At 72.5% G+C, this 57,671-nt stretch carries 47 protein-coding genes and 2 tRNA genes (1 of these 49 running past the window's edge); 23 read left to right on the top strand and 26 right to left on the bottom strand.

What is annotated here, in order from left to right; translation table 11 throughout:
* Positions 1-21: 21 nt before the first annotated feature.
* The 7 genes from AC1DXT_RS17915 to AC1DXT_RS17945 all read right to left on the bottom strand — a co-directional run bounded on the left by AC1DXT_RS17915 (position 22) and on the right by AC1DXT_RS17945 (position 7,041).
* Positions 22-1,182, bottom strand: coding sequence for an ABC transporter substrate-binding protein (locus AC1DXT_RS17915; RefSeq protein WP_477062656.1), 1,161 nt, complete (start codon positions 1,180-1,182; stop codon positions 22-24).
* A gap of 67 nt (positions 1,183-1,249) precedes the next feature.
* Entirely contained in the window at positions 1,250-2,011 is a 762-nt protein-coding gene (locus tag AC1DXT_RS17920) for an ABC transporter permease (RefSeq protein WP_477062657.1), read from the bottom strand.
* Complete coding sequence (locus AC1DXT_RS17925) at positions 2,008-2,799, bottom strand: ABC transporter ATP-binding protein (RefSeq protein WP_477062658.1); 792 nt, start codon at positions 2,797-2,799, stop codon at positions 2,008-2,010. Before AC1DXT_RS17925 ends, AC1DXT_RS17920 begins: the two co-directional genes overlap by 4 nt.
* Positions 2,796-3,731, bottom strand: a complete 936-nt coding sequence (locus AC1DXT_RS17930; protein WP_477062659.1) for an ABC transporter permease — start codon at positions 3,729-3,731, stop codon at positions 2,796-2,798. Before AC1DXT_RS17930 ends, AC1DXT_RS17925 begins: the two co-directional genes overlap by 4 nt.
* Positions 3,728-4,744, bottom strand: coding sequence for a TIGR03842 family LLM class F420-dependent oxidoreductase (locus AC1DXT_RS17935; RefSeq protein ID WP_477062660.1), 1,017 nt, complete (start codon positions 4,742-4,744; stop codon positions 3,728-3,730). Before AC1DXT_RS17935 ends, AC1DXT_RS17930 begins: the two co-directional genes overlap by 4 nt.
* Positions 4,745-4,757: 13 nt before the next feature.
* Complete coding sequence (gene hydA, locus AC1DXT_RS17940; RefSeq protein ID WP_477062661.1) at positions 4,758-6,176, bottom strand: dihydropyrimidinase; 1,419 nt, start codon at positions 6,174-6,176, stop codon at positions 4,758-4,760.
* A gap of 16 nt (positions 6,177-6,192) precedes the next feature.
* On the bottom strand, positions 6,193-7,041 hold the full coding sequence (locus AC1DXT_RS17945; RefSeq protein WP_056092976.1) for a nitrilase-related carbon-nitrogen hydrolase: 849 nt from the start codon (positions 7,039-7,041) through the stop codon (positions 6,193-6,195).
* Positions 7,042-7,263: 222 nt separating this feature from the next.
* Here AC1DXT_RS17945 and AC1DXT_RS17950 point away from each other — a divergent pair, with 222 nt between their 5' ends.
* The 5 genes from AC1DXT_RS17950 to cofD all read left to right on the top strand — a co-directional run bounded on the left by AC1DXT_RS17950 (position 7,264) and on the right by cofD (position 12,475).
* The gene (locus AC1DXT_RS17950) at positions 7,264-8,583 is read left to right on the top strand and encodes an aminotransferase-like domain-containing protein (RefSeq protein WP_477062662.1); all 1,320 of its coding nucleotides are present in this window, start codon (positions 7,264-7,266) and stop codon (positions 8,581-8,583) included.
* A gap of 181 nt (positions 8,584-8,764) precedes the next feature.
* A complete protein-coding gene (locus tag AC1DXT_RS17955) occupies positions 8,765-9,748 on the top strand; it encodes a putative F420-0 ABC transporter substrate-binding protein (protein ID WP_477062663.1) in 984 nt (327 codons plus the stop codon).
* On the top strand, positions 9,745-10,764 hold the full coding sequence (locus tag AC1DXT_RS17960) for a putative F420-0 ABC transporter permease subunit (protein WP_477062664.1): 1,020 nt from the start codon (positions 9,745-9,747) through the stop codon (positions 10,762-10,764). Before AC1DXT_RS17955 ends, AC1DXT_RS17960 begins: the two co-directional genes overlap by 4 nt.
* Positions 10,755-11,525 (top strand): putative F420-0 ABC transporter ATP-binding protein, encoded by a 771-nt coding sequence (locus AC1DXT_RS17965; RefSeq protein WP_477062665.1) that lies wholly within the window; start codon positions 10,755-10,757, stop codon positions 11,523-11,525. The genes AC1DXT_RS17960 and AC1DXT_RS17965 overlap by 10 nt, the downstream gene beginning before the upstream one ends.
* On the top strand, positions 11,522-12,475 hold the full coding sequence (gene cofD / locus AC1DXT_RS17970; protein WP_477062666.1) for a 2-phospho-L-lactate transferase: 954 nt from the start codon (positions 11,522-11,524) through the stop codon (positions 12,473-12,475). Before AC1DXT_RS17965 ends, cofD begins: the two co-directional genes overlap by 4 nt.
* A gap of 7 nt (positions 12,476-12,482) precedes the next feature.
* Here the strand turns inward: cofD and cofC are convergent, their stop codons facing one another.
* The 6 genes from cofC to AC1DXT_RS18000 all read right to left on the bottom strand — a co-directional run bounded on the left by cofC (position 12,483) and on the right by AC1DXT_RS18000 (position 21,084).
* On the bottom strand, positions 12,483-13,100 hold the full coding sequence (gene cofC, locus AC1DXT_RS17975; protein ID WP_477062667.1) for a 2-phospho-L-lactate guanylyltransferase: 618 nt from the start codon (positions 13,098-13,100) through the stop codon (positions 12,483-12,485).
* Between the two features lie 33 nt (positions 13,101-13,133).
* Positions 13,134-15,869, bottom strand: a complete 2,736-nt coding sequence (locus tag AC1DXT_RS17980; protein WP_477062668.1) for an FtsX-like permease family protein — start codon at positions 15,867-15,869, stop codon at positions 13,134-13,136.
* Positions 15,866-19,069, bottom strand: a complete 3,204-nt coding sequence (locus AC1DXT_RS17985; protein ID WP_477062669.1) for an FtsX-like permease family protein — start codon at positions 19,067-19,069, stop codon at positions 15,866-15,868. Before AC1DXT_RS17985 ends, AC1DXT_RS17980 begins: the two co-directional genes overlap by 4 nt.
* Positions 19,062-19,724 carry an ABC transporter ATP-binding protein gene (locus AC1DXT_RS17990; protein ID WP_477062774.1) on the bottom strand — a complete coding sequence of 221 codons (663 nt, stop codon included), beginning with the start codon at positions 19,722-19,724 and terminating at the stop codon, positions 19,062-19,064. Before AC1DXT_RS17990 ends, AC1DXT_RS17985 begins: the two co-directional genes overlap by 8 nt.
* A 17-nt stretch (positions 19,725-19,741) precedes the next feature.
* On the bottom strand, positions 19,742-20,626 hold the full coding sequence (locus AC1DXT_RS17995) for an ABC transporter ATP-binding protein (RefSeq protein ID WP_477062670.1): 885 nt from the start codon (positions 20,624-20,626) through the stop codon (positions 19,742-19,744).
* A 119-nt stretch (positions 20,627-20,745) separates the two neighbouring features.
* The gene (locus AC1DXT_RS18000; protein ID WP_477062671.1) at positions 20,746-21,084 is read right to left on the bottom strand and encodes a TM2 domain-containing protein; all 339 of its coding nucleotides are present in this window, start codon (positions 21,082-21,084) and stop codon (positions 20,746-20,748) included.
* 66 nt (positions 21,085-21,150) lie between these two features.
* Between AC1DXT_RS18000 and AC1DXT_RS18005 the strand changes: the two genes are divergently transcribed.
* Positions 21,151-21,729 (top strand): HhH-GPD-type base excision DNA repair protein, encoded by a 579-nt coding sequence (locus AC1DXT_RS18005; RefSeq protein ID WP_056092961.1) that lies wholly within the window; start codon positions 21,151-21,153, stop codon positions 21,727-21,729.
* Here the strand turns inward: AC1DXT_RS18005 and AC1DXT_RS18010 are convergent.
* Both AC1DXT_RS18010 and AC1DXT_RS18015 read right to left on the bottom strand, forming a co-directional pair.
* Positions 21,713-22,480, bottom strand: coding sequence for a coenzyme F420-0:L-glutamate ligase (locus AC1DXT_RS18010; RefSeq protein WP_477062672.1), 768 nt, complete (start codon positions 22,478-22,480; stop codon positions 21,713-21,715). The genes AC1DXT_RS18005 and AC1DXT_RS18010 overlap by 17 nt on opposite strands.
* On the bottom strand, positions 22,477-23,493 hold the full coding sequence (locus tag AC1DXT_RS18015; RefSeq protein ID WP_477062673.1) for a TIGR03557 family F420-dependent LLM class oxidoreductase: 1,017 nt from the start codon (positions 23,491-23,493) through the stop codon (positions 22,477-22,479). The genes AC1DXT_RS18010 and AC1DXT_RS18015 overlap by 4 nt, the downstream gene beginning before the upstream one ends.
* Positions 23,494-23,559: 66 nt before the next feature.
* Between AC1DXT_RS18015 and AC1DXT_RS18020 the strand changes: the two genes are divergently transcribed.
* Positions 23,560-24,267: a 4'-phosphopantetheinyl transferase family protein gene (locus AC1DXT_RS18020; protein ID WP_477062674.1), complete on the top strand. Its 708-nt coding sequence runs from the start codon at positions 23,560-23,562 to the stop codon at positions 24,265-24,267.
* Here AC1DXT_RS18020 and AC1DXT_RS18025 read toward each other — a convergent pair.
* Together AC1DXT_RS18025 and AC1DXT_RS18030 are read right to left on the bottom strand one after the other, a co-directional pair.
* Positions 24,224-25,552 carry a M1 family metallopeptidase gene (locus AC1DXT_RS18025; protein ID WP_477062675.1) on the bottom strand — a complete coding sequence of 443 codons (1,329 nt, stop codon included), beginning with the start codon at positions 25,550-25,552 and terminating at the stop codon, positions 24,224-24,226. The genes AC1DXT_RS18020 and AC1DXT_RS18025 overlap by 44 nt on opposite strands.
* A complete protein-coding gene (locus AC1DXT_RS18030; RefSeq protein WP_477062676.1) occupies positions 25,549-29,397 on the bottom strand; it encodes a Pls/PosA family non-ribosomal peptide synthetase in 3,849 nt (1,282 codons plus the stop codon). The genes AC1DXT_RS18025 and AC1DXT_RS18030 overlap by 4 nt, the downstream gene beginning before the upstream one ends.
* A gap of 174 nt (positions 29,398-29,571) precedes the next feature.
* On the opposite strand from AC1DXT_RS18030, the gene valS reads away from it, so the two are divergent.
* On the top strand, positions 29,572-32,208 hold the full coding sequence (gene valS, locus AC1DXT_RS18035; protein ID WP_477062677.1) for a valine--tRNA ligase: 2,637 nt from the start codon (positions 29,572-29,574) through the stop codon (positions 32,206-32,208).
* A gap of 61 nt (positions 32,209-32,269) precedes the next feature.
* The gene (locus tag AC1DXT_RS18040) at positions 32,270-34,015 is read left to right on the top strand and encodes an AMP-dependent synthetase/ligase (protein WP_477062775.1); all 1,746 of its coding nucleotides are present in this window, start codon (positions 32,270-32,272) and stop codon (positions 34,013-34,015) included.
* Positions 34,016-34,075: 60 nt separating this feature from the next.
* Here AC1DXT_RS18040 and AC1DXT_RS18045 read toward each other — a convergent pair whose 3' ends face one another.
* The 9 genes from AC1DXT_RS18045 to AC1DXT_RS18085 all read right to left on the bottom strand — a co-directional run bounded on the left by AC1DXT_RS18045 (position 34,076) and on the right by AC1DXT_RS18085 (position 42,881).
* The gene (locus AC1DXT_RS18045) at positions 34,076-35,272 is read right to left on the bottom strand and encodes a baeRF2 domain-containing protein (protein WP_477062678.1); all 1,197 of its coding nucleotides are present in this window, start codon (positions 35,270-35,272) and stop codon (positions 34,076-34,078) included.
* 125 nt (positions 35,273-35,397) lie between these two features.
* The gene (locus AC1DXT_RS18050) at positions 35,398-35,712 is read right to left on the bottom strand and encodes a chorismate mutase (protein WP_477062679.1); all 315 of its coding nucleotides are present in this window, start codon (positions 35,710-35,712) and stop codon (positions 35,398-35,400) included.
* A gap of 31 nt (positions 35,713-35,743) precedes the next feature.
* Positions 35,744-37,024 carry an ATP-dependent Clp protease ATP-binding subunit ClpX gene (gene clpX / locus AC1DXT_RS18055; RefSeq protein ID WP_477062680.1) on the bottom strand — a complete coding sequence of 427 codons (1,281 nt, stop codon included), beginning with the start codon at positions 37,022-37,024 and terminating at the stop codon, positions 35,744-35,746.
* Between the two features lie 213 nt (positions 37,025-37,237).
* Entirely contained in the window at positions 37,238-37,939 is a 702-nt protein-coding gene (locus tag AC1DXT_RS18060) for an ATP-dependent Clp protease proteolytic subunit (protein ID WP_477062681.1), read from the bottom strand.
* Positions 37,940-37,981: 42 nt separating this feature from the next.
* Complete coding sequence (locus AC1DXT_RS18065; RefSeq protein WP_477062682.1) at positions 37,982-38,599, bottom strand: ATP-dependent Clp protease proteolytic subunit; 618 nt, start codon at positions 38,597-38,599, stop codon at positions 37,982-37,984.
* 215 nt (positions 38,600-38,814) lie between these two features.
* Positions 38,815-40,218, bottom strand: a complete 1,404-nt coding sequence (gene tig, locus AC1DXT_RS18070; protein ID WP_477062683.1) for a trigger factor — start codon at positions 40,216-40,218, stop codon at positions 38,815-38,817.
* A 187-nt stretch (positions 40,219-40,405) separates the two neighbouring features.
* Positions 40,406-41,695, bottom strand: a complete 1,290-nt coding sequence (locus AC1DXT_RS18075; RefSeq protein WP_477062684.1) for a nucleotide disphospho-sugar-binding domain-containing protein — start codon at positions 41,693-41,695, stop codon at positions 40,406-40,408.
* A gap of 77 nt (positions 41,696-41,772) precedes the next feature.
* Positions 41,773-42,735: a DUF389 domain-containing protein gene (locus tag AC1DXT_RS18080; RefSeq protein WP_477062685.1), complete on the bottom strand. Its 963-nt coding sequence runs from the start codon at positions 42,733-42,735 to the stop codon at positions 41,773-41,775.
* A gap of 72 nt (positions 42,736-42,807) precedes the next feature.
* Positions 42,808-42,881 (bottom strand) — tRNA-Pro (locus AC1DXT_RS18085).
* Positions 42,882-42,986: 105 nt separating this feature from the next.
* Here AC1DXT_RS18085 and AC1DXT_RS18090 point away from each other — a divergent pair.
* The 14 genes from AC1DXT_RS18090 to AC1DXT_RS18155 all read left to right on the top strand — a co-directional run.
* Positions 42,987-43,057, top strand: a tRNA-Gly gene (locus AC1DXT_RS18090).
* A 568-nt stretch (positions 43,058-43,625) separates the two neighbouring features.
* Positions 43,626-44,615 carry a LacI family DNA-binding transcriptional regulator gene (locus tag AC1DXT_RS18095; RefSeq protein WP_477062686.1) on the top strand — a complete coding sequence of 330 codons (990 nt, stop codon included), beginning with the start codon at positions 43,626-43,628 and terminating at the stop codon, positions 44,613-44,615.
* Between the two features lie 90 nt (positions 44,616-44,705).
* Positions 44,706-46,373: an ABC transporter substrate-binding protein gene (locus AC1DXT_RS18100; RefSeq protein ID WP_477062687.1), complete on the top strand. Its 1,668-nt coding sequence runs from the start codon at positions 44,706-44,708 to the stop codon at positions 46,371-46,373.
* 100 nt (positions 46,374-46,473) lie between these two features.
* The gene (locus tag AC1DXT_RS18105; protein WP_477062688.1) at positions 46,474-47,451 is read left to right on the top strand and encodes an ABC transporter permease; all 978 of its coding nucleotides are present in this window, start codon (positions 46,474-46,476) and stop codon (positions 47,449-47,451) included.
* A 19-nt stretch (positions 47,452-47,470) separates the two neighbouring features.
* The gene (locus AC1DXT_RS18110) at positions 47,471-48,484 is read left to right on the top strand and encodes an ABC transporter permease (RefSeq protein ID WP_477062689.1); all 1,014 of its coding nucleotides are present in this window, start codon (positions 47,471-47,473) and stop codon (positions 48,482-48,484) included.
* Positions 48,481-49,422, top strand: a complete 942-nt coding sequence (locus AC1DXT_RS18115) for an ABC transporter ATP-binding protein (protein ID WP_477062690.1) — start codon at positions 48,481-48,483, stop codon at positions 49,420-49,422. The genes AC1DXT_RS18110 and AC1DXT_RS18115 overlap by 4 nt, the downstream gene beginning before the upstream one ends.
* Positions 49,419-50,480, top strand: coding sequence for an ATP-binding cassette domain-containing protein (locus AC1DXT_RS18120; RefSeq protein WP_477062691.1), 1,062 nt, complete (start codon positions 49,419-49,421; stop codon positions 50,478-50,480). The genes AC1DXT_RS18115 and AC1DXT_RS18120 overlap by 4 nt, the downstream gene beginning before the upstream one ends.
* Positions 50,481-50,534: 54 nt before the next feature.
* A complete protein-coding gene (locus tag AC1DXT_RS18125) occupies positions 50,535-51,950 on the top strand; it encodes a glycoside hydrolase family 32 protein (protein WP_477062692.1) in 1,416 nt (471 codons plus the stop codon).
* A gap of 134 nt (positions 51,951-52,084) precedes the next feature.
* Positions 52,085-53,041: a carbohydrate kinase family protein gene (locus AC1DXT_RS18130; protein WP_477062693.1), complete on the top strand. Its 957-nt coding sequence runs from the start codon at positions 52,085-52,087 to the stop codon at positions 53,039-53,041.
* Between the two features lie 464 nt (positions 53,042-53,505).
* Positions 53,506-54,297, top strand: coding sequence for an alpha/beta fold hydrolase (locus AC1DXT_RS18135; RefSeq protein WP_477062694.1), 792 nt, complete (start codon positions 53,506-53,508; stop codon positions 54,295-54,297).
* A gap of 15 nt (positions 54,298-54,312) precedes the next feature.
* The gene (locus AC1DXT_RS18140) at positions 54,313-55,104 is read left to right on the top strand and encodes a MerR family transcriptional regulator (protein ID WP_477062695.1); all 792 of its coding nucleotides are present in this window, start codon (positions 54,313-54,315) and stop codon (positions 55,102-55,104) included.
* A gap of 167 nt (positions 55,105-55,271) precedes the next feature.
* Entirely contained in the window at positions 55,272-56,282 is a 1,011-nt protein-coding gene (locus AC1DXT_RS18145) for a tetratricopeptide repeat protein (protein WP_477062696.1), read from the top strand.
* A 21-nt stretch (positions 56,283-56,303) separates the two neighbouring features.
* Positions 56,304-57,086 carry an SDR family NAD(P)-dependent oxidoreductase gene (locus AC1DXT_RS18150; RefSeq protein WP_477062697.1) on the top strand — a complete coding sequence of 261 codons (783 nt, stop codon included), beginning with the start codon at positions 56,304-56,306 and terminating at the stop codon, positions 57,084-57,086.
* 164 nt (positions 57,087-57,250) lie between these two features.
* Positions 57,251-57,671: the 5' end (the start) of a winged helix-turn-helix domain-containing protein gene (locus tag AC1DXT_RS18155; protein ID WP_477062698.1), read on the top strand. The gene runs 2,168 nt beyond the window's last position; 421 of the gene's 2,589 nt are visible here — the first part of the coding sequence; its start codon is at positions 57,251-57,253; its stop codon lies beyond the right edge, outside the window.

The raw sequence follows: 57,671 nt of genomic DNA on the forward strand, positions 1-57,671 counted from the left end.
CCCCCCCCCCCCCGCGACGGGTCAGTTGCCGCCGGCCTCGAGTGTGACGTCGATGGGCTCGAAGCCCTCGCCGGACACGTCGACGCCCTCGTCTTCCAGCTCGGCCAAGGCCTTCTCGACGTACTCGTTGGTGTACGCCTCGGCATCCGGCTCGGTCGTGATGACCGTGGCCCCCTGGTCGTTCTTGGTGGTGAGGGCCACGTCGACGGTCTGCGTCCACGCGTCCTCGTCGATCATGCCGATGCCGTCCGGGGACGGCCAGATCAGCTTGTTGATCTCGTTGGTCTGCCACAGCTGGTGGCTGTTGCCCAGCTGCGAGCCCTGGGCCACGACGATGTCCCGGGCCTCCTCCGGGTTGTCGCGCGCGTAGATCCAGCCCTTGATGCTCGCCTTGATGAACTTGACGGTCGTGTCCTGGTACTCCTCGTCGGACGCGAGCTTCTCCGAGTTCGCCCAGATGGCGTCCTGGAGCATGGCGGTGCCCTCGTCGTTCCAGTTGATCGCCGTGAAGTCGTCGGCCGTGTACAGCTCGCCCGTGTCGGGGTTCTCGGCCTCGAGCAGCTGCGCGTACTCGTTGTACGTCATGGCCTGCGCCGCGTCGATGTCGCCGGCCAGGAACGCGTTCATGTCGAACTGCTGCTGGACCAGCGTGACGTCGGTGGCCGGGTCGAGGCCCGCCTTGGTCATGCCGGCGAACAGCTCGAACTCGTTGCCGTACCCCCAGTTGCCCACCGTCTTGCCCTCGAGGTCGGCCGCGGTGGAGATGCCCTTGTCCGCGAACGAGACCTGCAGGGTGCCGGACTTCTGGAAGATCTGGGCGACGTCGGTGATGCCGGCGCCCTGCTCACGGGATGCCAACGCCTTGGGCACCCACGCGATCGCGTAGTCGACCGAGCCGTCGGCCAGCACCGACTGCGGCACGATGTCGGTGCCGCCCTCGATGATCTGGACGTCGAGGCCCTCGTCCACGTAGTACCCCTGGTCGACCGCCGCGTAGTAGCCGGCGAACTGGGCCTGGGTGAACCACTGGAGCTGGAGCTTGACCGGGATGAGCACCTCGGAGCTCATCGACGGCTCCTCCTCGGGCTCGTCGCCGCTGTCGGAGCTGCATCCGGACAGGGCGAGCGCGGCGGTGACGCCGACCGCGGCCGCGCCCCACGCAGTACGCCTGGTGAGTCTCATCGTCATCCCTCTCGTTGGCTGTGCTGTGCGGATATCGGCCGACTGGCTGCGGTGGCAGGCGGACGTTCTAGCCCCCTTGACGCCTCGCGACGGCGCGCTCGAGCGCGAGGGTCGCGACGTAGAACACGAGTCCGAGCAGGATGGCGCCGAGCACGAACGCCCACGCCCGCGCGTAGGCGCTGTTGGACGCGGCCGAGGTGATCCGGGAGCCGAGGCCGTTCTGCAGACCGCCGAAGTACTCCGCGACGATCGCCGCGATGACGGCCGTCGACGACGCGATGCGCAGGCCCGTGAACAGGTAGGGCAGCGCCCCGGGGATGGTCACCGTGCGGGTGATCTGGCGCGGGGTCGCCGCGTACGCCTTGAGCAGGTCGCGGTGCACGGGCTGGACCTGGCGCAGGCCGCGCAGCGTGTTGACGAACACGGGCGCGAACACCACGACCGACACGACGACCCGGCGCGGCGTGGTCGACGTGGTCCCGAACATGGTGTTCAGCGCAGGGGCAAGCGCGACGATCGGCATGACCGACAGGGCCGCGGCGGTCGGCGACAGCAGCGTGTCCGCCATCCGGCTGCGCGCGGCCACGATCGCGGCAAGGATGGCCGCCACCGCACCGACCAAGAGCCCGACCAGCACGTTCATGCCCGTGGCCAGCGCCGCGGACCACACCAGCGGGACCACCAGCACCAGCTGCTCGACGATCGCCGTCGGGCTCGGCAGCAGGTACGGCTTGATGCCGGCGCCGACGACGAACGCCTGCCAGATCGCCAGCGCGACCACGCCGAGCACGATCGGCGCGGCCCAGCGGCGGACGGTGGCGGCGGTCATCGCAGGTCCACCCCTCGCGCGGTGACCGGGGTGCCGTGCAGCGCCTCGCGCACCGCGGTGACGGCCGCGAAGAACGAGGCGTCCTCCCGCAGGTCCTCCCCGCGCTGGTCCCCGAGGTTCACCGGCACGACCGCGCTGATCCGGCCCGGCCGCGGTGACATGACGACCACCCGCTGCGACAGGAACACGGCCTCGGGGATCGAGTGCGTGACGAACACGACGGCCGCTCCGCTCTCCGCGCAGATCCGCACGAGCTCGGTCTGCATGCGCTCGCGCGTCATCTCGTCGAGCGCGCCGAACGGCTCGTCCATGAGCAGCAGGCTCGGGCGCTCCGCGAGCGACCGGGCGATGGCCACCCGCTGCTGCATCCCGCCGGACAGCTGGTGCGGGAAGTGGCCGGCGAACTCGTCGAGCCCCACGAGCGAGAGGAGCTCGGCGGCGCGCTTCCCGCGCTCGGCCTTGCCCACGCCGTGCAGCTCCAGCGGCAGCTCCACGTTGCCCGTGACCGTGCGCCACGGCAGCAGGCCGGCCTGCTGGAACGCGATGCCGTAGTCCTGGGCCTCGCGGGCCTGCTGCGCGGTCTTGCCGAACACCGTGAGCTCGCCGGTCGTGGGGGTGTCGAGGTCCGCGATCAGGCGCAGGAGGGTCGACTTGCCGCAGCCGGAGGGGCCGATGAGCGAGACGAACTCGCCGGCCGCGACGGTGAGGTCGATGCCCTCCAGGGCGTGCACGTCTCCTGACCGGGACGCGAAGACCTTCCCGACGCTGCGGGCCTCGACGGCGTTCACTTGACCTCCGCATAGCGGTAGCGACCCAGGCCGAGCCCGAGCAGGGACACGAGCAGGGCGGCGACCAGCCCGAGCAGCGCGGCCGCGATGATCGCCGCCCACGGCTTGGCGGGGTCGCCGCTGGCGGACTGGGCGTAGCCGATGATCAGCCGCCCGATGCCGCCCTTGGTGCCCGTGGACACCTCGGCGACGATCGCGCCGACCACCGCGGTCGCCGCGCCGAGCCGCAGTGCCGGCAGGAGGTACGGGACGCTGGCGGGCAGGCGCAGCGAGCGCATGGTGCGGGTCCAGCTGGCCGCCTGCGCCCGGAACAGCTCGACCTGGGCGGCCGGGGGCGACTGGAACCCGCGCAGCGCGCCGATCGTGACCGGGAAGAACGCCAGGTAGCTCGCGATGAGCGCCACCGACATCCACCGCTGCCACTCGAGCTCGCCGAGGTGGATGCGACCGCCCCAGCCGACGACCAGCGGGGCCAGCGCGATGAGCGGGACGGTCTGGCTGAGCACCACCCAGGGCACCAGGGCCGACTCCGCCAGCTGCCACCGCTGCATGAGCGCCGCGAGCACCAGCCCGCCGACCGACCCCACGAGCCAGCCCGCGAGCGCGACCCGGAGGGTGAACCAGCAGGCCGAGAGCATCGCGCTCAGCACGGTGGGCGAGCCGGTCGCGGACGTCTCGGGCTCGAGCACCCGCTCGACGATCGTCCACACGTGCGGCATGGCCAGGTCGTCGGTGCGCGGCAGCACGCTCGCCTCGCCGAGGTGGCCCCCCGCGTCCGGGACCACGACCTTGACCAGCTCCCAGAGCGCGGCGAGCAGGAGGACCGCGAGGACGCCGACGAGGACCCGGCGTCCGACGGCGGACCGCTCGCGCGGACGCACGGGCACCGGCGCGGTGCGCTCCGGAGCGAGCGTCGTCGCGAGATCGGTCATGCGGTCGCCACGACCGGCGTCGCGAGCGCGGGGATGACGTGCTCGCCGTAGACGCGCATCGTCTCCTCCTTGTTGTCGTGCTGGAGGTAGCCGGCGAACTGCGTCACACCGAGCGCGCGCAGGGCCTCGAGCTTCTCGACGTGCTCCTGCGCGCTGCCCAGCAGGCAGAACCGCTCGACGATCTCGTCCGGGACGAACGCGGCGTGGGTGTTCCCTGCGCGACCGTGCTGGTTGTAGTCGTAACCCTGCCGGCCAGCGATGTAGTCGGTCAGGGCCTTCGGCACCGACGAGTCGGCGCCGTACCGGGACACGATGTCCGCCACGTGGTTGCCGACCATGCCGCCGAACCACCGGCACTGCTCGCGCATGTGCGTCCGGTCGTCACCGATGTACATCGGGGCCGCGATGCAGAACTGGATCGCGTCGGGGTCCCGGCCCGCCTGCTCGGCGGCGTCGCGGACGACCTTGATGGTCCACGCCGCGATGTCGGGGTCCGCGAGCTGCAGGATGAACCCGTCGCCCACCTCCCCCGTGAGCTTCAGCGCCAGCGGCCCGTACGCGGCCACCCAGATGTCGAGCGCCGACCCCTTCGACCACGGGAACCGCACCTCGGCCCCGTGCAGGTACGCGGGCCGGTCGTTGGCCAGCTCGCGGATCACCTCGATCGACTGCCGCAGGGTCGCCAGGTTGGACGGCTTACCGTGCAGCGTCCGCACCGCGGAGTCGCCGCGGCCGATCCCGCAGATGGTCCGGTTGCCGTACATCTCGTTGAGCGTGGCGAACAGCGAGGCGATCACCGACCAGTCGCGCGTGGCCGGGTTGGTCACCATGGGCCCGACCATGACCTTGCGGGTGGCCGCGAGGATCGCCGAGTAGATGACGAACGGCTCCTGCCAGAGCAGGTGCGAGTCGAAGGTCCAGACGTGGCTGAACCCGTGGGTCTCCGCCAGCCGGGCCAGCTCGACGGTGCGCGAGGCGGGCGGGTTCGTCTGCAGCACGACGCCGAAGTCCATGTGGTGAGCCCTTCTACAGGAGGTACTGGGACAGGCCGCGCGGCACGTACTTCCCGTGCCCGGCGCGCCCGTGGTAGCCGGTCTCGTCCACGACGACGGATCCCCGCGAGAGGACGACGTCGACGTGCCCGTCGATCTCGTAGCCCTCCCACGCGGAGTGGTCCATGTTCATGTGGTGCGTCTTGCCCACCCCGATCGACGTGTGCCCGGCGGGGTCGTAGACCACCACGTCGGCGTCGGCGCCGGGGGCGATCACGCCCTTCTTCCCGTACAGCCCGAACATCCGCGCGGGGGTGGTCGAGGTGAGCTCGACCCACCGCTCGAGGGTGATCTGACCCGTGACGACCCCCTGGTACATGAGGTCCATCCGGTGCTCGATCGAGCCGATCCCGTTGGGGATCGCCCGGAAGTCACCGACCCCCAGGTCCTTCTGGCCCTTCATGCAGAAGGGGCAGTGGTCGGTGGAGACCATCTGCAGGTCGTTGGTGCGCAGCGCCTGCCACATGTGCTCCTGGTGCCCCTCGGCCCGCGAGCGCAACGGCGTGGAGCACACCCACTTGGCGCCCTCGAAGCCGGGCGCTCCCAGCTGCTCCTCGAGGCTGAGGTACAGGTACTGCGGACACGTCTCGCCGAACACGTTCTTGCCGTTGTCCCGCGCCCACGCCAGCTGCGCCACGGCCTGCTTGGCGCTCACGTGCACGACGTAGAGCGGGGCGTTCGTGACGTCGGCCAGCATGATCGCCCGGTGCGTGGCCTCCTCCTCCAGCTGCCACGCGCGTGCGATGCCGTGGTAGTACGGGTCGGTCTTGCCCTGCGCGACCAGCTGGGCGGCGAGCACGTCGATGGCCGGCCCGTTCTCCGCGTGCATCATGGTGAGCAGCCCCAGGTCGGCGGCCTTCTGCATCGCCTTGAGGATCTGCGCGTCGTCGGAGTAGAAGACCCCCGGGTACGCCATGAACAGCTTGTAGCTGGAGACCCCCTCGGCGACCAGGCCCTCCATTGCCTTGAGCGAGTCCTCGTCGACACCGCCCACGATCTGGTGGAACCCGTAGTCGATCGCGCAGTTCCCCGCGGCCTTGTCGTGCCAGGCGCCGAGCCCGTCCATGACCCGCTCCCCCGTGCGCTGCACGGCGAAGTCGATGATCGTGGTCGTCCCTCCCCAGGCGGCGGCCCGGGTACCGGTCTCGAACGTGTCCGAGGCGTTCGTGCCGCCGAACGGCAGCTCCATGTGGGTGTGCGCGTCGATGCCGCCCGGGATCACGTACTTGCCGGTGGCGTCGATCACCTGGTCGACGTTCGAGGCCAGGTCGAAGCCGAGCAGGGTCGAGCCCGGCGTGAGCACCGCGGCGACGGTCTCGCCGTCGACGAGCACGTCCGCGGCCGTCCGACCCGTCGCGCTGACCAGGGTGCCGCCCGTGATGAGCGTCTTCATGACTGTCCCTCCTCGCTCAGGGCGCCACGATCGGGCCGTACGCGTCCGGCCGGCGGTCGCGGAAGAACTGCCACCGCTCGCGCACGATCCGGATCTGGTCGAGGTCGAGGTCCCGGATGATCAGCTGGTTCTCGCTGGACGAGCCCACCTCGCCGACGTAGTTGCCGTCGGGGCCGACCGCGTACGACGAGCCGTAGAAGTTGACCGCCTCGTCGCCGTACTCGTTGTCCTCGAGGCCCACGCGGTTGTTGGCGACGACGAAGTAGCCATTGGCCACCGCCGCGGCCGGCTGCTCGATCTCCCAGAGCTTGTTGGAGATGCCCGGTGCGGTGGCGTTGGGGTTGAACACGATCTCGGCGCCGTTCAGCGCGAGCACGCGCCAGCCCTCCGGGAAGTGCCGGTCGTAGCAGATGTTCACGCCGATCTTGCCGACCGCGGTCTCGAACACCGGGTACCCGAGGTTGCCGGGGCGGAAGTAGAACTTTTCCCAGAACTTGGGCAGGTTCGGGATGTGGTGCTTGCGGTACTTGCCGAGGTAGCTGCCGTCGGCGTCGATCACCGCTGCGGTGTTGTAGAGAACGCCGGGCTGCTCCTCCTCGTACACCGGGAGCACGATGACGATGCCCAGCTCCTTGGCCAGCGCCGCGAACCGCTCGGTCGTCGGGCCCGGCACGGACTCGGCGTAGTCGTAGTACGCGGTGTCCTGCGTGATCCCGAAGTACGGGCCGTAGAACAGCTCCTGGAACGCGATGATCTGCGCCCCCTGGGAGGCGGCCTCCCGGGTCCACGCCTCGTGCAGCGCGGTCATCGACTCCTTGTCGCCCGTCCAGGTGGCCTGGGTGAACGCGACGCGTACGACCGTCATAGGGGCTCCTCCGCTTCGTATCAGAACGGCCTCGGAGCCTTCACCGGCGCCGGAGTGCCCGTTCTTGGCACCGTAGCCTGGAATGTGACTGTCCGGGTTGAACATTTCTGCGGTGTTACTCCGCGTTACCGGGGCGCGAAGATCGATGACGCGCACGTAAACATCTGGACCGATGTCCGGGGACGCCTGGCTGGGGACCAGCGTGCGGGCATCCTGGCGCGCATGGACCTGGCCGCCCACGTCGACGACCGCAGCCCCCGTGGCATCGCCGCCACCGTGGCGCGCCTGGTCCGCGGCGGTGACCTGCGGCCCGGCGACCGCCTGCCGACCGTGCGAGGCCTCGCGGCCGAGCTCGGTGTCAGCCCCGCGACGGTGAGCGGGGCGTGGCAGGCGCTGTCGGCGGTCGGCATCGTGACGTCGCGGGGACGGGCGGGGACCGTCGTCCTCCCGCCACCGGCCAGCTGGCTGCCGCCGCGGTACCGCGACCTCGCCGGCGGCGCACCGGCCCGCCTCGACCTCTCGACCGGGACCCCGGACCCGGAGCTGCTCCCGCAGATCGGGCCGGCCCTCTCCCGGGTCGCCCTCCAACGACCCGCCGCGGACACCGGGGCCTACGTGGCGTCGCCGGTGGTCCCCTCCCTCGAGATCCTGCTCCGGGACTCCTGGCCGTTCGCCCCCCAGCGCGTGACCGTCGTCGACGGCGCCCTCGACGCCATCAGCCGCACGCTCGAGCAGGTAGCGGGCTACGGGTCCCGGGTGGCCGTGGAGGACCCCGGGTTCCCCCCGCTGTTCGATCTGCTCGACCAGCTCGGTCTGGAACGCGTCCCGGTGACGCTCGACCGGCAGGGCATGCGCCCCGACGAGCTCGGCCGTGCGCTGGAGGGCGGTGCGCGCGTCGTCGTCCTGCAGCCCCGCGCGCACAACCCGACCGGCGTGAGCATGACGTCGACGCGCGCCCGCGAGCTGGCCGCGGTGCTGCGGCGGCACGACGCGCTCGTCGTCGAGGACGACCACTCCGGGGAGATCGCGTCGGCCCGCGACGTCAGCCTGGGCGCGCTCCTGCCCGATCGCGTGGTGCACGTGCGCTCCTACTCCAAGTCGCACGGTCCCGACCTGCGGATCGCCGCCGTCGGAGGTCCGGCCGCCGTGCTCGACGGGCTGGTCGCCCGCCGCATGCTCGGGCCCGGCTGGACCAGCCGGCTGCTGCAGCACGTCCTGGTCGACCTGCTCACCGACAGCGCCGCCATCGAGGCCGTCGCCCACGCCCGCCGCGTCTACTTCGCGCGCCGCCGCGCCCTGCGCGAGGTGCTGGCCACGCACGGGATCGCGCTCGACCCCGGCGACGGGATCAACCTCTGGCTCCCGGTGCACGACGAGCGCACCGCGCTGGTCCGCCTCGAGGCCGCGGGCATCCGCGTCGCACCCGGCACCCCGTTCTCCGCCGACGGCCCGGCCGGCGACCACGTCCGCGTCACGGTCGGCCTGCTCGGCTCCGAGGTCGACGACGTCGGCCGGGCGCTCGCGCTCGCCGCGGCGCCGTGATCGACGACACTTGCCCAGACGCCACCCGGCAGGCCTACTCTGTGCGCGGAACCCGACCGGTTGTGGTCGGGTCGCGCCGCCCGGCTGTGGGCGGCCCTCCGGAGGTGCGACGTGCACCCCACCCCCGCTCGCGAGCAACCCGCTGCCGCGCGCCCGTCGCAGACCCCCCGGAGCCTTCTCGATGCGCAGCATCCGTCCCGTCCTCGCACTCGCCGCCGTCGCCCTGACGATCTCCGCGTGCTCGACCCAGAGCACGCCGCAGGCGGCGCCGACCGAGACCTCGAGCGCCACGTTCGCGCCGGTCACGCTCGACAACTGCGGCACCGAGGTCACGGTCGACACCCCGCCGACGAAGGTCGTGACCATCAAGTCGACCGCCACCGAGATGCTCCTGGCCCTGGGCCTGCAGGACGTGATGATCGGGACCGCGTTCGCGGACGGCCCGGTGCCGGCGGACTACGCGGCCGCGTACGACGCGATCCCGGTGGTCTCGGACAAGGTGCCCGGTCAGGAGGCGCTGCTCGGGCTCGAGCCCGACTTCGTCTACGCCGGCTGGGAGTCCAACTTCTCGGCCGACGGCGCCGGCGACCGCACCGCCCTGCACGACCTCGGCATCGGCACCTACGTGTCCCCGGCGGCGTGCAAGGAGGAGGGCTACATGCCTGACCCCCTCACGTTCGACGAGGTCGCCGACGAGATCCGCGAGGTCGCGGCGGTCTTCGGGGTGCCGGAGCGCGCGGAGGCGCTGATCGCCGAGCAGGAGGCCACGCTCGACGGGGCGCAGAAGCCCGCCGAGGAGACGACCGCCCTCTGGTACAGCTCCGGGTCGGACACCCCGTACGTCGGCGCCGGCATCGGTGCACCGCAGATGATCATGGACGCCGCGGGCCTGACCAACATCTTCGCGGACGTGCACGACACGTGGACCTCGGCCGGCTGGGAGCAGGTCGTCGCCGCGGACCCCGACGTGATCGTGCTCGTCGACGCCGCCTGGAACACCGCCGAGAAGAAGATCGGGATGCTGGAGGCCAACCCCGCCACGAGCCAGCTCACCGCAGTCCGCGAGAAGCGGTACCTCACTGTCCCGTTCGCGGCGGGCGAGGCCGGTGTGCGCAACGCGGAGGCCGTGGCGTCGCTCGACGACCAGCTCGCCGAGCTGGGGTGAAGGCCCGGACGCCCCTGGCCCTGCTCGTCCTGGCGGGGCTGGCCGCCCTCGTCGTCACCGTGCTGGTCGCCGTCACGATCGGGCCCGCCGACCTGGGGGTCGCAGAGGTCGCCCGCAGCATCGGAGGTCACCTGGGCCTGCCGGTCGACGCCGTGCCCCGCCTGCACGACGCGATCGTCTGGGACCTGCGCCTCCCCCGGGTGCTCACCGCGGCGGCCGTGGGTGCCGGGCTGGCGCTCGCCGGTGCGGTGATGCAGAGCCTGACGCGCAACCCTCTGGCGGATCCCTACCTGCTCGGCCTGTCCTCGGGCGCGTCGCTGGGCGCGGTCGCCGTGCTCGTCGTCGGTGTGGGCCTCCTGCTGCCGGTCGCGGCGTTCGCGGGTGCCCTGCTGGCCCTCGTCGCGACCCTGGCGCTCGCCCGCTCCGGGAGCACCCTGTCCCCGGGCCGGACGGTCCTGGCCGGGCTGGCGGTGTCGCAGATGGCCGCCGCGGGCACCAGCTTCGTCATCTTCTGGACCGCCACCGGTGACTCCTACCGGGAGATCCTCAACTGGCTGCTCGGCTCGCTGGCCGGCGCCACCTGGACCTCCGTGGCCATCGCGGGCATCGCGGTGCTGGCCGTGGGCAGCGTGCTGGTGGTCAGTGCCACACGGCTCGACGCGTTCGCCTTCGGGGACACCTCCGCGGCGGCCCTCGGCATCGACGTCGACCGCACGCGCTGGACGCTCATGACCGTCGTCGCCCTGCTCACCGGGGCGATGGTCGCGGTCAGCGGGGCGATCGGCTTCGTCGGGCTGATCCTCCCGCACGCGGTGTCGTCGCTGACGGGGCCGGCCCACCGCCGGCTGCTCCCGGTCGCGGCGCTGAGCGGCGCGGTGTTCCTGATCTGGGCGGACACCCTCGCGCGCACGGTGTTCGACCCGCGCGAGCTGCCCGTCGGCATCGTCACAGCCCTGATCGGCGTCCCGGTCTTCGCCTACCTGCTGCGGCGCGGGAAGGGGTCGGCGTGGACCTGACCCTCGACGGCGTCGGCACCCGGCTCGGCGGCCGCTGGGTGGTGGACGGCATCGACGCCACCCCGCCCGCCGGGCACCTGACCGGCCTGCTCGGCCCGAACGGCGCCGGCAAGACCACCCTGCTGCGCCTCATCGCGGGACTGCTACCGCCGGAGAAGGGCGCGGTGCTCGTGGAGGCGGCCCCGGTGCACGAGCTGGGCAGGAAGGCTCGCGCGCAGCGGATCGCGCTGCTCGAGCAAGAGTCCACGAGCACGGTCCCGCTGACCGTCCGCGAGGTCGTGTCCCTGGGCCGGATCCCCTACCGGAGCCTGTGGGGCACGGACCCGGACGACGCCGCGGTCGACCGCGCCCTGGTCAGCGCGCAGGCGGACCATCTCGCCGACCGCCCCTGGTCCTCGCTGTCCGGCGGCGAGCGCCAGCGCGTGCAGATCGCGCGCGCCCTGGCGCAGGAGCCGGAGCTCCTGCTGCTCGACGAGCCCACCAACCACCTCGACGTGAGCGCCCAGCTGAGCCTGCTGGCGTTCGTGCGGGACCTGGGCACGACGACGGTCGCGGCCCTGCACGACCTCAACCTCGCCGCGGCGTTCTGCGAGCACGTGCTGGTGCTGGCCGACGGCCACCTCGCCGCGGCCGGGCACCCGCGTGACGTGCTGCGCCCCGACCTGCTGCGGGAGGTCTACGGCGTGGAGGCCGACATCCTGGAGCACCCGCGCACGGGCCGCCCGGTCATCGCGTTCCACGAGCCACGGAGGCCGCAGTGAGGATCACCGTCCTGTCCGGCGGCGTGGGTGGCGCGCGGTTCACCCGCGGTCTGCGGGCACTCCTGCCCGACTCCGACCTCACCGTAATCGCCAACACCGGCGACGACATGTGGCTGCACGGCGTCCGCGTCTGCCCGGACCTCGACACCCTGATGTATACGCTCGGCGGCGCGGTGCACGAGGACCAGGGCTGGGGCCGCCGCGACGAGTCCCGCCGCGTGAGCGACGACCTCCAGGCCTACGGCCTCGGCTGGGACTGGTTCACGCTCGGCGACCTGGATCTCGCCACCCACCTGGCCCGGACCGAGCTGCTCCGCAGTGGATTGCCGTTGTCGCAGGTCACCGCGCGGCTCGCGGAACGGTGGCAGCCGGGCGCGACGCTCCTGCCGATGACCGACGACGAGGTGGAGACGCACGTCGTGGTGGAGGACGGCCGCACCATGCACTTCGAGGAGTGGTGGGTGCGGTACCGCGCCGCACTGCCCGCTCGCCGCTTCGTCCAGACCAACCTCGATACGGCGACACCGGCACCCGGGGTCCTCGACGCGATCGCCGACGCCGACGTCGTGGTGGTCCCCCCGTCCAACCCGGTGGTCTCCGTGGGCACCATCCTCGCGATCCCCGGCATCCGCGACGCCCTGCGCACCACCTCTGCCCCGGTCGTCGGCGTGAGCCCGATCGTCGGCGGGGCGCCGGTGCGCGGGATGGCCGACGCGTGCCTGACCGCGATCGGCGTCGAGACCAGCGCGGTCGCGGTCGCGCGGCACTACGGGCTGCGCCCGGACGGTGTTCTCGACGCCTGGCTCGTCGACGAGCGCGACGCCGACGCCGTGGCGCTCCTCGACGCCGACGGCTGGACGGTGGCCTCCGCTCCCACCCTGATGACGGACGTCTCCACGACGGCCGCCATCGCCGCCGCGGCACTCGCCCTGGTCGACCGCGTGCCCTGACCGCCAGTCAGCCGAGGCCCAGCACCTCGTGCGTGGCGGGGCCGACGCCGAGCCGCTCGACCGCCGCGAGATCCGCCGGGACGTCGACGTCCTGGTGCACCGTCGAGGTGGCCACCACGTCCAGGCGCACGTGCCCCGCGCGCTCGTGGGCGGCGCTCGACCCGGCGCCGAACCGCGGTTCCAGCGCGACGCCCGGCAGCGCCGCCAGGAGCGTCGTGCCCGTGCCCTCGGCGTCGGCGACCACCGCCCGGTCGTGCGCCGCGGCCATGTCCAGGGCGTCGGCCAGGTCGTCGGGCCGCAGCGCGGGCAGGTCCCCGAGCAGGATCGCGGTGCCTGCGTCGGGGGCGAGCACCCGGGCGCGCTCGACACCCGCCCGCAGGGCGGAGTTCAACCCGCCGCCGGGGTCGTCGACGAGGTCGGTCGAGGTCGCGAGCAGGGACCGCAGCACCACGTCTCCGGTGACGACGACCACGCGGTCGACCGACGACGCAGCACCGGCGGCGGCCACGGTGTCGACCGCCATGGCCCGCACCAGCCGCTCGCGGGCGCCGGGCGAGAGCGCGTCCGCCAACCGGGTCTTCCCCTCGGCGCCGAGCTTCACAGGGATGACCACGACCCATCGCACGGACGCATCCTGCCTCATCCGGGCGCGGCCGGGTCAGCCGGAGCGCATCATCTGGCTCAGCTCCTCGTGGCCGGGCCGCGGACGCTCGACGGCGACGACGACGCTCACGGCGAGGGCCAGCCCGAGCAGCGTGCCGAGCACCCACCACGGCAGGACGAGCGCGGGCGGCCCGACCTGGTGCGTGAGGCTCTGCAGGCCGAGTGCCCCGACGATGAGCGCGCTCAGCGCGACGCCGGTCAGCATCCCCGCGACGGCCGGCCCGAGCACCGGCCCCACCAGCTCGGCGAGCACCAGGCGCCCGCCGGACCGACGCGGCAGACCCAGGGCGCGCAGCTGCAGGAGCGCGCGCCGACGGTCGACCGCACCGGCGGCCGCCGCGAGCCCGACCGCGGCGATGCCGAGACCCGCGAGCACCGTCCCGGCCGCGCGGAGCATCCGGTCGAACGCGGCGGCGGTCGGCGCCGACCGCACCTCGTCGAGCCGGCCCGTCCGCGTGGTGACGGCGATGTCGTCAGCCGAGCCGGCCGCGGAGGCCGCCCCAGGTCCGGCCCACCAGGCCACCGTCGCCTGCACCGGTCGGCCGAGCGCGTCGGCAAGGGCCGCCCGGTCCACGACGACCGTCACCGACGACGCGGCGTCGGCGAGCGGCAGGTCGGGGGCGACGCCGACGACCTCCAGCGGGATCGACTCGCCGTCCCACCGCAGGTTCAGGGAGGTCGCTCCCGGACGCACGCCCGAGACGAGCGCGGGGATCGCAGCCGCGTCGGCACCGCCGAGCGCAGCGAGACCGGGTGCGTCCGGTGCGGGTGTCGCCGCGAGCAGACGCGCCTCGGCCGCGGCGTCGACCGCCACGAGCCGGGCGACCTCGTCGACGCCGTCGCCGAGCAGCTGCGTGCCCTCGACCACGCGAGCCGTCGCGACGAGGACCTCGGGAGCGACGCCGAGATCGGTCGCCAGGTCCTCGGGCAGCCCCGGTTCCGGTGCGGCCGTCAGCACCACGTCCGCTCCCACGGTGGCCCACGAGCCGGCCTCCTGGCCGGAGCGGACCGTCGCCTGGAGCGCGAGCACCAGGGTGGACATGGCCGCCACCAGGACGAGCGTCAGCACGGGCACGACCGCCACCGGCGTGCGCGCGACCGCGACGAGCGTGATCGGCCCGCGCGTCCGCGCCGCCGCACGCCGCGCCCAGCGGGTGACGGGGGGCAGCAGGCGCAGCAGCAGCACGGCGACCGCGGCTGCGACGAGCACGGGAGCGGCGGTCACGACGAGGTCGGCACCGAGGCTGCCGGCCGCCGACCGCGCCCCACGGGCTCGGAGGGTGACCAGGCCGGCGGCCGCCAGCAGCACGACGGTCGCCTCGACCAGGGGGCGCCGCAGACCGGCACCCCGTGCGGGGGCCCGCCCGGTCCGGCGCGCCGGCGGGGGTGCCGCCGAGCGCCCGCCGACCCGCGCGGTGAGCACCGGGGGGATCAGGGCGGCGAGCACCATCGGGGGTACCACCCAGCCCCACGGCACCGGTCCCGGCACCAGCATCCCCGCCACCGCCAGCCCGATCGAGGACCCCACGAGCACCAGGGCCAGCGACTCGGCCGCGGCAGCGCCGGCGAGCGCGCCGAGGGTCGCGCCGAGCGCGCGCTGGTGCGCGAGCACGGACGCTCGGCGGCGGACCAGGAGCGACGCGGCGAGGACCAGGACCAGGAGCGCGGTCGCGACGACGCCGGACAGCACGACCGCCGCCTGAGCCGTCGTCGCCGCGACCCGGTCCTGCGCGTCCTCCAGCAACCGGTCGAGCCGCGTGGTGACGGTCGGGCTCGCCGCGGGGAGGCCGAGGGTGCGCGGAGCGGCCACCAGCGCGCGCACCGCACGCGCCGTCTCGTCGGCGGACCGGGCATCGAGGGTGGTGGGCACGGAGTCGAACGTGTAGGACACGACGAGGCGGTCCTCGGGCAGGTCGTAGCGGGCGGCGGGCACGGAGGTGGCGCTGGTGAGCGCGGACACCGCGACCCGGCCGGCGAGTCCACCGACGGTCCGCGGCGAGATCACGGTCGGCGCGACTCGCCACACCCGCGCCGCCGCGTCGACGGGTCGGAACACGCCGGTGACCGGCACGGCGATGCGTGCGCCGTCGGGGTCCACGACGGTGAGCGCGTCGCCGACGCCCACCCCGAGGGCGGCGGCGACCTGCTCGGAGAGCCCGACCTCCACGGGCAGCGGCTCGTCGCTCGGCACGGCGTCGGGCTCGATCGTCGTCGCGGGCGGGCCGCCGGCGACCCAGGTGACGGCACCGGTGGCCGGGTCGGTGACGTCGTACGTCCCGCGACCGACCCGCCCGTCCGCGAGGTAGGCGAACCGGAGCAGCACGGGCACTCCCCCGACGCTGCCCGCCGCGAGCTCGGGGCCGACGAGCGAGGCGACAGGTTCCGTGACAGCGGCGGCCACCGGGCCGGGCAGGTTGCCCGCGAGCAGCTGCGCGGTGCTGCTCAGCTCGTCCGCGGTGCCGAGACGCAGCTCCCGCACGTCGCTCCCGTCCCGCACGGTGACGGCGAGCGCGCTCCCCTCGTCGCCGGCGGCCGCGCGCACCTCGTCGGTCGCGGCGCGGTCCAGCAGGCGGGGAGCCGAGGACGCGAGGAACGTCACCAGCGCGACGACGACCAGTGCCAGCGCCAGAGGTCCGCGCGTCGCCCAGGCCTGCCGGGCGACCTGGTCGACGGGGATGGCGCCGGCCCACGGACGCGCCCGATCCTTCTCCCGCCAGGAGCGGCGGTTCATCGGGCACTCCCTGTCCGCAGGCTCGCCGCGGTCGAGCGTCGCGCGACCCGGCGCGCCGGGGGCAGCCCGACGAGCGCGCACCCCGCGAACAGGACGCCCAGCACCACCACCAGCGCGGCCCAGGGCCACACGACGAGCGCCGCAGGAACCGGAACCCCGCCGTGCCGCGCGGTGACCAGCGCGGGTCCGAGCACGAGCGAGAGCCCGGCGCCGGCGAGCGCGCCCAGGCCGACGGCGACGGCCGTGAGGATCACGTGGCGAGCAGCGCCCGTGGCGGACAGGACTCGACGAGGGACGCCCAGGGCGCGCAGCCGTGCCGTCTCGGCGGAGCGGTCGTGCGCGACGGCGAGCTCGCGCGCCACCGTGCCCGCCATCGCCAGCGCGAGGGCGGCCACCACCAGGAGCGCCAGGGCGACGGCCGCGGCGGCGCGCAGCGCCCCGGAGGTGAGCTCGTCCTCGAGGGCGGTGCGGGACACGCCTCCGGTCGCCGCGACCACCAGGTCCGGGTGGTCGGTCGCGACCCACCACTCGTCGACCACCGGGTCCAGGTCGCCGCGCTCGAGGAGGGCGCGCGACAGGGTGTCGACGTCGGCGAGGACCGCGGGGCTGTCCGGGGCGGAGGGCACGTAGGGCAGCACTCCCGCGACCACGGCAGGGAGCACCACGGAGGCGACGCCGAGGTCGAGCGCGTCGCCGACGGTCACGCCCAGCTGGTCGGCCAGCACTGCCGAGACGAGGACGGGCACCAGCTCCGTCGGGCCGAACCCGGCGACCACGACCTCGACCGACGTGAAGCCGAGCTCGAACCGCGAGACGCGGGCCGAGAAGCCGAGGGTGTCGGCACCGGCCTCGGCAACAGGCCGGCCCGCCAGGGCCCCGTCGTCGGCGCTGTCGCCGGCGTACGCGGTCCACGCGGAGGGGTCGCCCTCGTGCGACGACGCACCGGGGACGCGCACGGTGACCCTCAGCCGCGGCTCGTCGCCCTGCGCGAGCTCCACCCCGCCCGGCACCACCACGCGGACGCCGACGACGCGCCACGTCGCGTCCGTCGGAGCCGGGACCGTCACGGGCTGAGGGGTGCCGTCGAGCACGACGTCCGGCGCGACGGCGGCGACACGCTCGCCGTGCGCGCCCTCGAGCACGAGGGTCAGGTGGGCGGGCAGCGCCACGCCGTCGACGCCCTCCAGGCCACCGGTCACCTCGATCGGCACCGTCGCCCCCGAGACGACGAGTCCTGCCGACCCCTGCCGCGGCCGCACCGGGTCGGTGAGCGTCGACCACGTGGCCGCGCCGCCCAGCCGGCCGCGGACGAGGAGCGCGGCTCGGCTCGTGTCGATGGCGACGAGCGTGACGGCCCCGGGGCGCGAGCCCAGCGTGATCGTGCGGTGCGTGGTCGGGGCGACACCCGCCCCTGGGGCAGCTGCGGCGGCCACCTGCGCGCCCTGGTCAGGCGTGCCGTCGACCGAGATCTGCACGTCGCTGCCGACGTCGGCGGCGGCCTGGTCGCGCTGCGACGCGAGCCACGTCGCCTGGAACACCAGCGCGAAGGTCAGGGACGCGGCCGCGAGCGCGACGAGGAACACGCCCTGCGTGGCGCGGCCGCGGGCCACCTGCCACCCGGCCAGGGGCACGGCCAGGCCGCGCGCGCGACGCGCAGCCACCTCGGCACCGCGCACCAGCGGCGCCATGACCCGCAGGGTCACCGCGGCGGCCGCCACCAGGGCGAGCGTGGGAGCCAGGACGAGCACCGGGTCCGGGGCGCCCTCGTCGAACCGGTGGGCGCGCAGCTGGACCACGCCCAGCACGGCCAGCACCACCAGGAGCACGTCCACCCCCGAGCGCGCGACCCCGCCCGCCACGACGTGCCGCGCGTCGCGCGACGGGCCACCGACGCGGACCGCGAGCACCACGCCGACCGAGGCCAGCGCCAGGGTGCCCGCCGCCACGCAGGCGACGACCAGCAGCCAGCCGTCCGCGGTCGGCCCGGCGGGGCCGGCACCGCTGGCGGCCCACACGTCCGCGAGCGGCCCCGTGCGCGTGACCAGCAGGTAGCCGGCCGCGGCGAGGGGCACGGCGAGCACCACACCCGCCAGCGCGAGCGCGAGGCCCTCGCCGGCCGCCGCGCCCGCGAGCTGCGAGCGGCTGGCACCGCGATCGGACAGGAGCGCGGTGTCGGTGCTGCGCCGCGTCGCCAGCAGGCGGGTGAGCAGGGCGATCGCGGCTCCGGCCAGCGTCGCCACCAGCAGCACCGTCGTGAGGACCAGCGCGGCGGTGACGTCGAGCTGGCGACGCGCGTCCGCGACGAAGCCCGGCAGGCGCGAGGCCGCCGTCACGGAGGCCAGCCGGTCACCGGCCTCCCGGTCCAGGGTGGCCCCGAGCCGGGCGACCCGGTCGGCCGCGTCGCCCAGGGCGTCGACGTGCGCGGTGAGGTCGGCGTCCGCCTGGATGCTCACCCGTCCGACCGGCGCGTCGGCGGCCAGCAGGGTCCCCGGGGCGACGATGAGCGGGCCGTACAGGGGCAGCCACCCGGAGTCGAGGTCCGCACCGGCCCCGCGCAGACGGTCCCGGTCCCACGCACCGGACGCGTCGCGCTCGACGAGGCCGACGACCACGAGCGGGGTCGACCCGAGGCTGAGCAGGTCTCCGACGCCCAGCCCGAGGAGCTTCGCGGTGGTGGTCGGCAGGACGACCTCGGTCGGTCCGCCCTCCGACCCGCCGGAGGCGGCCGGCCATCGCCCGGCCTCGATCGATGCGTGCTCCTCGACGGTGTCCGCGTCCAGCAGGTACGCGAGCCGGGCAGGGGCGCCGGGCAGGCGCGCGGGCGGTGTCGAGAGCCAGACCGACTCCGTGGCGTCGAGCGGGGCGAGCGCCCCACGCAGGGCGGGCAGCAGGTCGTCGACGACGGCCGTCGCACCGGGCGGGTCGTCGTCCGACGCGCCGTCGGTCCGCGCGGTCACGGTGACCAGGTCCGCGCGGCTCGCGGCGCCCAGGCCGGTCGCGTCGCTCGTCCTGCCCGTACCGTCGGCGGACGCCGCCGCGGCGGCCAGGGCGGCCTGGCGACCTGGGCCGACCAGCAGCACCCCGGTCCCCACGAACGCCCCGCTGAGCACCATGACCACCAGCACGGCCGCCAGCAGCTGCCACTGCGCCGCCGCCCGGCGGACCACGGGACCCGCCGGGAAGCCCCGGCGCTCAGGCATCGGTGAGGTGACCGTCGACGATCCGCACCACCCGGTCGGCGAGCGCGATCATCACGGGGTCGTGCGTGGCGACGACGGCGGCCATGCCCTCGGCCTCGACGACACCACGGATGAGGGCCATCACGGCCAGGCCGGTGTCGGTGTCCAGCTGGCCCGTGGGCTCGTCGGCCACGAGCAGCCGCGGCGACGCCGCCAGTGCACGGGCGATCGCCACCCGCTGCATCTGACCGCCGGACATCTCGTCGGGGCGCTGCTCGGCGTGCCCGCCGAGGCCCACGAGGTCGAGCAGCAGCCGCACCCGGCGCTCACGGTCCTCGACCGTGAGCCGCCTCAGCCGCAGCGGCAGGCCCACGTTCTCCGCGGCCGTGAGGTCCGCCAGCAGCCCGAACGTCTGGAACACGAACGCGACGGAGTGCTGACGCAGCGCGTCGAGGCCGTCGTCGTCGAGCGCGGTCACGTCCACGCCCTGCACCACCACCTCGCCCGCGTCCGGGCGGTCGAGCCCACCCACGATGTTGAGGAGGGTGGTCTTGCCCGAGCCGGACCGGCCGACCAGAGCGACCATCTCCCCCGGCGCCACCTCGAACGACACGTCGCGCAGCGCGTGGACCGCGGTGTGCCCGGTCCCGTACGTGCGACGCACGCCGCGCACCATGAGCGCCGGAGCCACGCTCACCGGGCGACCACGTCGGGCAGCAGCGAGACGCGGTCAGCCTCGAGCGCGAGCCGTACCCGCCGCGTCAGTGCCAGGGCCTCCCGGTACTCGCGGGGAACCTGGACGCGTCCGGCACGGTCCATGACCGCGTACTCCTGCGCGATCACCCGGGACGCACCGTCCTCCGCGACCTCCGTCCGGCGCAGCACCTCGGTGCTGGTCCGGCCGTCCCGGACCGCGACGGTGCGTTCTACCTGGTCGCTCACGGCCGGGTCGTGCGTCACCACGACGACCGTCACGCCGGCCTCGTGCTGCGCGAGCCGCAGGGTGTCGAACACCTCCTGCGCCGTGGCGGAGTCGAGCTCGCCCGTCGGCTCGTCGGCCAGCAGGAGCCGGGGCCCGTTGGCGAGTGCGACCGCGATCGCGGTGCGCTGCTGCTCGCCCCCGGACATCTGCGACGGCAGCCGGTCGGCGCAGTGGCCGACCCCGACCGTTTCCAGCAGCTCGTCGGCGCGGGCACGACGGGCTCGCGGCCCGCGGCCGGCCAGCGCGAGCGGCAGCTCGACGTTGCCGCGCGCCGTGAGGTACTGCACGAGGTTGCGCGCGGTCTGCTGGCGGACGAACCCGACGACGTCACGCCGGTAGGCGAGGCGCTGCGCGCGGGTCAACGCCGTGAGGTCCCAGCCCGCCACCCGCACACTGCCCGCCGTCGGCAGGTCCGCGCCCGCGAGCACCGACAGCAGCGTGGACTTGCCCGCACCGGACGGCCCGACGACCGCGATCATCTCCCCGGCGCCCACCGTGAGGTCCAGTCCCTGCAGCGCCTGCACCTCGACGGAGCCGTGCTGGTGGATGCGGACGAGCGACTCGCACTCCACGAGGGGGCGGGCCTCCTGCGTCATCGCGGGCACGGCACTGCCTTCCCTCGGCCGGGAGTCGGGTGCACCGGGCAAACATACGCGCGGCGCCGCGTCCGACCGGCCGGAACCCACCGCCGCGCCGGGAGGTCGCCCGATCACCGCTACCGGAGCTTGAGGCCGCGGGAGTCCGTGCTGTCGGTGGCCAGCAGCATCACGCCGTCGATGAACGCCCAGACGGCCACGCCGAAGACGAGCACGAGGCCGACGAGGAGGAACGCGGTGATCCACCCGACGACCGTGAGGACGAGCTGCGTGACCGCGATGCTCGTGTGCCCGGTGTAGAACCGCCCGACGCCCAGCGTCCCGAGGAAGATCTGCAGCAGGCCGGCGACGAGCTTCTGCTTGTCCGACAGCGGCTGCCCCGTGAACGGGTCCCGGCCGTAGGGCGCCCCCGGATCGTGCACCGGGTAGCCGTACGGTCCCGGGGGGTACATCGCCATGGCGCGACCTTATCGGCCGGCGGAACCGTCTTGGGCGTGTCCGGGACTCGCGAGAGGATCACTGTCATGACTCTCTGGCTCACCGGCGACCCGACCGCCGACCAGCTCCTCACCGACGACCCGTTCGCCCTGCTCATCGGCATGCTCCTGGACCAGCAGGTGACCATGGAGTCGGCCTTCGCGGGTCCCGCCAAGATCGCCGCCCGCATGGACGGCCTCGACGTCCACCGCATCGCGGAGGCCGACCCCGAGACGTTCGCGGCCCTGTGCGCGACGCCTCCCGCGGTGCACCGCTACCCGGGCTCGATGGCCGGCCGGATCCAGGCGGTGGCCGCCGCGGTCGCGCGCGACTACGACGGGGACGTCACGCGGCTGTGGACCGACGGCGACCCGGACGGGCCGACGGTGCTGAAGCGGCTCAAGGCGCTGCCGGGCTTCGGCGACCAGAAGGCGCGGATCTTCCTGGCCCTGCTCGGCAAGCAGCGCGGCGTGCAGCCGACCGGCTGGGCCGAGGCCGCCGGCGCCTACGGGGAGCCCGGGGCGCGCCGGTCCATCGCGGACGTCACCGACCCGGTCTCGCTGAGCGAGGTCCGGGCCACCAAGCAGGCGGCGAAGGCGGCCGCGAAGGCTACGGCTGGCCCCTGAGGGCGTCCTTCCAGCCCTGCGAGTACGCCTCGGCGCTGCCCTGCTGGAACATGTCCTCGTCGCCGAGCCGGACGAGCACGCGCGCGCCCGGTCCGTCGTCGTCGGTCACCAGGTGCCCGAGGCCGCGCACGACCGCGAGCGGCCGCCCCTCGGCCTTGCCCTTGACCAGCTCGCCGGCCGACGCGATCTCGTCGGCCACCGCGGCCTGCGTCATGATCAGCGGCCGACCGAACGTGTCCACCTGACCGCGCAGGTCGTCGAGCACGACGAGTCCCGCGGCGCCGATGGCGATGTCGGTGACACCCTGCCGCCACGGGCGCCCGGCGGTGTCGGTGATGACGACCCCCACCCGGACGCCGAACGCCGCCGACAGCCCCGCCCGGATCCGCCGCGCGGACGCGTCCGGGTCGAGCGGCAGCAGCAGCACGGTGCCCTCGGGGGTGTTGGAGGCGTCGACGCCGGCCGCGGCCATGACGAGGCCGAGCCGGTTCTCCACGATCCGGGTGACCCCCGAGGCGTGCTCGCGGGTCGCGACGACGCGGACGGTCTCGTCGGTGATCGCCTGCTCGCGGTCGTCGGCGGAGACCACGCGGCCCTCGGCCTTGGAGACCACCTTGCTGGTCAGGACGAGGATGTCACCGTCGATCAGCGGGTCGTCGCGGAGCAGCTCGGCGAGCAGCTGCACGAGGTCGTCGCCGGGCGCGATCTCGGGCAGCCCGTCGGGCGCCCAGACCTCGAGGCGGGAGCTCATCGCACCAGGTTGGGCAGCACGTCCGCCCCGAACGTCTCGATCCACTCGCGCTGGTTGCGCCCGACGTTGTGCAGGTAGATGCGGTCGAACCCGAGGTCCACGTACTTCTGGATCTCGGCGCGGTGCTTGTCGGGGTCCGCCGAGATGACCATCCGGCCCTCGAAGTCCTCCGGGCGCACCAGCTTGGCCATCTGCTCGAAGTCGAACGGCGAGCGGATGTCGGCCTTGGGGAACTTCATGCCGCCGTTGGGCCACTCGTGCATCGCGTGCGCCAGGGCCAGCTCGTCGGTCTCGGCCCACGACAGGTGCAGCTGCAGGACCTTCGGCATCGCCTCGGGGTCCTTGCCGGCCTCGCGCGCGCCCTCGTCGAACTTGCCGAACAACCCGGAGATCTTCTCCAGCGGTGCGCCGACCGTGATGAGCCCGTCGGCCAGCCGCCCGGCGCGCTTGGCGGTCACGGGACCGGCCGTCGCGACGAGGATCTCGGGGGCGACCTCGGGCATGGTCCACAGGCGCGTGGACTCCAGCTTGTAGAACTGCCCGGCGTGCTTGACGTCCTTGCCCGCGATCGACGCCGCGAACAGCTTCTTGATGATGTCGATGGCCTCGAACATGCGGTTGATCCGCTCGGGGGCCTCGGGCCAGTAGTTGGCGACGATGTGCTCGTTCAGGGCCTCGCCCGAGCCCAGGCCCAGCCAGTGCCGGCCCGGGTACATCGCGGCGAGGGTGGCCGACGCCTGCGCCACCATCGCGGGGTGCCACCGGAACGTCGGGGCGGTGACGCCGGGGCCGATGTCGCCCGTCGTGCGCTCCCCCAGCGCGGTCAGCACGTTCCAGACGAACGCCGCCTGCCCCTGCGCCGGCACCCACGGCTGGTAGTGGTCGGCCGCCATGACCCCGGAGAACCCGTGGGCCTCCGCGTGGACGGACAGCTCGACCGCCTCGGTCGGGTGGAACTGCTCGAGCATCGCCGCGTACCCGACCGTGAGGCCGTCCGCCGTGACCGTTGCCATCCATTGCTCCTTCGTGGGCCCTCGTCGTCGATCACCCTAACCGCGCGACCAGGCAGGATGATGCCCGTGAGCGACGACACCGTGGCGATCGAGGTGCACTGGGCGCACACCGTTCCCGCCGACGAGCTCCTCGGCGCACTGACGCCCGGCGAGCGCGACCGCGTCGCGACGATCCGGACGGCGGAGGCGCGGGACGGGATCGCGTCGTCCCTGCTGCTGGCGCGGACCGCGGTCGGTTCGTGGGCCGGGGTGACCGCCGGCTCGGTCGAGCTGCACCGCCGCTGCCCCCGCTGCGGGAGCCGCGCGCACGGTCGACCGAGCGCGTCGTGGCGCAGCGTGCCCGACGACGCGCGCTGGACCGCGCCCCCTCATCTGAGCCTCTCCCGGACCGCGGGGACCGTCGTCGTCGCGACGACGCGCGCGGACGAGGTCGGCATCGACGTCGAACGCCCGACCGGCCGCGTCTTCGACGGGTTCGACGACGTCGTGCTCGGCGCCGACGAGGCCCGCGCGGTCGACGGCGAGGCGCAGCTGCGCACCTGGGTGCGCAAGGAAGCCGTGCTCAAGGCCGTCGGGTGCGGGCTCGACGTCGATCCGCGCAGCCTCGTGCTCGGCCCCGGAGACGAGCCGCCGCGCATCGAGCGAGGACCGGTCGGGCCGTGGCACCTCCAGGACCTCGACCCGGCGGTCGGGGCGATCGGTGCTCTCGCCGTACGCGCAGCCGGCCTGGTCAGCGTGCGGGTGACGCAGGTGCGGCTGGCCGGTCGGGGCTGAGCTCGGGCAGGGCCGGCCGGTAGACCCAGGCCTCCACGAGCAGTGCCACCGAGGTCCCGGACACCTCCGACGCGCACGCGACGAACAGCTCGGTGCTCACCGTCCCGTGCCGGTGGCGCGCGGTCCAGGTCCGCAGGATCGCGAAGAACGCGTCGTCCCCGACCGCGAGCCGCAGGGCGTGCAGGGTGAGCGCGCCGCGCTTGTAGAGCCGGTCGTCGAACATGCCGCCGGGTCCCGGGTCGCCGATGACCAGGTCCTGCGGGAGCGCCGCCAGACGGGCGCGCGCGGACCGGGCATGCCGGTCGGCCGTCCAGCCCCCCGACTCCTGTGACCACAGCCACTCGGCGTAGCAGGCGAAGCCCTCGTGCAGCCAGATGTCCCGCCACCGCCCGACGGTCAGGCTGTTCCCGAACCACTGGTGCGCGAGCTCGTGCGCCACCAGCCGCTCCGACCCGCGCCGTCCGTCCATGTGGTTCGCCCCGAACACGGCGAGCCCCTGCGCCTCGAGCGGGATCTCCAGGACGTCGTCGGTGACCACGACCGTGTACCCCGCGAACGGGTAGGGGCCGAACCTGTGCTCGAAGAGCGCCATCATCGCGGGCTGCCGGTCGAGGTCGTGCAGCGCTGCGGCGCGCAGCCGCGGCGGGACGAGCACCTGCGAGGACAGGCTCGTCGGGACCCGCTCGTAGCGCCCGACCTGGAGCGTGGCGAGGTAGGGCGCCATGGGCTCCGGCTGCTCGTACACCCACCGCGTGCGCCCGGCGCGCGGGGTGCGGGAGACCAGGGAGCCGTTGGCGAGCACCTCGTAGCCGGCCTCCGCCGTGACCGTGACCGTGAAGCTCGCCTTGTCCGCCGGGCTGTCGTGGCACGGGAACCACGTGGGTGCGCCGTCGGGCTGGCCCGCGACGATGAGACCGTCCTCGAGCTCCTCCCAGCCGACCTCGCCCCAAGGCCCGCGTACGGGACCGGGCTGCCCGCTGTAGCGCACCTCGATCGGCAGGCTCGTGCCCGCGTCGACCGCCCGACCCAGCCGGATCGCGATCCGCCCCTCCCTGTGGGTCCACCGCTCCGGGCGCTTCCCGCCCACCAGGACCTGGGTGACGCGCAGCCCGTGCAGGGACACCGAGACGCGGTCCAGCGGTCGGGTCGCGCGGGCGTGCAGCACCGCGCGGGCGTCGAGCCGGTTGGTGGCCACGCGGTAGTCGAGGTCGAGCTCGTACCGGTCCACGCTCAGACCCCCGTCGGGCCTGCCGGGCAGGTAGGGGTCCTCGGGCGGCTGCGTCACGCCGGGGCCACCGGGTTCCCGGTCCAGCGCGACCCCGCGGGGATGGTGTCGCCGCGCAGCACGAGGGACGCCGGGCCCACCCGCGCTCCGTCGTCGAGGCTCGCCGCGGGCAGCACCACCCCGTGCGGGCCGAGGCTCGCGCCGCGCCCCAGCTCCACCGTGTCCATGCTCATCACCCGATCATGGAACAGATGTGTCTGCAGCACGCACCCGCGGTTCACCGTGGCCGCGTCGCCGAGGGTGACCAGGTCCGCCTCGGGCAGCCAGTACGTCTCGCACCAGACCCCGCGGCCGATCCGGGCGCCGAGCGTCCGCAGCCAGATGGTGAGCGCCGGTGAGCCGATGGTGGCCGGTCCGAGCCACGGCACCGCGACCACCTCGAGGAACGTGTCCGCCAGCTCGTTGCGCCACACGAACGAGCTCCACAGCGGGTGGTCGCCCGGTCGCAGCCGGCCGACGAGCAGCCACTTCGTCACCGTCGCCAGCGCGCACGCGACCAGGGCGGCCGCCAGCACGACCAGCGGGGAGATCGCCGCGGCCGCCCCGAGCCCGCGGGCGTCGAGCACCGCCTGGAGCACCAGCAGGACGAGCACCCCCAGCCCGACGGTGCAGATCACGGGCACGATCCGGCAGAGCTCGACCAGCGCACGGGCCACCCGCAGGCGCGTCGGCGGAGCGAACGTCCGGGCGTCGTCGCCTTCGCCGGCGGTCCGTCGCAGCCTCACCGGCGGCGAGCCGAGCCAGCTGGTGCCCGCGCGGGCGTCCTCCGGCGTCGCCGAGAGCACCGCGACCAGACCGCGCTTGGGCACCGTGCGGCCCGGCGCGATCATCCCCGAGTTGCCCAGGAACGCGCGCTTGCCCACCTTGCTCCGCTCGACCCGCAGCCAGCCGTGCCCCAGCTCGTACGACCCGATCAGGGTGTCGTCGGCGAGGAACGCGCCCTCGCCCACGGTCGTGAGCGTGGGGAGCATGAGGGCGGTCGACGCCTCCACGTCCTTGCCGATGTCGGCCCCGAGCAGCCGCAACCAGACCGGGGTCGCGAGGCTGGAGTAGAGCGGGAACAGCGTCGTGCGGGCGTCGTCCATCAACCGCAGCGTCGCCCAGACCTGCCAGCCCGCGCGGCTGTGCACCGCGTGGTACCCCTCGCGGAACCCGAGCCCGAGCAGCCGCACGGCGGCGAGCGTGACGAGCGCGAGCACCACGACGACCGTGACCGCGGCCAGCGGCACCGCCCGCAGCGCGTCGACCGCCGCCTCCGCCGGCGTGGTGGCCCCGCGCAGCGCCACGCCGACGACCAGCAGCCCGCACAGGACGGCGACGACCGGCAGGGCCGCGAGCGCGGCAGCGGTCGCCCCGTAGATCGCCACCCAGCGGCGCGCCCGTGGCGCGCGGTCGCGCGGCCAGTGCCGCCGGGCCGGCCCGTCGAACACCGCCGGGGACCCGACCCACAGCTCGCCGGGCGGGACGGAGTCGAGGACCGCGGAGCCCGGGGCGACCTCGGACCAGGCGCCGACGCGGGTGCCGGGGGCGAGCGTGCTGCGGGTGCCGACCGTCGCGCGCTTGTCGATCCGGACGCGCCCGACCCGGAGCACGTCGCCGTCGAGCCAGTGCCCGCGCAGGTCCACCTCCGGCTCGACCGAGCACCCGTTGCCGAGCGTGAGCAGCCCGGTGACCGGAGGCGGCGCGTGCAGGTCGACGTTCTTGCCGACGGTCGCCCCGAGCGCCCGCGCGTACGTCGCGGTCCAGGGTGCGCACGAGAGGTTCTCTGCGCCGGCCGCTGCCGCCCAGGACTCGGTGAACCAGAGGCGCAGGTGCACCGAACCACCCCGGGGGTAGCGGCCCGGACGCAGCCCGCGCAGCAGCGTGCGGGCGACGAGCACGGTGGTCCCCATCCGGCCGAGCGGGCTCAGGAGCACCAACCACCCGAGCGCCACCCACCACCACACGCCGGGGACGACCGGCACCCACGCTGCTCCGGTGGCCGCGACGAGCACCGCGTCCGCGACCAGCAGCCAGGTGAGCCACCGCAGCCCAACGAGCGCGGCGAGCGGCAGGCCGAGCACCGTCTGCAGCACCTGCGCCCGCAGCGGGGTCGGCGCCACCACGCGCGTCTCCGCGGCGGCGGCGGGCTCGAACTCGTCGAGCCGGCGGGCCAGGTCCCCGATCCGCGGGTACTCGTACACGTCGGCGACGGTGACCGTCGGGAAGCGCTCGCGCAGGGCGCTGACCAGCTGGGCGGCCACGAGGCTTCCCCCGCCGGCGGCGAAGAAGTCGTCGCGCGGGCCTGCGACCGGGACGCCGAGCGCCGCCGTCCAGCGCTCCGCCACCCACTCCCCTGTCGCGCTGAGGCCGACGGGCGGTGCCGACACTGACGAGTGGGTGCCCGCCCGTTCCAGCGGCCACGGCAGCGCGTCGCGGTCGACCTTCCCGGAGCCGCGCGTCGGGATCGACTCCACGGGCGCGAGCAGCGGCACGAGCGCCGCCGGCAGCGAGCCGATCAGCCGGTGCCGGGCGTCGGCCAGGTCCAGCGTGACGCCGGGCTCGGGAACCAGGTAGCCGACGAGCACCGAGGTGCCCGCCGGGGTCCGCCGGACCGCGGCAGCAGCACCGGCCACGCCGGGCAGCCCGAGCAGCGCGGAGTCGACCTCGCCCAGCTCGATCCGTCGGCCACCGACCTTCACCTGGTCGTCCGCGCGCCCGACGAACAGCAGCCCCTCGGCCTCGTACCGCACCAGGTCCCCGCTGCGGTACGCCCGCGCCCAGCCCAGCGGCTCGGCCGGGGCGTACTTCTCTGCGTCCTTGACCGGGTCGAGGTACCGCGCGAGCCCGACGCCACCGATGATCAGCTCGCCCAGCGCGCCCTCGTCGACCTGCGTCCCGTCGGGCGCGACGACGGCGAGGTCCCACCCGTCGAGGGCATGGCCGATGCGCACCGGCCCGTCACCGGTCAGCAGCGCCGCGCACGCGACGACGGTCGCCTCGGTCGGTCCGTAGGTGTTCCAGACCTCGCGGCCCTCCCCCACCAGCCGCGCGACGAGCTCGGGCGGGCAGGCCTCTCCGCCGAAGATGAGCAGCCGCACGCCGGCCAGCTCCTCGGACCGCCAGAGCCCCGCGAGCGTCGGCACGGTCGAGATGACGGTGATGCCCTGCGCCACCAGCCACGGACCGAGGTCCATGCCGGTGCGCACCAGGGCCCGCGGCGCCGGGACGAGGCAGGCGCCGTGCGCCCACGCGAGCCACATCTCCTCGCAGCTCGCGTCGAACGCCACCGACAGCCCTGCCAGCACGCGGTCGCCGGGGCCGAGGGGTGCCGCCTGGAGGAACAGCCGCGCCTCGGCGTCCACGAAGGCGGCTGCCGACCGGTGCGTGACCGCGACCCCCTTCGGTGCGCCGGTGGAGCCCGAGGTGAAGATGATCCACGCGTCGTCGTCGAGCCCCGGGTGACGTGTCTCCGCGCGCGTCCGCAGGGTCGCCAGGTCCCCCTCCGTGAGCACACGTGCGACCCCGGCCTCCCGGAAGACGGTCCTGGCGCGCTCGTCGGGGTCGTCGACGTCGACCGGCACGTAGGCCGCCCCCGCCGCCAGCACCGCGAGGATCGCCGTGTAGAGCTCCGCCGTGCCCGACGGGATGCGCACACCGACGCGGTCGCCGGGCCCGATGCCCACGCCCGCGAGCCCGGCCGCGGACGCGCGGACGGCCTCGGCCAGCTCCCGGTAGGTCAGGACCGTGCTGCCGTCGTCGATGGCCTGCGCGTCCCCGTGCACGGCGACGGTGCCCTCCAGGACGTCCAGCAGCGTGCGCGGTGCAGGTGCCCGGTCGGACCGGAGGAACCCCTCGGCAGACATCGCCCAGCCTCCCCGCCCGCTCGTGTCCTCCCGATCATGCGCTCACGACCCGGCGAGTGGCGATCTTCGCACCGGCGTCGCGGCGCGCCGCGACCGGACCGCCCTCGTTCACCGACTGTTCGCCTGATCGTCGCCGGAGCGTGGAGGCCCGCCGATCTGGGAAGATGTCGGACCATGAGCTCCGACGCCTTCACCGTGCCTCCCGTGCAGCAGGACCCCACTCTCCTCACGGGCACGCGGCAGGTACCGGACCGGGTCTCCCTCGAGGGTGTCGAGGACCGCTGGGACGAGGCATGGACCGCCCAGGACCTGTACGCGTTCGACCGCACCGCTACCCGCGAGCAGATCTACTCGATCGACACGCCCCCGCCCACGGTGTCGGGCTCCCTGCACGTCGGCCACGTGTTCTCGTACACGCACACCGACGTCGTGGCCCGCTTCCAGCGGATGCGCGGCCGCGAGGTGTTCTACCCGATGGGCTGGGACGACAACGGCCTGCCCACCGAGCGTCGCGTGCAGAACTACTACGGCGTGCGCTGCGACCCGTCGCTGCCGTACGACCCGGAGTTCACTCCGCCGTTCGAGGGCGGCGAGGGCAAGTCCGGCCCCCAGCTGCCGGTCAGCCGCAAGAACTTCGTCGAGCTGTGCGAGCGCCTGACCGTCGAGGACGAGCGCCTGTTCGAGGCCCTCTGGCGCCGGCTCGGCCTGTCGGTCGACTGGTCCCGCACGTACCAGACGGTGTCCGCCGAGTCCCGGGCGGTCGCGCAGCAGGCGTTCCTGCGCAACCTCGCGCGCGACGAGGCCTACCAGGCCGAGGCCCCGGGCCTGTGGGACGTCACGTTCCAGACCGCGGTCGCCCAGGCCGAGCTCGAGGCCCGCGACTACCCCGGGGCGTTCCACCGGGTCGCGTTCCACGGTGTCGGTGGTCCGGTCTACATCGAGACCACCCGCCCCGAGCTGCTCCCCGCCTGCGTCGCGCTCATCGCGCACCCCGACGACGAGCGCTATCAGCACCTGTTCGGCACCACGGTCCGCTCCCCCCTGTTCGACGTGGAGATCCCGGTCCTCGCACACACCCTGGCGGAGCCCGACAAGGGCGCCGGCATCGCGATGTGCTGCACGTTCGGTGACCTCACGGACGTGCAGTGGTGGCGCGAGCTGCAGCTGCCGACGCGCTCGGTGGTGGGCCGCGACGGCCGCATCCTGCGCGACACCCCGGAGTGGCTCGTGGGCGACGGCCCGCGCGCCCGCTACGAGGAGCTGGCCGGCAAGACCACGTTCTCCGCACGCGAGGCGGTCGTCGGGGGGCTCCGCGAGACGGGCGACCTGGACGGCGAGCCGGTGAACACCCAGCGCAAGGCGAACTTCTACGAGAAGGGCGACAAGCCCCTCGAGATCGTCACCAGCCGCCAGTGGTACATCCGCAACGGCGGGCGCGACGAGGCCCTGCGCGACGAGCTGCTCGCCCGCGGCGCCCAGCTGGGGTTCAACCCCGACTTCATGAAGGTCCGCTACGAGAACTGGGTCAGCGGCCTCAACGGCGACTGGCTCGTGTCGCGCCAGCGGTTCTTCGGCGTGCCCTTCCCGGTCTGGTACCCGCTCGACGAGCACGGCGAGCCGCAGCACGACAAGCCCCTGCTGCCGTCCGAGGACCAGCTGCCCATCGACCCGTCCTCCGACGTGCCCGCCGGCTACACGGCCGAGCAGCGCGGCGTGCCCGGCGGGTTCGCGGCCGATCCCGACATCATGGACACGTGGGCCACCAGCTCCCTGACCCCGCAGATCGTCGGCGGCTGGCGCACCGACCCGGACCTGTTCAGCCGCGTCTTCCCCATGGACCTGCGCCCCCAGGGCCAGGACATCATCCGCACCTGGCTGTTCTCCACGGTGGTCCGCTCGCACCTGGAGCACGGCTCGCTGCCGTGGTCCGACGCGGCGATCAGCGGCTGGATCCTCGACCCGGACCGCAAGAAGATGTCGAAGTCCAAGGGCAACGTGGTCACCCCCATGGGCCTGCTGGAGGAGCACGGTTCGGACGCGGTCCGGTACTGGGCGGCCTCGGCGCGGCTCGGCACCGACGCGGCGTTCGAGATCGGCCAGATGAAGATCGGCCGCCGCCTGGCCATCAAGGTGCTCAACGCCTCCAAGTTCGCGCTCTCGTTCGGTGCCGCCGACGAGCCGCTCGCCCTGGACCCGTCGCTGGTCACCGTGGAGATCGACCGCGCCATGCTGGCCGGTCTCGCGGACGTCGTCGACAAGGCCACCGCGGCCCTGGTCGCGTACGACCACACGCGCGCGCTCGAGCTGACCGAGACGTTCTTCTGGACGTTCTGCGACGACTACCTCGAGCTGGTCAAGGACCGCGCCTACGGCGACCCGTCGGCGGAGAGCGGGTCCGCCCGCGCTGCCCTCGCGATCGCGCTGGACGTGCTGCTGCGCCTGTTCGCGCCGGTGCTCCCGTTCGCCACCGAGGAGGTCTGGTCGTGGTGGCGCCAGGGATCGGTGCATCGCGCGCCGTGGCCGTCCGCGGAGCCGCTGCGCACCCCGGCCGACCCCGCCGTCGTCGGTGCCGCCGGGTCCGCACTCACTGCGCTGCGCAAGGTGAAGTCCGAGGCCAAGCTGTCGATGCGCACGGAGATCACGTCGGTCGAGCTCGTCGTGCCCGCCGCGCTGCGACCCGGCATCGAGGTGTCGCTCGACGACATCCGGGCGGCCGGCCGGGTCACCGGAACCCTGACGCTGGTGGACGGTGACGGGGAGACGTGCGTGGCACGCGACGCCGTGCTGGTCCCGCCGGCTCCGAAGGCCTGACGTGCGCGAGTCACGTTCCGAGTCCCTGGTGGAGCTGGACCCCGCCGACAGCATCCCGGGCATGCTCGCCGAGCGGCTCCTGCGCGACCCTTCCGGGGTGTTCGCGGAGCGGGTGGTCGACGGCACCTGGACCGCGGTGACGGTCGCCGAGTTCGACGCCGAGGTCACCGCGGTGGCGAAGGGCCTGGTCGCGCGCGGTGTCCAGCCGGGCGACCGCATCGCGATCATGTCCCGCACGCGCTACGAGTGGACCCTGCTCGACTTCGCCTGCTGGGCGGCCGGAGCCCTGGGCGTGCCGGTCTACGAGACGTCGTCGGCCGAGCAGGTCCGCTGGATCATGGCCGACGCCGGCGTCCGGCTCGCGGTCGTGGAGACGGCCAAGCACGCGGCCGTCGTCGCCCAGGTCCGCGACGACCTCCCAGGCCTGCGCGAGGTGCTGGTCATCGACGAGGGCGCGGTCGCCACGCTGGTCGACGCCGGGACCGGCGTCCTCGACGAGGAGATCCGACGCCGCAGCGCGCTGGCCCGCGCGGACGACCTCGCGACCGTCATCTACACGTCGGGCACCACGGGTCGACCCAAGGGCGTCGAGCTCACGCACGGCAACTTCGTGGCCATCACCCGCAACGGGGTCGCCGGGCTGGGCGAGGTCGTCGCGATGCCGCACTCGCGCACCCTGCTGTTCATGCCGCTCGCGCACGTGTTCGCGCGGTTCATCCAGGTGCTGTGCGTTCCCTCCGGTGCCGTGCTCGGACACACGCCGGACGCCAAGAACCTGCTCGCGGACCTCGGGACGTTCCAGCCGACGTTCATCCTGGCGGTGCCCCGCGTCTTCGAGAAGGTCTACAACTCGGCGGAGCAGAAGGCCGGCTCGGGGACCAAGCTCAAGCTCTTCCGCTGGGCCGCGAAGGCCGCCGAGGACTACTCGCGCTCCCTGGAGACCGGTGGGCCCGGTGCCGCCCTGCGTGCCCGCCACGCCCTCGCCGGCAGGCTGGTGCACGCCAAGCTCCGCGCGGCGCTGGGCGGGCGGGCCGAGTTCGCGATCTCCGGCGGCGCCCCCCTGGGTGAGCGGCTCGGGCACTTCTACCGCGGCATCGGCGTCGAGGTGCTCGAGGGCTACGGCCTCACCGAGACGACCGCGGCCACGACCGTCAGCCGTCCCGGGGTCACCACGATCGGCACCGTCGGGCCCGCGTACCCCGGCACGGCCGTCCGGGTCGACGACGAGGGCCAGATCTTCGTCTCGGGCCCGCACGTGTTCCGCGGGTACCGGCACGATCCCGAGGCCACCGCCGAGGCGCTGGTGGACGGGTGGTTCCGCACCGGCGACCTCGGGACGATCGACGAGGACGGGTGCCTGCGGATCACCGGCCGCACCAAGGAGATCATCGTCACCGCGGGCGGCAAGAACGTCGCCCCCGCCGTGCTCGAGGACCGCCTGCGCGGGCACCCGCTGGTCAGCCAGGTCGTCGTGGTCGGTGACCAGCGGCCCTTCATCGGAGCGCTCGTCACGCTCGACGCCGACATGCTCCCCGGCTGGCTGTCCAACCACGGCCTGCCCGCCATGTCGGTCGACGACGCCGCGACGTACCCCGCGGTCCTCGAGGCGCTGGACCGTGCCGCCGAGCGCGCCAACGAGGCAGTCTCCCGCGCCGAGTCAATCCGCAAGCTCCGCGTGCTCACCACGGACTTCACCGAGACGAACGGCTACCTCACCCCGTCGATGAAGGTGAAGCGCGCCCTGGTGCTCAAGGACTTCGCCGCGGACATCGACACGCTCTACACGGACACCCGCAGCACCGACTGACCACACGCGACGTCCGCACTCAAGGAGGCTCAGACCGCTCGAGTGCGGAAGTCGCAGTGTCTAGACGACCGTGCGCAGGCGGGCCTGGTCGGCGGACTGGGTGGGGACCGCCTCGCTGGGCGTGGAGTCGTCAGACCAGCGCAGCACCGCGCCGATGCCGTCCACCAGGTCGACCGCGCCGTCCTCGGCGAACGTGACGCCCGCGTCCTGCGCCAGCGCGGCACGGACGAGGGCCACGTTCGCGTCCATCTCGCGCGCGTTCTCCGTGACGCCGATCGACTGGAGGTCCCCCGCGCTCGTCGCCAGCTGCAGGGGTTCGGGCCCGACCCACAGGGTCCGCTCCGCCAGGCCCGTGGTGAGCACGCTGACCTGCAGCACCAGCTCCGCCACCTGGCCGCGCCGGAGCACCTCGATCACGTCACCCAGGGCGGTGACGGCACCGTCGCCGCGGCCCTGCGCCTCGCGGAACCGGTCGAGCACCGCCTGCCGCCGCCGGGTGCGGAACGCCTCGAGCGTCTCCTTGACCCGTGCCGCGAACGCTCCCTGGTTGACGCCCTCACCGCGCGACCCACCCTGCACCTCGACCACCAGCTCACGCGCCTGCTGGCCGACGGCCTCGCAGACGAGCTTGGTGGCGCGCACGTCGCCCGTGATCACCACGAGGTCGGGCTTGCGCTCCGCGACGCGCTTGTCCAGCACGGCCGCGACCGCCTCGGCATTGCGACCCCAGGAGTCCTCCGCTCGCGTCTGGCTGCGCCGGTCGAGACCGCCCTCGCGCGTCTTGTGCACGTCGTCGTGCCCACCGTCGACGGTCTCGGTCTCCGGGCCACCCTCGGTGCGTACGGTGCCACCGGCAGCCCAGGTGAGGTCCGCTCCGTTGCGGTCCACCTCGACCAGCAGGTAAGAGACGGTCTCGTCGGCGGCGCGCACGGCCGGGAGCAGGGCCGGCGCGGGACCGAACACCGCGTGGGACTGGGCCGGAGGCTCGGAGAGCACGCGGTCGACCACCACCCCTTGGGCGTCGGCCACGACCACCCGCCCGTGGGGGGCGCGCACACCGGTGGGGACCGAGACCACGTCGGCGATCTGGTCCAGCACCCAGGCCGGTGCGCCGTCGCGCTCGAGAGAGCGTCGGACGGCCCTCCAGCGGTCAGCCGCCTCGGCGTCACCCGTCGCACCGTTGCGCGTCGCGTCGAGGTAGACGGTCGTGAACGGTGCCGGGCGTCCGAGCAGCGGCTTGAGCCAGTGCAGATCCATGGGCAAGTACCTCCGGTGTCGATCGTCCCCGGCGACCGCGCACGCGTGATCCGCCCCCGCGCGGCATGCCGGAGCTGACCCCTCCTACCCTCCGCCCCCAGGGGGCGCCGCGCCACCCCGAATAATCAGGCGCCTCGGGCGTGGTCCTCGGCGATGGCCTCGTGGTGCCGGATGACCTCTTCGACGATGAACGCGAGGAACTTCTCCGCGAACACGGGGTCGAGGTCCGCGGTGCGCGCGAGCTCCCGCAGGCGCGCGACCTGCTGCTCCTCACGTGCCGGGTCCGACGGCGGCAGACCGCTGGTCGCCTTCAGCACGCCGACCTGCTGCGTCGCCTTGAAACGCTCCGCGAGCAGGTAGACGAGCGCGGCGTCGATGTTGTCGATGCTCCCGCGCAGGCGGGCCAGCTCAGCGGGGATCGGGGTCGGCAGGTCGCTCACGGACGCGATCCTAGGCGGGAACCCCGGACGGTCAGGCGCTCTTCTCGCGGGGTGTGCGCTTCTCCTGCTCGGTGTCCCGAGGGATGAGCGTCGGGTTGACGTTCTCGAGCACCACCTCGCGCGTGATGACCACCCGGCCCACGTCGTCGCGGCTGGGCACCTCGAACATCACCTGCTGGAGGACCTCTTCCATGATGGCCCGCAGCCCGCGTGCCCCGGTCCCGCGCAGGAGGGCCTGGTCGGCGATCGAGGCCACGGCGTCCTCGTCGAACTCGAGCTCCACGCCGTCGATCTGGAACATCCGCTGGTACTGCTTGACCAGCGCGTTCTTGGGCTCCGTGAGGATCCGCACGAGCGCGTCCTGGTCGAGGCGGGAGACCGCGGCGACGACGGGCAGCCGCCCGATGAACTCGGGGATCAGTCCGTACTTCTGCAGGTCCTCGGGACGGACCTCCGCGAACAGGTCGCCCTCGTCCACCGAGTCCAGCAGCGGGGCGCCGAAGCCGACGACACGCTTGCGCGCACGGGCCGCGATGATGTCGTCGAGCCCCGAGAACGCGCCGGCCACGATGAACAGCACGTTCGTGGTGTCGATCTGGATGAACTCCTGGTGCGGGTGCTTGCGACCACCCTGCGGCGGGACCGAGGCCGTGGTGCCCTCGATGATCTTCAGCAGCGCCTGCTGGACGCCCTCGCCGGAGACGTCACGCGTGATCGACGGGTTCTCGCTCTTGCGGGCGATCTTGTCGATCTCGTCGATGTAGATGATCCCCGACTCGGCCTTCTTGACGTCGTAGTCGGCGGCCTGGATGAGCTTGAGCAGGATGTTCTCGACGTCCTCGCCGACGTAGCCCGCCTCGGTGAGGGCCGTGGCGTCCGCGATCGCGAAGGGGACGTTCAGCATGCGGGCCAGGGTCTGCGCGAGGTAGGTCTTGCCGGTGCCCGTGGGGCCGACCAGCAGGATGTTCGACTTCGCGATCTCGATGTGGTCGTCGGTCGTCGACGTGCGCGACTCACCGGCCTGGACCCGCTTGTAGTGGTTGTACACCGCGACCGCGAGGGCCCGCTTGGCCGACTCCTGGCCGATGATGTACTGCTCGAGGAAGTCGAAGATCTCCTTCGGCTTGGGCAGCTCGACCAGGCCGACCTCGGTGGCCTCGGCCAGCTCTTCCTCGATGATCTCGTTGCAGAGCTCGATGCACTCGTCGCAGATGTAGACGCCCGGGCCCGCGATCAGCTTCTTGACCTGCTTCTGCGACTTGCCGCAGAAGGAACACTTGAGGAGATCGGCTCCGTCCCCGATACGAGCCACGTCGATCCCCTTCCTCGTGTCGCCCTCCGCCCGTCGGGCGGTGCGTCGTACGTGCGTCGCCCCGCGAGGCGCGCGTCCTCCCCCATTGCACACCACCGGGGCCGGGATGTCAGCCGAACACACGGCACGCGTCAGCACCGGTTGTCACGGGTGTCACCCGTCGCCCAGCAGCGGAGCCGGGTCCGCAGGCAGCGGACCCGGCTCCCCGGAGGACTACTTGGGCTGCACGGTCGTCGGGATGACGCCCTTGCGGCTGGCCAGCACCTGGTCGACGATCCCGTACTCCAGCGCCTGCTGGGCCGTGAGGATCTTGTCGCGCTCGATGTCCTTGCGGACCAGCTCGATGTCACGCCCCGTGTGGTGCGCGATGGTCAGCTCGAGCCACTCGCGCATCCGGATCAGCTCGTTGGCGTGGATCTCGATGTCGGACGCCTGCGCGTAGCCGCCACCCTCCATCGCGGGCTGGTGGATGAGCACGCGCGCGTTGGGCAGGGCCAGGCGCTTGCCGGGCGAGCCCGCCGCGAGCAGCACGGCCGCCGCCGAGGCAGCCTGCCCGAGGCAGACCGTCTGGATGTGCGGCTTGATGTACTGCATCGTGTCGTAGATCGCCGTGAGCGCCGTGAACGAGCCGCCGGGCGAGTTGATGTACAGGATGATGTCGCGGTCCGGGTCGGTGCTCTCCAGCACCAGCAGCTGGGCCATGACGTCGTCGGCCGAGGCGTCGTCCACCTGCACGCCGAGGAAGATGATGCGGTCCTCGAACAGCTTGGTGTACGGGTCCTGGCGCTTGAAGCCGTAGGCCGTGCGCTCCTCGAACTGCGGCAGCACGTAGCGGGCGGCGGGCGACGACGGTGCGAGACCGCCGGGGCCGGCCAGCATGCCCGCGCGCGCCATGAACTGGGATTCCATGCTCATGAGCTTCTCCTCAAGATGAAGGGGTCAGAGGGAGGCCGGCCGTCAGGCCGTGCCGCCACCACCGGCGACGGTGGCAGCCCTCTCGACGACGTGGTCGACGAAGCCGTACTCGAGGGCCTCGGGCGCGGTGAACCAGCGGTCGCGGTCGGCGTCGGCGTTGATCTGGTCGACGCTCTTGCCGGTCTGCGCCGCGGTGAGCTCGGCGAGCACGGTCTTCATGTGGAGGATCAGCTGGGCGTTGATCCGCACGTCGGTCGCGGTGCCGCCGATGCCGCCCGAGGGCTGGTGCATCATCACGCGCGCGTGCGGCAGGGCGTAGCGCTTGCCCTGGGCGCCCGACGAGAGCAGGAACTGGCCCATCGAGGCCGCCATGCCCATCGCGATCGTCGCGACGTCCGGCTGGATGTACTGCATGGTGTCGTAGATCGCCATGCCCGCGGTGATCGAGCCACCGGGCGAGTTGATGTACAGCCAGATGTCCTTGTCGGGGTCCTCCGCGGCCAGCAGCATCATCTGCGCGCAGATGGCGTTGGCGTTCTCGTCGCGCACCTCGGAGCCGAGCCAGATGATGCGCTCGCGGAGCAGTCGGTTGTAGATGGAGTCATTGAGGCCGAAGGCCGGGCCGTCCGCCCTGGCCATCATCGGCACTAGCTCGTTCACGAAGGCTCCCTCATCTGACGGTGACGTCTGTCCTGCACCGCGCGGTCCTCCCCTGTCGGGGACCCGTGCGATGCAGTGACCCTAACGCGCAGCGGCACCCGTCCATGGCCCCGCACCGAGCGTTTTCGCTGACGGCAGAGCCTGGCCCCGCGGACCCGGGAGAAGACCGAAGGCCCCGCACCGGGCATCGGTGCGGGGCCTTCAGGAGAGAGGCGTCAGGCCTTCGTGTCCTCGGCGGTCTCGACGTCGTCGAACTCGTCGAAGGCCGCGATGTCGGCGGCGGCGTCTGACGGGGCCGAGGAGGTCGCGGCGACGTCCGCTGCGTCCTCCTCGTCGGACCCGATGAACTCCGAGAGGTCCACGGCCTGGCCGGAGCCGTCGGTGACGGCGACGCGGCGCAGCGCGACGGCGAGCGCCTTCGAGCGGGCGACCTCGGCGACCATCGTCGGGATCTGGCCCTGCTGGTCGATGGTCTGGATGAAGGTGTTCGGGTCCATGCCGTACTGGCGCGACGCGTTCACCAGGTAGTCGAGCAGCTCGTTCTGGCTGACCTTGATCTCCAGCTGCTCGGCCAAGGTGTCCAGGAGGATCTGGTTGCGCAGCGCCGTGGTGGCCTGCTCGCCGACCTCGGCGCGGTGCTCGTCGTCCTCGAGCCGGCCCTCGCCCTCGAGGTGACGGTGCACCTCGGCCTCGACGACGCCCGACGGGACGGGGATCTCGGTGGCGGCGAGCAGCTGCTCGAGCAGCAGGTCACGGGCCTGCACGGCCTGGTTGGACGCCTTGATGCTCGACGCCTGCGTGCGCAGGTCCGCGGTCAGCTCCTCGAGCGTGTCGAACTCGCTGGCCAGCTGGGCGAAGTCGTCGTCGGCGTCGGGCAGCTGCCGCTCCTTGACCGTGGTGGCGGTGACGCTCACCTGGGCGGTCTCGCCGGCGTGCTCGCCGCCCGCGAGGGCCGTCTCGAACGTGGTGGTCTCGCCGCCCGACAGGCCCGTGAGCGCCTCGTCGAGGCCCTCGAGCATGTTGCCCGAGCCGATCTGGTAGCTGACGCCGGACACGGTGTCGACCGGCTCGTCGCCGATGGTGGCGGTGAGGTCGATGACGACGAAGTCGCCCTCGGCCGCGGGGCGGTCCACGCCGACCAGGGTGCCGAAGCGCTCGCGCAGGGCGTCCAGGCGGGCGGCGACGTCCTCGTCGGAGACCTCGACGTCGTCGACCGTGACGGCGATGCCGTCGAGCGCCGGGACCGTGATCTCGGGGCGCACCTCGACCTCGGCGGTGAAGTGCAGCTCACCCTCCTCGCCGGCGGGCGCGGCGGTCAGGCCGGGGATCTTGGTGACCTCGACCTCGGGCTGGCCCAGCGGGCGCAGCTTGTTCTCGCGGACGGCCTCGGCGTAGAAGCCGGACAGGCCCTCGTTGATCGCGTGCTCGAGGACGGCGGGGCGGCCGACGCGCTGGTCGATGATGCGCGGCGGCACCTTGCCCTTGCGGAAGCCCGGGACGACGACGTCCTGAGCGATGTGCTCGTACGCGTGCTCGATGCTCGGCTTGAGCTCGTCGTAGGTCACCTCGACGGTCAGCTTGACCTTGGTGGGCTCCAGGGTCTCGACGGCGCTCTTCACTTCGATGGTCTCCAACTGATCGGGGCGGGCGCCGGCGACTCCGGCGATCTCCGGTGCTTCGGGCCGCGCGCCGTCGCACGCCCGAGAACGGGCCGACGACCGCACGCTGGCGACCCTCGACCTTACGCCACGGCGGGCGGCGCTCCCAAGCCGAGAGGCTGTGGGACCGCCCACGCCCGTCGCCCCGTCATCGAGCGAGACCCGCGACCTCCGTGATGACGGACACCGCACGCCCGACGCCGTCGTGCTCCGCGTACTCGGCGGCGAGCTCGCCGGCCCGCCGCGCGAACGACGGGTTGTCCAGCAACCGGCGCACACCGTCGCGGACGGCCTCGGACGTCGTCGCGTCCGTGACCCTGTCGGTCGGGAGCGCGAGGCCGACGCCGGACCACACCACCCGCGCACCCACCTCGGCCTTGTCCTCGGAGCGACCCGCGACGAGCACGGGCACCCCGGACGCGAGCGCCTGCTGGACGCCCCCGAACCCGCCGTTGGTGATCATCACGTCCACCATCGGCAGGAGTCGGTCGAACGGCACGAACGGGGTGGCCCGCACGTTCGCCGGGTAGCCCGCGGGCTCGGTGGTCGCGATCACCAGGACGTCCTCGTCGGCGAGGGCGTCGATGGCCGGCCAGAGCAGCCGCTCCGGGTCGGTGGCGACCGTCCCCTGCGTGACGAGGACGACCGGACGACCGGTGGCGCGCGCCTCGCGCACGTCGTCCCACCACTCGGGCGGTTCGAAGCGGTCGACACCCGCCGGCAGGAACGGTCCGACCAGCTCGACGTTCTCCGGCAGGTCACTGCGGGGGTACTCGAACGACGGCACCGAGGGGTGCAGCACCTGGGTGGCGGACGTCTGCACCCAGTCGAGGAAGAACCCGTCGGGCACCGGCAGGCCGGCGTCGGCGACCACGCGTTCCGCCGCCTTCTGCGAGTCCCGGAACAGCACCTTCTCGATGAACCAGCCGAGCGCCGCGTAGCGCAGGCCGTCGAACCCGGTCCGCGGCGGCTGCAGGCCCAGACCGAACGGGGCCGTGTCCTTGCTCGAGATCGCCAGCGGCGAGACGGAGAACAGGACGGAGGGCAGGTCGTACCGGCGCGCGGCGATCGCGCCCGCGACGAACCCGTTGTCCATGACGAGGACGTCGGGCCGCTCGGCGGCGACGATGCCGTCCAGGTCGGCCAGGAAACCCGGCACGGTGCCGACGAAGTGGTGCCGCACGTCCCACTGCAGCCGCTTGATGCCCGGCGCCGGTGCACCCTGCGCGACCGACCAGGCGTCGAACTCCGCGTCGTCGAGGTCGCGGCCCTGCACGATCGGTGCATGCTTCGCACCGGTCGCCAGGACCGCCTCGGCGAACTTGGTGCCCGTGTAGACGACGACCTCGTGCCCTTCGCCGACGAGCGCGCGGGCGAGCGGCAGCGCAGGGCGCACATGGCCGGTGACGGGGGTGAGGGTGAACAGGATCCTGCTCATGGGGGGATCTCCCAGGGGTGTCGGGGAAACAGTCCCTGAACAAGACCCTGGGCGATTCGCCCTGATACATCCCGGGCTCAGTCGCGGCGCAAGATCCTCGCGCGCAGGCGCTCGCGCCGGTCGGCGAAGCGGTTCCACACGGTCTTCTGGAAGACGAGCGTCAGCCACCCCGCGAGGGCCATGCCCACGATGTTGATGCCGAGCTGGAGCGCGCTGCCGCGGACCTCGACCAGCTGCCCGAACGCCAGGCCGAGCGCGACGTTGCCCGCGGCAGGCACGGTGGTCACCGAGATGAAGGCACCCGCGAGCCCACCGACCCGCGCCGACGTGAGCGACAGCACCCCCGCGGCCCCGGCGATGACCGCCACGATGAACGACCACTTGTCGGGCGTGTAGATGAACTCCGTGCCCGGCCGGGGAGCCGTGACCTGCTCGAGCGTCACCCAGCCGAGCTGCTTGGCCGCGAGCGCCGCCACGCACGTGAGGAGGATGGCGAGGAGGAACCCGACCACCAGGGTCCAGAGCGCCATCCGGAGCAGGTGGAACCGGCGGCGGACCAGCGCGATGCCGAGGGCGGCGATCGGCACGAACTCCGGCCCGAGCACCATCGCGCCGATGACCAGGATCTGCGAGTCGAGCACGATGGCGATGGCGGCGATGAGCGTCGCCAGGCTCATGAAGCTCAGGTACGTCCAGTTGAGCTCCGACTCCGCGTAGGCACGCCGCGTGACGTCGATCCACACCACGGCGTCCGCGCTGCTGCCGGGGGCGAGCCGTTCGGCGTCGTAGCCCGGCTGCGATACCCACGTGTCCACCGGCTCGATCGTGAGCGTGCCCTCGCGCTGCACGCCGAGCTCCAGGAGCTCGTCGCAGAGGTCGTTGGCCGCCTCCCTCGCGACGTCCGCGAGCACGACGTCGCCCTCAGGTCGCCGTGATGCACCGTCGAGGACCGCCAGGCTGCTCACCGCGGGCGCGCGCTCGAGCACGGCGACGACGCCGCTCGTGAGGTCCGCCGGGACCGAGATCCGCAGGTGCAGCACGGGGTCAGTGTCTCGTCGTCGGACGGGCAGACGTGGGAGCCGCTCCGGCCGGCTCGCTCTCGTGTGACTCTGTCGGGGTGGCGGGATTCGAACCCACGACCTTCCGCTCCCAAAGCGGACGCGCTACCAACCTGCGCCACACCCCGTGCGCACCCGACCGCGGCCCGGGCGGGCGAGGTGGGTGCACGAGACGCCCCTGCGCACCCGGTACCCTGGGTGCCGCGGTCGTGGCTCCCAGAGCCAGGACCTGTGCGGACGTAGCTCAATGGTAGAGCCCCAGTCTTCCAAACTGGCTACGCGGGTTCGATTCCCGTCGTCCGCTCCGCCCGCTGGCTCTGAGTCACGTCGCGTAGGACGCGACTCTCTCCTTCTTGATGCCCCTTTCAGCTCAGCTGAGACCAGACGTATGCGAACCACGCGATCGATACAGCTCCCGCGGTCACGTAGCGGGCGCGGTGCCCCGTCGAAGGCACGACTGCGAATGGCGCCCCGAGGGCGAGCGCCGATGCGGCAAGAGCAGCGCGGATGTGACGGGGTTCGCCGGGTGCGGAAGGCGCAGCGTGTGCGGTGCTCCGTCTGGACAACCACCTGGGGCCGACCGTCGGGGTTGCTCGAGCTCGGACAGAGCAGTCCGCCACGCGTGCGCGCCTGGTCCTCCGAGATGGAGGTCACGGGGCGCCAGCTGCCCGCGCTCGCTCGTACGCGCTGCTGCACGAGAGCCCTCGACGGAGCCGTTGACATTCCGGAACTAACGCGCGTAAGGTCGCCGCAAGCGAACACCCTAACGCGCGTTAGTCCTCAACCCGCTGCGCCCACGGATGCCGCTGACCAAGAGTCAATGTCGACAGGATTGGTGTGCCGTGGCTGGCGATGGATCAAAGGCAGTCCGTATGGGGGACATCGCCCAGCGGGTCGGGGTGTCCAGGACGGCGGTGTCGTTCGTCCTGAACAACCGCGACGACGGGAGCGTCTCGCCCGCGACTCGAGAGCGGATCCTGCGGGCCGCCGAAGAGCTCGGGTACCGGCCGCACGCCGCCGCCCGGGCGCTGGCCGCTCAGCGGTCCGGCCTGCTGGGGCTGGTGACGGAGATCGTGACCAGTCCGTTCGGGATGGAGACGGTGAAGGGAGCGCAGGACCGGTCGTGGAAGGAAGGGAAGTTCCTTCTCATCGCGGCGACCGACGGCAATCCCGGACTCGAGCACGCGGCGATCGAGAAGCTGCTGGAGCAGCGTGTCGAAGGGCTGATCTACGCCTCAGGCTTCCATCGCGAGGTCACGCTGCCGCCGATCGCCTTCGACGTGCCGACGGTTCTTGTCCACTGCTTCGACGCAGACGGTCGCCTGCCGTCGATCGTGCCCGACGAGGAGGGCGGAGGGCACAGCGCGACTCGTCACCTGATCGAGGCTGGTCACCGACGCATCGGATTCATCAACCTCGAGCCCGACACCACGGCAGCGCGGGGCCGGCTCGCCGGCTACCGCCGGGCCCTGGTCGACGCCGGTGTCGTGCCCGAGGACGACCTCGTGATGTCGGTCGACTCGTCGGCCGATGGCGGCTACGTGGCCGCCTGTGCCCTGCTGGACCTCCCTGACCGCCCCACGGCGATCTTCTGCGGCACCGACCGCATCGCCATGGGGGCGTACGACGCCATCAAGGAGCACGGGTTGTCCATCCCCTCCGACGTCGCCGTCGTCGGGTTCGACAACCAGGAGCTGATCGCCGCCTACCTGCGGCCGAAGCTCACCACAGTTGCGCTGCCCTTCCACGAGATGGGCACACGCGGCGTCGAGATGCTCGGCGCCGCTCTGGCAGCAGGGCAGCCGATCGCCCCCGAACAGGTGACGATCGGCTGCCCGCTGGTCAAACGCTCGTCGGTCTGAGGTCCAGTCAGCCGATCGAGTCCATTCCCACACCCTTCGCTCGCAGCCCAGAAGCAGCAGAGAAGCAGCACAGAGATGGAGAGCAGCATGATGACACGACCGACAACGTCCCGACGGGTGCGCGCACTCGGCGCGCTCGCCCTTGCGGGCGCCCTCGCCCTGACGGGGTGCGCCGGAGGCGGTACATCCGGGGCACTCGACGGCACCCAGCTCCTGCAGATCCCCCGGGAAGACACGGCGACGTTCAGCCGCAACTTCAACCCGTTCTCGCCCAATGCCGCACCGATGACGCAGCAGGCGATCTACGAGTCCATGCTGGTCTTCAACCCCAACGACGGCACGACGACGCCGTGGCTCGCGACCGAGTGGACTCCCGCACCCGACGGGACGGGGATCACGTTCACCCTGCGCGATGGCGTCCAGTGGTCGGACGGGGAGCCCTTCACGGCTTCGGACGTCGCCTTCACGTTCGAGCTGCAGAAGGAGGTCGCCGGCGGCTTCGAGTACCTCGACACGGTCACGGCCGAGGACGACGACACGGTGACCTTCACGTTCACCACCCCCTTCGCCCCGGCCCTGTACGAGCTCGGCCGGCAGGTGATCGTGCCGGAGCACGTCTGGGAGAGCATCGACGACGCCGCTCTGGAGACGAACGAGACGCCGGTCGGCACCGGGCCGTACACGGAGGTCATCAGCTTCGAGAGCCAGGCCTTCAGCCTCGGGAAGAACCCGAACTACTGGCAGCCCGACAAGCAGAAGATCGAGGGGATCCAGATGCTGGCCTTCGCGGGCAACGACCCCGCGAACCTGGCGACCACCAACGGGGAGACGGACTGGGCCGACCAGTTCATCCCCGACATCGAGAACGCGTTCGTCGCCGACGACCCCGACAACCGGCACTTCTGGTTCCCCGCGACCGACAGCACGATCAACTGGCAGCTGAACACGACCAAGCCGCCCTTCGATGACGTGCAGGTCCGCAAGGCCCTGAGCATGGCGATCGACCGGGAGTCCATCACTGAGGTCGCGATGCAGGGCTACACCCACCCGTCTGACTGCACAGGGCTGTCCGACGGGTACGACGCCTGGCGCAACGAGTCCGTGGCGGGAAGCTGCGACTGGACCGATCGTGACGTCGACGGTGCCAACGCGATCCTCGACGAGGCCGGGTACACCCGCGGCGCCGACGGGATCCGGACGATGCCCGACGGCTCCCCCTTGGCGTTCGACATCTCCGTCGGAGCGACGTCGTCGGACTGGCTGTCGGCGGCGAACATCATCGACCAGAACCTCGACGACGTCGGCATCGACGCGACGGTGAACGCGCCGGACTGGTCCGCGGTGGTCGCCGGCTACGAGGACGGCAGCTTCGACACGGGAATCGTGTGGAGCAACATGGAGGCGACCCCGTACCAGTTCTTCCGCGGTGTGATGTCCACCGAGACGGCCAAGCCCGTCGGTGAGCAGGCAACGCAGAACTACCACCGGTTCGGCGTGCCCGAGGCAGACGCGCTCCTCACGCAGTTCGCCGGATCCACCGACGACGCGAGCCAGCAGCAGGCGATCGACGAGCTCCAGGTGCTCTTCGACGAGCTCGCACCGGTCGTCCCGCTGTTCCCCGGCCCCCGGTGGGGCGCGTACAACACGACGCGCTTCACGGGCTTCCCGACGGAGGACGACCCGTACGCGACCCTGTCGACCCGCGGCCCGACCACGGTCCTGGTGCTGACCACGCTCGAGCCGGTCGTCTCCGAGTAACCCTCGCCCGCCTTCTCCCGCAGCTGCACACCCGACGGCGCACGCGCTGTCCCGCGCAGGCGCCGTCGGGTGCGCCGCACAACACAACGGAGTGAATGCCATGCGATTCGTCGTCAGGCGCCTGGGCTTCTACCTGGTCGCGTTCTGGGTATCTGTCACCCTCAACTTCCTTCTCCCCCGCTTCATGCCCGGAGACCCGGTCTCCCGGATGCTCAGCCAGTCCCAGGGACGGATGAGCCCGGAGCAGGTCGACCAGATGCGCGTCCTGTTCGGGCTGGACGAGCGCCCGATCTGGCAGCAGTACCTCAGCTACTGGCAGAGCATCTTCACGGGCGACATGGGGGTCTCCATCTCCCGGTTCCCCACCCCGGTGACCGAGGTCATCGCCAGCCAGATCGGTTGGACGCTGCTGCTCGGCGGCACCGCGCTGATCATCGCCGTGGTGGTCGGGAACTCCCTAGGGATCCTCGCCGCCTGGCGGCGTGGGGGCGTGCTGGACTCGATCCTGCCGCCGGTCCTCGTCTTCATCGGCTCCTTCCCCTACTTCTGGCTCGCCATGGGTGCGCTGTACCTGTTCGGCGTCACGCTCGGCTGGTTCCCCCTGCGGCACGCCTACAGCGCGGGGATGACCCCGTCCTGGTCACCGGAGTTCATCGCCGACGTCGCCGCGCACCTCGTCCTGCCCGTCACGACGATCGTGCTGGTGTCCATCGGCGGCTGGATGCTCGGCATGCGGAACACCATGATCGCCACCAACTCCGAGGACTACATCGTCATGGCGGAGGCCAAGGGGCTGCGACCGTCGCGCGTCATGCTCCGGTACGGCGCCCGCAACGCGACCCTGCCCGCCACCACATCGTTCGGCATGGCCATCGGGTTCGTCGTCGGCGGCGCCCTGCTCACCGAGGTCGTCTTCGCCTACCCCGGCCTGGGGTACCAGCTCCTCGCGGCCGTCTCCGCCCTGGACTACCCGCTGATGCAGGGCATCTTCCTGACCATCACGGCCGCCGTCCTGGCCGCGAACTTCCTCGTCGACGTCGTCTACGTCCGCCTCGACCCGCGCGTGCGGGTCTCCTGAACCGGAAGGAGGAACACTCGTGTCTGCTACCGACCCTGCCGAGGTGCAGCTGCTCGTCGCCACCGATCACCGCGAGATCCTGAGCGGCCCCACCGAACCGGCGGCGCTCGACCGCCCTCCGCGACACCCGGTCCGTCAGGGCCTCGTGCACAGCCTCGTCGCCAACCGCAAGGCGCTGACCGGGATGATCATCCTCGCGCTCTTCGTCGCCGTGGCGCTGCTCGCCCCGCTCCTCGCCCCCGGCGACCCGTCGACCATCACCTCGCTCGGAGCGCAACCGCCCTCGGCGGAGCACCTGTTCGGCACCACCGCGAAGGGGCAGGATGTCCTGGCCCTGACCATGTGGGGGGCGCGCAGCTCTCTGCTCGTGGGGTTCGTCGTCGGCATCGCGGCCACGTTCATCGGACTGCTGGTGGGCCTGTCCTCGGCCTACTTCGGAGGCCGCGCCGACAACTCGCTGTCCCTGCTCACCAATGTCTTCCTCCTCATCCCGGGACTGCCGCTCCTGGTGATCCTGGCCGCGTTCCTGCCGACCGGGATGACCACGGTGATGCTCGTCCTGACGTTCACCGGCTGGGCCGGGTCGGCCCGGGTCCTGCGGTCCCAGGCGCTCTCCATCCGCGGGAAGGACTTCGTGGCCGCCGCGATCGTCACCGGCGAGCGTGCGGGCTGGATCATGTTCCGGGAGATCCTGCCCAACATGGCGTCGATCGTGATGATCACGCTGATCGGGTCGGTGATCTTCGGCATCGGCGCCCAGGCCGGCCTGGAGTTCCTCGGGCTCGGCGACGTCAGCGTGGTCAGCTGGGGCACCAACCTGTACTGGGCCAGCAACGACGGAGCCCTGATGTCCGGCACGTGGTGGGCCTTCGTGCCCTCGGGTGCGGCCATCGCCCTCGTGGCCTTCGCCCTGGCGCTCATCAACTACGGCGTCGACGAGGTCACCAACCCCCGGCTGCGATCCACCCGCCGGCGCAGGACCAGCCGCCGTGCGGCGCTCGGCTCGGCAACCCACCAGGAGGTGAACCGATGAGCACGCTCCCGTCGTCACGAGATGACGCGCCGGTCCTGGAGGTCTCGGACCTGTCCGTCGAGTATCACGGCGAGTACCGCACGGTGCGCGCCGTCGACCGGGTCAGCTTCCAGATCGGCAGAGGCGAGATCTTCGGGCTGGCCGGCGAGTCCGGCTGCGGCAAGAGCACCGCTGCCAACGCGATCATGCGGCTGCTGCGCCCGCCGGCCGTGATCACGGGTGGGTCCATCCGGTTCCGGGGACGAGACATCCTCACCCTGGACGCCGAGGAGCTGCGCGCGCTCCGGTGGCGGGAGGTCGCGATGGTGTTCCAGTCGGCCATGAACTCCCTCAACCCCGTCATGACCGTCGGTGACCAGATCGTCGACATCTTCACCACCCACGAGCGCCTGCCGAAGAGCAAGGCGCGGGCCCGGGCGGCGGAGCTGCTCGAGCTCGTGCGCATCGACCCGGCGCGCCTGCGGTCCTACCCGCACCAGCTGTCCGGGGGCATGCGCCAGCGCGTGGTCATCGCCATGGCGGTCGCCCTGCGGCCCCACCTGCTGATCATGGACGAGCCGACGACCGCGCTCGACGTCGTCGTCCAGCAGGAGATCATGGCGCAGATCGCCGAGCTGCAGAGAGAGCTCGGGTTCTCCGTCCTGTTCATCACCCACGACATGTCGCTGATGATCGAGCTGTCCCACCGGATGGCCGTCATGTACGCGGGCCGCTTCGTCGAGACGGCCGACGCGAAGACCATGTTCGCCAACCCGCTCCACCCTTACACCCGCGCGCTCATCAGCGCGTTCCCGCCGCTGACCGGACCCGTCGCCCCCCTGGTGGGCCTGGGAGAGGGAGTGCGGTTCACCGACATCCCTGACCTGCGCGAGGAACAGCCCGGCCACTGGGTCGCACCCGTGCCGGTGGGCACCGTCATCGATGGAGGACGATCATGAGCATCTCAGCGCCGGCGACTGGTACCCGTGCGGACACCGAGGCGGTGCCGGACGCCGTGATCCGCCTGCGAGGACTCAGTGTCGACTTCCCGGTCGGAGGCCTCTTCTCGCGCACGGTCGTGCGTGCGCTCCGCTCGGTCGACCTGGACCTCGAGCGCGGGGAGATCCTGGCACTGGTGGGTGAGTCGGGCAGCGGCAAGAGCACGATCGCGCGCTGCATCGCCCGGCTGGAGCGGCCGACCGCGGGACAGATCTTCGTCGACGGCGTCGACGTGCTCCGCAGCGAGCCGAGACGCGCGTCCCGGGAGTTCCGCAGGAAGGTGCAGATGATCTTCCAGGATCCCTTCGGCTCCCTGAATCCGGCCCACCGGGTCCAGCAGTTCCTCGAGCGGGCTGCCCGGCTGCACGGCCGGGCCAAGGGAGCCGACCAGATGCGGGAGCTCGTCGCGGAGCTGATGGCGACGGTCGACCTGCCTGTGGACATGCTGGACTCGCGCGCGTTCGAGCTCTCCGGCGGCCAGCGTCAGCGTGTCTCCATCGCCCGCGCGCTCGCCATGGACCCCGAGGTGATCCTCGCCGACGAGCCCACGTCCATGCTCGACGTGTCGGTCCGGATCGGCGTCCTCAACCTCATGCGCCGACTGCGTGACGAGCGCGGCATCTCGATGCTCTTCATCACGCACGACCTGGCCTCGGCGCGGTATGTCGCGGACAGGACGACGGTCATGTTCGCCGGAGAGCTCGTCGAGAGCGGCGCGTCCACGGCCCTCATGGCCCGGCCGGCTCACCCGTACACCCAGCTGCTGCTGTCCGCCGTGCCAGACCCGTTGCGGGCCGGCAGCTACGACCCCGACGAACGGGCGAGGCTGCGCGCCGCGGTGCTCGACTCGGAGTCCTGTCCTTTCGACGGGGACCCGAACCAGGTCTGCAGCCGAACCGAACCCGTCCGGCATGACGTCGGGCCGGCAGCGGACCGGCACTGGGTCCGCTGCCACCTGTACCGGCCCGCCGCGGACGTCGCCTCGCGTGCCCTGGCCGTGGACACGGTCGAGGGGTAGTCACCGACGCCGCCGCCCGCCGATCCGCTCGCCGCCGAACCTCTAGGACTTCTCGTGAACCCGATCCCCACCGTGCCCACGGCCGACGTCGCCCCGCCCGCGCCGGCCGCCACCCCGCACCTGCGGCCGTCCGCCCACTTCACCGCCCAAGAGACCTGGCTCAACGACCCCAACGGGCTGCTCCACCACGCCGGCGTCTACCACCTGTTCTTCCAGAACAACCCCGAGGGCAACGTCTGGGGCCCGATGTCCTGGGGGCACGCCACCTCCACCGACCTGGTCACGTGGTCGGAGCATGACGTGGCCATCGCGCACACACCCGAGGAGAACGTGTTCTCGGGCAGCGCCGTCGCCGACGTGCGCAACACCGCCGGCTTCGCCGGACCCGGCCAGACAGCGCTCGTCGCCATCTACACCAGCGCGTACACCAGCGCGTCACGCCGTCCGGGAGTCCAGGCCCAGTCCCTGGCGTACAGCCTGGACGACGGGGTCACGTGGACCCGATACGCAGGCAACCCCGTGCTGGACACCGGGTCCTCGGACTTCCGCGACCCGAAGGTGTTCTGGCATGGCGGCGACGACGGACGCTGGATCATGGTCGCGGTCGAAGCCCAGGACCGCCAGGTCGTCATCTACAGCTCGCCGAACCTCCTCGACTGGACCCTGGAGTCGCGCTTCGGGCCCGCCCATGCCGTGGGGGGCATGTGGGAGTGCCCTGACCTGTTCCCCCTCGAGGTCCGCGGCACCGGCGAGACCAGGTGGGTCCTGGTGGTCAGCCTGAACCCTGGCGCCGTCGCCGGCGGGTCCGGGACCCAGTACTTCGTCGGGAACTTCGACGGCTCGACCTTCGTCCCGGACCGACTGTCGGACTCCCCTCGCCTTGCCGACTACGACTGGCTGGACTACGGGCGCGACTACTACGCGGCCGTCTCGTTCAACGACGCTCCGGAAGGCCGGCGGCTGATGATCGGCTGGGCGAGCAACTGGGACTACGCCAACGACACCCCCACCCACCCGTGGCGGTCCGCGATGTCTCTCGTCCGCGAGCTCGAGCTGGTCCGGTGCTCGGACGGAGCCCTGCGCGTCACACAGGAGCCACAGCTCCCCACGGACGCGACCCGTCTCCAGGTCTTCGACGTCCAGGTGCCGTCGGGGCCGGGAGACCGCACCGACGTCGTTCTCGGATCCGACGATCCCCACGGCGGCAGGGTCACCATCACCGTCGACGGGGACGCACGCACCATCACGTGCGACCGGAGCCGCAGCGGCGCCGTCGACTTCCATCCCGCTTTCTCGTCGGCCGACACCGCCCCGCTGCTCAGCGACGAAACCCCCACCCACCTCAAGATCGTCGTCGACGCCAGCATCCTCGAGGTCTACGTCGACGAGGGACTCGTCACGCTCACCCAGCAAGTCTTCCCCCACGTGCCACTGACCACCGTGATGCTGGAACCGTCGTCACCCAGCTGAAGCATCGGTCGGGCCGGGATGGCGACGTCCACGTCAGGCGTCCGGCCCACCCGAGGATCGCCGGACGTCTCTCTCCTCGACGGCCCCGGAGATCGTGATGCAGCGACACCTCTCGACGCAGACCCAGGAGCAGCATGCCGTCGCCTTCCCCCACCCGTCGCTACCTCGTCATCGGCGAGGCCGTGGCTGACGTCGTCCACCCGCTGTCCGGCCCTGCCTCCACCCACCCCGGGGGAAGCCCCGCGAACGTCGCCTTCGGCCTGGCCCAGCTCGGGGCCGAGGTGTCCTTGATGACCCAGCTCGGCGACGACGACCACGGCCGCCTCATCCGTGCTCACCTCGCCGGAGCCGGTGTACAAGTCCTCGCCGTGCCGGACCCAGCGGCGAGCGGTACCGCTACGCCGTTCGCAGTGGCGTACCTGGACCACACCGGCGCAGCGACGTACACGTTCGACATCAGCTGGACATTGCCGCAGGTAGACCCGCCCTGGACGCCGCTGCACGTCCACACAGGATCCATCGCTGCCCTGATGGCTCCTGGCGCCAGCTCCGTCCGAGCACTGGTCGAAGGCATGCGTGGCCGGTCGAGCATCAGCTTCGATCCCAACATCCGTCCCGCCCTCGTGCCCGACCACGACGAAGCAGCCGCCCGCGTCGAACAGATGGTGGAGCTGAGTGACGTGGTCAAGGCCAGCGACGAGGACATCGCCTACCTCTACCCCGGATCCGATCCGGTGCAGATCGCCCAGGACTGGGTGCATCGTGGACCGGCGGTGGTCGTGGTGACCCTCGGCAGAGAAGGGTCCTGGTGCGCCACCCGGGACGGCGTGGTGCACATCGAGCCGACCGTCGTCACGGTGGTGGACACCGTCGGCGCAGGTGACGCCTTCATGTCCGCCCTGATCGACGGGCTCGGTCGGGAGCAGCTGCTGGGAGCCGCGGGCCGCCCAGGACTGTCCGCCAACCGCAACCACGCCGTCCAGCTCGCAGCGCGCCGAGCATCCCGAGCGGCCGCGATCACAGTCTCCCGCCCGGGCGCCGCGCCACCCCGCCTCCACGAGCTCGACGAGGCCGAGTCCGGCGCCCCGTAGACCGGACGCACGCAGACCCGACAAAGCGCCGGACAGGATGGGCTCTGTTCCCGAGCCAGCCGAGAGCCTTCGGTGCAAGTGCTGATCGTTCATAGGTCTGGCCCACGCTGGTTTCCAGCGCGCATCCAGTCCTGACGAGCTGACCGGCGAAGCGCTGTCTTCCACACTGGCTACTCGGGTTCGATTCCCGTCGTCCGCTCTCACATCGTGCCGGGTCACATGACCCCTGTCGGCGCCTCAGGATGCGCCGGGTGATCAGGGCTGCACTCGGGCCCGACCGACCCCGACCCGTGGTCGACCAGAAGCACCCGCGTGTCCGCCACCCCGTCGACACGCTCGGCATCGCCCTCGCCCCCGGCGTCCCCACGTGACACCGCACAGAAGGCGCCCTCTGGAGGCTTGACCCTGACGCGGCGTCAACCCTGCACGCTGGATCACACGGTGCAGGACGGAACGGAGACGCCATGATCAGCACGACCTCGACCCCGAGCTGGACCGGCATGGTGCCGGTCGACGACACCGCTCTGGCCGTCACCGACTCAGGTGGCTCCGGGACGCCGGTGATCTACCTCAACGGCCAGTTCGCGACCCAGGGCTACTGGCGGCGGGTCGTCGCCGAGCTCGGGCCGGACTGGCGGCACATCACGTACGACGAGCGTGCCCGTGGTCGCAGGTCCGGACGTTCGGCGGACTACTCGTTCGCGGCCGCCGTCCGCGATGTCGATGCCGTGCTCGACGCTCGAGGTGTCGACCGAGCGCTGGTGGTCGGGTGGTCGTACGGCGCCTTCGTCGCAGCACACTGGGCGAGCCGCAACCCGCACCGGACGATCGGCGCTGTGCTGGTCGACGGAGCACAGCCGAACGACTGGCTCACGGAGGAGATGGAGCACGGGATCCGAACGGTCTTCCGTCGCCTGCAGTGGCTGATGGTGCCACTTCGCGTCACGGGCCTCACGCCGCGAATGACCGCCCTGGAGATGGCCGAGTGCAACATCGACGTCGGCAGGCTCGCGCGTGAACGCGAGCTCGGTCCGGTGATGGACAGGATCACCGTGCCGACCCGGTATGTCCTCGCATCCGGAACGTCGTTCGGCAGCAAGGGCGATGGGCAGGAGAAGATCCGCGCCAGCGTCCCCGCAGTGGCCGAACGCAACCCGAACATCACGATCCACGCCAAGGTCGCGAGCACTCACGGCGCGATCCTCCGCAAGGACTTCCGCGCGATCGCCGAGGCGGTCCGCGGCGTCGCCGGTTGAGGCAGTCTGGAGCCCATGCTCACGATCGGCCAGCTGGCGTCCTACGCCGGGGTGACGGTGCGAACGGTCCGGCACTATCACCAGATCGGCCTGCTCGCCGAGCCCGAACGCGACCACTCCGGCTACCGCAGCTACGACGCAGCCGCCGTCGTGCGGCTGATCCGGATCCGCGTGCTGGCCGATGCGGGCGTGCCCCTCGCTCGAGTGCAGGAGCTCCTCGTCGCCGGCCCGGACGAGTTCGCCCGAGCAGTCGAGGAGCTCGACAAGGCCCTGCGCGCCGACATCCGTCGCCTCCAGAGCAACCGCAAGCGGATCGCGAAGCTCGCCGCCGGCGATCACCTGGCTCTTCCCCAGATCGTCCTGGACTACCTGGACCGGCTGCGCGGGCTCGGCGTCGGCGAGGCCTACATCGAGCTCGAACGGGACGCGTGGATCATGCTCGCCCCGCAGATTCCGCTCGACCTCGAGGCCGTGATCGCCGACAAGAACCGGCAGCTGGACGAGGACCCGGCCATGACCCGGCTCTATCGCCTCCTCGGCTCCGTGTCGGAGTGGTCCGCCGACGATCCGCGAGTCGTCGAGCTCGCCGACATCGTCGAGGACCTCCGTATCCGGGCCGTTCAGAGCGGTGCGGTGGAGATCGGCGACGCCGATGCGTCGGACCCTTTCGCCTCCCTGCTGGACGCGACCATGGCCGAGTCCACGCCGGTCGCCCGACGGCTGCTGGCGATCCTCGAGCAACGCGGCTGGCGTGGCTGGACGCAGCTCGAACGAGTCCCCGAAGGGCGGATCCCCCGCGATCGCTGAGACCCCACCGCCTCACTAGAACCCCTCGAGCGATCACGAATCAGATAGACCGCGCAACAGGCTCGGCCCCATGGCGTTGTTCGACTCCCGACGTCCGCTCGCAGGGTGGATCCGGATCCGGACCCGATCTGATGACGCCCGGGTCGTGCGGCTCGTACGCTCCGATCGTGGATGCCGCCACCGCCGCCGCACTGCTCGAGATCGCCGAGGACGCGCGCGCACGCTCCCGGAAGCAGGATCCGGCCGCGAACCAGCCGGTAGAGGAGCGCTACCCGGAGATGCTCGAGGCCCTCGACTGGCACCTGGCCGGGGGRCAGCCGGAGGCGGCGTACCGCCTGGCGTCGGCGCTCGTGCCGTTCTGGATCTCGACGTCGCGGATCGACGACGGTGACAGATGGTTCGAGCGGGCCCTGGGGACGGGCGCCGGCGACGAGTCAGCGCGTGCGAGGGCGCTCTACGACCACGGCTACCTCGTCTTCTGGGCGGGTCGGTACCAGCTGGCGGACCAGCGGTTCACCACCTCCCTTGCCTCGGCGGAGGCGGTCGGTGACCGCTCGCTCCAGGCCCTCGTCCTCGCCGGGTCGGCCCGCGTGGCGCTGAACACCGACGCGGACGACGCCGTACGCCTGCTGCGTCAGGCGCTGGCGGTCACCGACGGACTTCCCGACAGCGACCCAGGGCGGTCCAGCAGCCTGCACGTGCTGGGCGTGGCGTTGCAGATGTCCGGCGACCTGGAGGCGGCGCGAGAGGTGATGTCGGCGCGGCTCTCGATGGGTCGGTCCTCGGGTGACGAGTTCGTCGTCTGGTCGGAGTCGGCGAACCTCAGCATGGTCGAGCGCCGGCTCGGCAACCTGGAACGCGCTGAGGAGCTCGCCCTCGAGGCACTGCGGATCAGCGCTGCACGCGGCGCGGAGATGTCGATCGCCTGGACCCTCAACGGCCTCGCCGCGGTGACCGCGGCCGCGGGCGACCACGAGCGCGCGGCGACCCTGCTCGGGGCGGCCACGGCGATGCTCGGGCGTGCCGGGGGCGAGTGGCCTCCCGACGAGCGCGAGCAGCACGACGAGTCGATGGCCGCGGTGCGGGCGGCCGTCCCCCCGGAGGTGCTCGACGCAGCGCTCGCTCGCGGGGCGGGGATGTCGGTCACCGACGGCCTCGCGTACGCGCTCCGCGGCTGACCGGACCTCTAGGTTGGTGCGGTGGGTACCGCGCTGATCACCGGGGCGGCCGCCGGGCTGGGGCTCGAGTTCGCCTGGCAGCTCGCCACCGCGCGCCACGACCTGGTCCTCGTCGACCGGGATCTCGACCGGCTCGAGCGGCTGGCCGGTCAGCTGCACGCCGCGGCGGGCGTCCACGTCGAGGTCCTCTTCGCGGACCTGTCGGTCCGTGGCGACGTCGAGCGCGTCGCCGAGCGGCTCCGGTCGACAGAGCGCCCGGTCGGGCTGCTGGTCAACAACGCCGGCGGCGCCGCCGGGCAGCGGTTCGTGGACGGCGACCTCGGGCGCGAGGAGGCGGTGTTCGACGTCATGGTCCGCTGCGTGCTGGTGCTGTCGCACGCCGCTGCCGGGCAGATGACCGCGCGCGGGCGCGGCGCCATCCTCAACGTCGCGTCGGTCGCCGCGCTCATTACCCTCGGCTCGTACTCCGCGCACAAGGCGTGGGTCCGGACGTTCACCGAGGGGCTGGCGGTCGAGCTGCGGGGCACCGGGGTCACCGCGACCGTCGTGTGCCCCGGGTTCGTCCACACGGACTTCCACGACCGCGCCGGCATCGACATGACGTGGCTGCCGGAGATCGCCTGGCTGCGCGCTGACCATGTCGTCGCCACCGCCCTTGCCGACACGCGGCGCGGCGCCGTCATCTCCACGCCGAGCCTGCGGTACCGACTGGGGTCCGGCGTCGCGCGGGTGATGCCCCGATCGGTCGTGCGCGCGATCGGGTCGCGGCGCTCGCGCTCAGGCGTGAGGCGTCCTGGCCACTAGCGTGGGCCGCGGCACGCACGCGGTCGTGCTCCTGGAACGGGGATGGCGTGGCGGGTCCGCTGATTGCTACGAAGCTGCACGTCCCGACGCTGCGACGGGGTCTGGTCGCCCGCCCACGGCTCCTCGAGAGTGTCCGCCCCGGGGTCGACGCGAGGCTGACCCTGGTGTGCGCTCCCGCGGGGTTCGGCAAGTCCACGCTCGTGTCGGAGTGGGTGGCGGGCGCGCCCGACGACGGGCGCACCGTGGCGTGGCTCTCGCTGGACTCGTCGGACAGCGACCCCGCGACGTTCTGGAGGTACGTGCTCACCGCGCTCGAAGGCGCGACGGGCGGCGTGGGATCCCGCGCGCTCGACCTGATCACCTCCTCACCCGCGGCGGTCGACCTCGTCCTCACCACGCTCCTCAACGAGCTGGCCGCAGCACCGGGCCAGGTCTGGCTGGTCCTCGACGACTACCACCTGGTGGACGACCCGGAGATCGCCCGGGGCATGGCCTTCCTGCTCACGCACCTCCCGCCCCAGGTCCATGTCGTGCTCTGCACCCGGGTCGATCCGGACCTGCCGCTGGCGCGATGGCGGGTGGACG

It is taken from the genome of Cellulomonas sp. P1_G12_2, assembly GCF_056405535.1.

Excerpts from the sequence above, each read along its gene's own strand:
- AC1DXT_RS17935 (WP_477062660.1), bottom strand. The coding sequence starts at position 4,744 with ATGGACTTCGGCGTCGTGCTGCAGACGAACCCGCCCGCCTCGCGCACC.
- AC1DXT_RS18000 (WP_477062671.1), bottom strand. The coding sequence starts at position 21,084 with ATGGCGATGTACCCCCCGGGACCGTACGGCTACCCGGTGCACGATCCG.
- AC1DXT_RS18010 (WP_477062672.1), bottom strand. The coding sequence starts at position 22,480 with ATGAGCTCCCGCCTCGAGGTCTGGGCGCCCGACGGGCTGCCCGAGATC.
- AC1DXT_RS17950 (WP_477062662.1), top strand. The coding sequence starts at position 7,264 with ATGGACCTGGCCGCCCACGTCGACGACCGCAGCCCCCGTGGCATCGCC.
- AC1DXT_RS18135 (WP_477062694.1), top strand. The coding sequence starts at position 53,506 with ATGATCAGCACGACCTCGACCCCGAGCTGGACCGGCATGGTGCCGGTC.
- AC1DXT_RS18130 (WP_477062693.1), top strand. The coding sequence starts at position 52,085 with ATGCCGTCGCCTTCCCCCACCCGTCGCTACCTCGTCATCGGCGAGGCC.
- AC1DXT_RS18075 (WP_477062684.1), bottom strand. The coding sequence starts at position 41,695 with ATGAGCAGGATCCTGTTCACCCTCACCCCCGTCACCGGCCATGTGCGC.
- AC1DXT_RS18040 (WP_477062775.1), top strand. The coding sequence starts at position 32,270 with ATGCTCGCCGAGCGGCTCCTGCGCGACCCTTCCGGGGTGTTCGCGGAG.
- AC1DXT_RS18015 (WP_477062673.1), bottom strand. The coding sequence starts at position 23,493 with ATGGCAACGGTCACGGCGGACGGCCTCACGGTCGGGTACGCGGCGATG.
- AC1DXT_RS18120 (WP_477062691.1), top strand. The coding sequence starts at position 49,419 with ATGAGCATCTCAGCGCCGGCGACTGGTACCCGTGCGGACACCGAGGCG.
- AC1DXT_RS18045 (WP_477062678.1), bottom strand. The coding sequence starts at position 35,272 with ATGGATCTGCACTGGCTCAAGCCGCTGCTCGGACGCCCGGCACCGTTC.
- AC1DXT_RS17995 (WP_477062670.1), bottom strand. The coding sequence starts at position 20,626 with ATGACGCAGGAGGCCCGCCCCCTCGTGGAGTGCGAGTCGCTCGTCCGC.
- AC1DXT_RS18030 (WP_477062676.1), bottom strand. The coding sequence starts at position 29,397 with ATGTCTGCCGAGGGGTTCCTCCGGTCCGACCGGGCACCTGCACCGCGC.
- hydA (WP_477062661.1), bottom strand. The coding sequence starts at position 6,176 with ATGAAGACGCTCATCACGGGCGGCACCCTGGTCAGCGCGACGGGTCGG.
- AC1DXT_RS18100 (WP_477062687.1), top strand. The coding sequence starts at position 44,706 with ATGACACGACCGACAACGTCCCGACGGGTGCGCGCACTCGGCGCGCTC.
- AC1DXT_RS18060 (WP_477062681.1), bottom strand. The coding sequence starts at position 37,939 with ATGAGCATGGAATCCCAGTTCATGGCGCGCGCGGGCATGCTGGCCGGC.
- AC1DXT_RS17920 (WP_477062657.1), bottom strand. The coding sequence starts at position 2,011 with ATGACCGCCGCCACCGTCCGCCGCTGGGCCGCGCCGATCGTGCTCGGC.
- AC1DXT_RS17985 (WP_477062669.1), bottom strand. The coding sequence starts at position 19,069 with ATGCCTGAGCGCCGGGGCTTCCCGGCGGGTCCCGTGGTCCGCCGGGCG.
- AC1DXT_RS17930 (WP_477062659.1), bottom strand. The coding sequence starts at position 3,731 with ATGACCGATCTCGCGACGACGCTCGCTCCGGAGCGCACCGCGCCGGTG.
- AC1DXT_RS17980 (WP_477062668.1), bottom strand. The coding sequence starts at position 15,869 with ATGAACCGCCGCTCCTGGCGGGAGAAGGATCGGGCGCGTCCGTGGGCC.
- AC1DXT_RS18095 (WP_477062686.1), top strand. The coding sequence starts at position 43,626 with ATGGGGGACATCGCCCAGCGGGTCGGGGTGTCCAGGACGGCGGTGTCG.
- AC1DXT_RS17990 (WP_477062774.1), bottom strand. The coding sequence starts at position 19,724 with ATGGTGCGCGGCGTGCGTCGCACGTACGGGACCGGGCACACCGCGGTC.
- AC1DXT_RS17915 (WP_477062656.1), bottom strand. The coding sequence starts at position 1,182 with ATGAGACTCACCAGGCGTACTGCGTGGGGCGCGGCCGCGGTCGGCGTC.
- AC1DXT_RS18115 (WP_477062690.1), top strand. The coding sequence starts at position 48,481 with ATGAGCACGCTCCCGTCGTCACGAGATGACGCGCCGGTCCTGGAGGTC.
- AC1DXT_RS17955 (WP_477062663.1), top strand. The coding sequence starts at position 8,765 with ATGCGCAGCATCCGTCCCGTCCTCGCACTCGCCGCCGTCGCCCTGACG.
- AC1DXT_RS18140 (WP_477062695.1), top strand. The coding sequence starts at position 54,313 with ATGCTCACGATCGGCCAGCTGGCGTCCTACGCCGGGGTGACGGTGCGA.
- AC1DXT_RS18005 (WP_056092961.1), top strand. The coding sequence starts at position 21,151 with ATGACTCTCTGGCTCACCGGCGACCCGACCGCCGACCAGCTCCTCACC.
- AC1DXT_RS17945 (WP_056092976.1), bottom strand. The coding sequence starts at position 7,041 with ATGACGGTCGTACGCGTCGCGTTCACCCAGGCCACCTGGACGGGCGAC.
- AC1DXT_RS18105 (WP_477062688.1), top strand. The coding sequence starts at position 46,474 with ATGCGATTCGTCGTCAGGCGCCTGGGCTTCTACCTGGTCGCGTTCTGG.
- valS (WP_477062677.1), top strand. The coding sequence starts at position 29,572 with ATGAGCTCCGACGCCTTCACCGTGCCTCCCGTGCAGCAGGACCCCACT.